General features: G+C 71.4%; 44 protein-coding genes and 1 pseudogene (1 of these 45 running past the window's edge). 19 read left to right on the top strand and 26 right to left on the bottom strand.

Translation table 11 applies throughout. The annotated features are described in order from the left end of the window. From Hbl1158_RS14955 to Hbl1158_RS14985, 7 genes are all read left to right on the top strand, one after another. Positions 1–975, top strand: coding sequence for a HEAT repeat domain-containing protein (locus Hbl1158_RS14955; RefSeq protein ID WP_234299676.1), 975 nt, complete (start codon positions 1–3; stop codon positions 973–975). A 4-nt stretch (positions 976–979) separates the two neighbouring features. After that, positions 980–1,681 (top strand): hypothetical protein, encoded by a 702-nt coding sequence (locus tag Hbl1158_RS14960; RefSeq protein ID WP_234299677.1) that lies wholly within the window; start codon positions 980–982, stop codon positions 1,679–1,681. After that, positions 1,681–3,240, top strand: coding sequence for a P-loop NTPase (locus Hbl1158_RS14965; RefSeq protein WP_234299678.1), 1,560 nt, complete (start codon positions 1,681–1,683; stop codon positions 3,238–3,240). Before Hbl1158_RS14960 ends, Hbl1158_RS14965 begins: the two co-directional genes overlap by 1 nt. Beyond that, complete coding sequence (locus Hbl1158_RS14970; RefSeq protein ID WP_234299679.1) at positions 3,237–3,740, top strand: molybdopterin-dependent oxidoreductase; 504 nt, start codon at positions 3,237–3,239, stop codon at positions 3,738–3,740. The genes Hbl1158_RS14965 and Hbl1158_RS14970 overlap by 4 nt, the downstream gene beginning before the upstream one ends. Positions 3,741–3,883: 143 nt before the next feature. Further along, complete coding sequence (locus tag Hbl1158_RS14975; protein ID WP_234299680.1) at positions 3,884–6,181, top strand: cbb3-type cytochrome c oxidase subunit I; 2,298 nt, start codon at positions 3,884–3,886, stop codon at positions 6,179–6,181. A 122-nt stretch (positions 6,182–6,303) separates the two neighbouring features. After that, positions 6,304–7,395 (top strand): copper-containing nitrite reductase, encoded by a 1,092-nt coding sequence (gene nirK, locus Hbl1158_RS14980; protein WP_234299681.1) that lies wholly within the window; start codon positions 6,304–6,306, stop codon positions 7,393–7,395. A 252-nt stretch (positions 7,396–7,647) separates the two neighbouring features. Further along, entirely contained in the window at positions 7,648–7,986 is a 339-nt protein-coding gene (locus tag Hbl1158_RS14985) for a CGCGG family rSAM-modified RiPP protein (RefSeq protein WP_234299682.1), read from the top strand. Positions 7,987–8,113: 127 nt separating this feature from the next. Here Hbl1158_RS14985 and Hbl1158_RS14990 read toward each other — a convergent pair whose 3' ends face one another. The 5 genes and pseudogenes from Hbl1158_RS14990 to Hbl1158_RS15010 all read right to left on the bottom strand — a co-directional run. Then, on the bottom strand, positions 8,114–9,511 hold the full coding sequence (locus Hbl1158_RS14990; protein ID WP_234299683.1) for a hypothetical protein: 1,398 nt from the start codon (positions 9,509–9,511) through the stop codon (positions 8,114–8,116). After that, entirely contained in the window at positions 9,508–10,206 is a 699-nt protein-coding gene (locus tag Hbl1158_RS14995) for a hypothetical protein (RefSeq protein WP_234299684.1), read from the bottom strand. The genes Hbl1158_RS14990 and Hbl1158_RS14995 overlap by 4 nt, the downstream gene beginning before the upstream one ends. Before the next feature lie 149 nt (positions 10,207–10,355). Beyond that, the gene (locus tag Hbl1158_RS15000; protein ID WP_234299784.1) at positions 10,356–10,646 is read right to left on the bottom strand and encodes a DUF2249 domain-containing protein; all 291 of its coding nucleotides are present in this window, start codon (positions 10,644–10,646) and stop codon (positions 10,356–10,358) included. 68 nt (positions 10,647–10,714) lie between these two features. Beyond that, positions 10,715–11,404, bottom strand: coding sequence for a helix-turn-helix domain-containing protein (locus Hbl1158_RS15005; protein ID WP_234299685.1), 690 nt, complete (start codon positions 11,402–11,404; stop codon positions 10,715–10,717). Positions 11,405–11,629: 225 nt separating this feature from the next. Beyond that, positions 11,630–12,190: pseudogene (locus Hbl1158_RS15010) on the bottom strand (halocyanin domain-containing protein); the annotation flags it as partial. Between the two features lie 319 nt (positions 12,191–12,509). Here Hbl1158_RS15010 and Hbl1158_RS15015 point away from each other — a divergent pair. From Hbl1158_RS15015 to Hbl1158_RS15025, 3 genes are read left to right on the top strand one after another with little or no spacing between them, the layout of a single operon-like run. Further along, a complete protein-coding gene (locus Hbl1158_RS15015) occupies positions 12,510–13,397 on the top strand; it encodes a hypothetical protein (RefSeq protein WP_234299686.1) in 888 nt (295 codons plus the stop codon). A 50-nt stretch (positions 13,398–13,447) separates the two neighbouring features. Continuing rightward, positions 13,448–14,626, top strand: coding sequence for an inorganic phosphate transporter (locus Hbl1158_RS15020; RefSeq protein ID WP_234299687.1), 1,179 nt, complete (start codon positions 13,448–13,450; stop codon positions 14,624–14,626). A 53-nt stretch (positions 14,627–14,679) separates the two neighbouring features. After that, on the top strand, positions 14,680–15,378 hold the full coding sequence (locus Hbl1158_RS15025; RefSeq protein WP_234299688.1) for a dolichyl-phosphate hexose transferase: 699 nt from the start codon (positions 14,680–14,682) through the stop codon (positions 15,376–15,378). Between the two features lie 42 nt (positions 15,379–15,420). On the opposite strand, the gene Hbl1158_RS15030 is transcribed toward Hbl1158_RS15025, so the two are convergent. The 8 genes from Hbl1158_RS15030 to Hbl1158_RS15065 form a co-directional block, all read right to left on the bottom strand. Beyond that, complete coding sequence (locus tag Hbl1158_RS15030; protein ID WP_234299689.1) at positions 15,421–17,679, bottom strand: glycosyltransferase family 39 protein; 2,259 nt, start codon at positions 17,677–17,679, stop codon at positions 15,421–15,423. Then, the gene (locus tag Hbl1158_RS15035) at positions 17,680–18,942 is read right to left on the bottom strand and encodes an ABC transporter ATP-binding protein (RefSeq protein ID WP_234299690.1); all 1,263 of its coding nucleotides are present in this window, start codon (positions 18,940–18,942) and stop codon (positions 17,680–17,682) included. It lies immediately after the preceding gene. Next, the gene (locus Hbl1158_RS15040; protein ID WP_234299691.1) at positions 18,935–20,593 is read right to left on the bottom strand and encodes an iron ABC transporter permease; all 1,659 of its coding nucleotides are present in this window, start codon (positions 20,591–20,593) and stop codon (positions 18,935–18,937) included. Before Hbl1158_RS15040 ends, Hbl1158_RS15035 begins: the two co-directional genes overlap by 8 nt. 19 nt (positions 20,594–20,612) lie before the next feature. Next, positions 20,613–21,800: an extracellular solute-binding protein gene (locus Hbl1158_RS15045; protein WP_234299692.1), complete on the bottom strand. Its 1,188-nt coding sequence runs from the start codon at positions 21,798–21,800 to the stop codon at positions 20,613–20,615. After that, positions 21,793–22,974 (bottom strand): alpha-1 4-glucan-protein synthase, encoded by a 1,182-nt coding sequence (locus Hbl1158_RS15050; protein WP_234299693.1) that lies wholly within the window; start codon positions 22,972–22,974, stop codon positions 21,793–21,795. The genes Hbl1158_RS15045 and Hbl1158_RS15050 overlap by 8 nt, the downstream gene beginning before the upstream one ends. Positions 22,975–23,105: 131 nt before the next feature. Further along, positions 23,106–24,197 carry a D-xylose 1-dehydrogenase Gfo6 gene (gene gfo6 / locus Hbl1158_RS15055; RefSeq protein ID WP_234299694.1) on the bottom strand — a complete coding sequence of 364 codons (1,092 nt, stop codon included), beginning with the start codon at positions 24,195–24,197 and terminating at the stop codon, positions 23,106–23,108. 141 nt (positions 24,198–24,338) lie between these two features. Beyond that, a complete protein-coding gene (locus Hbl1158_RS15060; RefSeq protein WP_234299785.1) occupies positions 24,339–25,895 on the bottom strand; it encodes a GMC family oxidoreductase in 1,557 nt (518 codons plus the stop codon). 116 nt (positions 25,896–26,011) lie between these two features. Next, entirely contained in the window at positions 26,012–26,581 is a 570-nt protein-coding gene (locus Hbl1158_RS15065) for a gluconate 2-dehydrogenase subunit 3 family protein (protein WP_234299695.1), read from the bottom strand. Positions 26,582–26,905: 324 nt separating this feature from the next. On the opposite strand from Hbl1158_RS15065, the gene Hbl1158_RS15070 reads away from it, so the two are divergent. From Hbl1158_RS15070 to Hbl1158_RS15080, 3 genes are all read left to right on the top strand, one after another. After that, the gene (locus Hbl1158_RS15070) at positions 26,906–27,901 is read left to right on the top strand and encodes a DUF1616 domain-containing protein (protein ID WP_234299696.1); all 996 of its coding nucleotides are present in this window, start codon (positions 26,906–26,908) and stop codon (positions 27,899–27,901) included. A 94-nt stretch (positions 27,902–27,995) separates the two neighbouring features. Further along, complete coding sequence (locus Hbl1158_RS15075; protein ID WP_234299697.1) at positions 27,996–29,096, top strand: GNAT family N-acetyltransferase; 1,101 nt, start codon at positions 27,996–27,998, stop codon at positions 29,094–29,096. A 171-nt stretch (positions 29,097–29,267) separates the two neighbouring features. Continuing rightward, a complete protein-coding gene (locus Hbl1158_RS15080) occupies positions 29,268–30,365 on the top strand; it encodes a hypothetical protein (RefSeq protein WP_234299698.1) in 1,098 nt (365 codons plus the stop codon). 74 nt (positions 30,366–30,439) lie between these two features. Here Hbl1158_RS15080 and Hbl1158_RS15085 read toward each other — a convergent pair whose 3' ends face one another. The 5 genes from Hbl1158_RS15085 to Hbl1158_RS15105 form a co-directional block, all read right to left on the bottom strand. Then, complete coding sequence (locus Hbl1158_RS15085) at positions 30,440–31,441, bottom strand: SDR family NAD(P)-dependent oxidoreductase (RefSeq protein WP_234299699.1); 1,002 nt, start codon at positions 31,439–31,441, stop codon at positions 30,440–30,442. After that, positions 31,438–32,343: a hypothetical protein gene (locus tag Hbl1158_RS15090; RefSeq protein ID WP_234299700.1), complete on the bottom strand. Its 906-nt coding sequence runs from the start codon at positions 32,341–32,343 to the stop codon at positions 31,438–31,440. The genes Hbl1158_RS15085 and Hbl1158_RS15090 overlap by 4 nt, the downstream gene beginning before the upstream one ends. Beyond that, positions 32,340–33,641 carry a Gfo/Idh/MocA family oxidoreductase gene (locus Hbl1158_RS15095; protein ID WP_234299701.1) on the bottom strand — a complete coding sequence of 434 codons (1,302 nt, stop codon included), beginning with the start codon at positions 33,639–33,641 and terminating at the stop codon, positions 32,340–32,342. The genes Hbl1158_RS15090 and Hbl1158_RS15095 overlap by 4 nt, the downstream gene beginning before the upstream one ends. Positions 33,642–33,828: 187 nt before the next feature. Further along, complete coding sequence (locus Hbl1158_RS15100; RefSeq protein WP_234299702.1) at positions 33,829–35,904, bottom strand: hypothetical protein; 2,076 nt, start codon at positions 35,902–35,904, stop codon at positions 33,829–33,831. Between the two features lie 138 nt (positions 35,905–36,042). Next, positions 36,043–37,503, bottom strand: a complete 1,461-nt coding sequence (locus Hbl1158_RS15105; protein ID WP_234299703.1) for a flippase — start codon at positions 37,501–37,503, stop codon at positions 36,043–36,045. A gap of 412 nt (positions 37,504–37,915) precedes the next feature. On the opposite strand from Hbl1158_RS15105, the gene Hbl1158_RS15110 reads away from it, so the two are divergent. From Hbl1158_RS15110 to Hbl1158_RS15120, 3 genes are all read left to right on the top strand, one after another. Then, positions 37,916–39,886: a hypothetical protein gene (locus tag Hbl1158_RS15110; RefSeq protein ID WP_234299704.1), complete on the top strand. Its 1,971-nt coding sequence runs from the start codon at positions 37,916–37,918 to the stop codon at positions 39,884–39,886. 315 nt (positions 39,887–40,201) lie between these two features. After that, positions 40,202–41,458 carry a hypothetical protein gene (locus Hbl1158_RS15115; RefSeq protein ID WP_234299705.1) on the top strand — a complete coding sequence of 419 codons (1,257 nt, stop codon included), beginning with the start codon at positions 40,202–40,204 and terminating at the stop codon, positions 41,456–41,458. 40 nt (positions 41,459–41,498) lie between these two features. Further along, positions 41,499–43,343, top strand: coding sequence for a hypothetical protein (locus tag Hbl1158_RS15120; RefSeq protein ID WP_234299706.1), 1,845 nt, complete (start codon positions 41,499–41,501; stop codon positions 43,341–43,343). A 194-nt stretch (positions 43,344–43,537) separates the two neighbouring features. Here the strand turns inward: Hbl1158_RS15120 and Hbl1158_RS15125 are convergent, their stop codons facing one another. The 7 genes from Hbl1158_RS15125 to Hbl1158_RS15155 all read right to left on the bottom strand — a co-directional run bounded on the left by Hbl1158_RS15125 (position 43,538) and on the right by Hbl1158_RS15155 (position 54,596). Further along, a complete protein-coding gene (locus tag Hbl1158_RS15125; protein ID WP_234299707.1) occupies positions 43,538–44,653 on the bottom strand; it encodes a glycosyltransferase in 1,116 nt (371 codons plus the stop codon). Between the two features lie 85 nt (positions 44,654–44,738). Continuing rightward, a complete protein-coding gene (locus Hbl1158_RS15130; protein ID WP_234299708.1) occupies positions 44,739–45,929 on the bottom strand; it encodes a glycosyltransferase family 2 protein in 1,191 nt (396 codons plus the stop codon). Between the two features lie 200 nt (positions 45,930–46,129). Further along, positions 46,130–47,194 (bottom strand): UDP-N-acetylglucosamine 2-epimerase (non-hydrolyzing), encoded by a 1,065-nt coding sequence (gene wecB, locus Hbl1158_RS15135; RefSeq protein ID WP_234299709.1) that lies wholly within the window; start codon positions 47,192–47,194, stop codon positions 46,130–46,132. A gap of 207 nt (positions 47,195–47,401) precedes the next feature. Next, the gene (locus tag Hbl1158_RS15140) at positions 47,402–49,822 is read right to left on the bottom strand and encodes a PAS domain S-box protein (protein ID WP_234299710.1); all 2,421 of its coding nucleotides are present in this window, start codon (positions 49,820–49,822) and stop codon (positions 47,402–47,404) included. A 155-nt stretch (positions 49,823–49,977) separates the two neighbouring features. Continuing rightward, entirely contained in the window at positions 49,978–51,948 is a 1,971-nt protein-coding gene (locus tag Hbl1158_RS15145) for an archaea-specific SMC-related protein (protein ID WP_234299711.1), read from the bottom strand. Positions 51,949–52,003: 55 nt separating this feature from the next. After that, complete coding sequence (gene rdfA, locus Hbl1158_RS15150) at positions 52,004–52,636, bottom strand: rod-determining factor RdfA (RefSeq protein ID WP_234299712.1); 633 nt, start codon at positions 52,634–52,636, stop codon at positions 52,004–52,006. A 565-nt stretch (positions 52,637–53,201) separates the two neighbouring features. Next, positions 53,202–54,596 carry a methyl-accepting chemotaxis protein gene (locus Hbl1158_RS15155; RefSeq protein ID WP_234299713.1) on the bottom strand — a complete coding sequence of 465 codons (1,395 nt, stop codon included), beginning with the start codon at positions 54,594–54,596 and terminating at the stop codon, positions 53,202–53,204. Between the two features lie 153 nt (positions 54,597–54,749). On the opposite strand from Hbl1158_RS15155, the gene Hbl1158_RS15160 reads away from it, so the two are divergent. Next, entirely contained in the window at positions 54,750–55,076 is a 327-nt protein-coding gene (locus tag Hbl1158_RS15160) for a hypothetical protein (RefSeq protein ID WP_234299714.1), read from the top strand. 94 nt (positions 55,077–55,170) lie between these two features. Then, a complete protein-coding gene (locus Hbl1158_RS15165) occupies positions 55,171–55,647 on the top strand; it encodes a pyridoxamine 5'-phosphate oxidase family protein (RefSeq protein ID WP_234299715.1) in 477 nt (158 codons plus the stop codon). A gap of 100 nt (positions 55,648–55,747) precedes the next feature. Here Hbl1158_RS15165 and Hbl1158_RS15170 read toward each other — a convergent pair whose 3' ends face one another. Beyond that, entirely contained in the window at positions 55,748–57,241 is a 1,494-nt protein-coding gene (locus Hbl1158_RS15170; protein ID WP_234299716.1) for an aldehyde dehydrogenase family protein, read from the bottom strand. Between the two features lie 136 nt (positions 57,242–57,377). On the opposite strand from Hbl1158_RS15170, the gene Hbl1158_RS15175 reads away from it, so the two are divergent. Then, on the top strand, positions 57,378–57,671 hold the 5' end (the start) of the coding sequence (locus Hbl1158_RS15175) for a fumarylacetoacetate hydrolase family protein (protein ID WP_234299717.1). 582 nt of this gene lie beyond the right edge of the window; 294 of the gene's 876 nt are visible here — the first part of the coding sequence; it begins with the start codon at positions 57,378–57,380; the stop codon falls past the right edge of the window.

Here is a 57,671-nt window from a genome sequence, read left to right on the forward strand (position 1 = left end):
ATGACCGACGACGACTACGCGAACTGGAGCGCGCGGGGCCGAGCCCCCGCCGACGACGAACGGGAGCTCCGGACGGCGCTTCGCGCCCCCGCGCCGTCGACGCGGCGCGACGCGGCGCTGGGGCTCGTCGACCTGGCCGCCGACGCCGACGAGACCGGGTCTGGCCTCGCCGACCGAACCCTGTCGCGGCTCGCCGACCGCGTCCGACGCGACGGCGACCCCGAGGTACGGCAGTTCGCCGTCGAGGCGCTCGGGGTCGCGAGCGCGGACGCCGACGCGGTCGAGCCGGCGCTGTCGGACGCGAACGAGTGGGTCCGTGCGGAGGCCGTGGTCGCGCTCGCGCGGACGGGGCCATCGGACGCACGCGAGCGCCTCGACGCCGCGCTCGCCGACGACTCGGGGTTCGTCCGGCGCAACGCCGTCATCGCGCTGGCGAAGACGGGCGCGGCCGACGCGGAGACGCTTCGAGAGCGTCTGAAGGAGGACCCGCACGCCGGCGTGCGCGAGTACGCCGCGAAGTTCCTGGCGACGTTCACCGGGGAGACCGAGGAGACCGTGACGGTGCTTGCGGCCGTGCTGGCGCGGGACCCGGAGGCGTTCGTCCGCGCCGGTGCCGCGACCGCGCTCGGCAAACTTGGCACCGACCGCGCCGAGGAGGCGCTGGAGTCGCAGGGCCTGTCCGATCGCTCCGAGGACGTGGTCCGCGCGGCCCGCCGCGCGCTCGCGACCGCCCGCGGAACGGACCCGGAGGACGTGGAGCTCCCGCCGACCGCCCCCGGCGGCGGTCCCGACCGTCCCGAGGAGACGCCCGGCGGCCGCCCCGACGGGGTCGGCGCGCCCGGCGGACCGCCGTCGAAGTCAGCCCACTCCGGGCCCGGACCCGGACCTGGGCCCGGGGGAGGGCTCGGGTCCCGCGACCGGAACGGATCGGGCCCGGGCGGATCGCCGTCCGACCGAGACGGACCCCGGAGGTGAACCCATGACCGACTACGAACTCGACGCGACCGACACGGCAGAGGCAACGGATTCGACCGACGCGGCGGACGCGACCGATCCGACCGACGCGGCGGGATCGGGTGCCGCGAGAGACCCCGATGCCGCGCGCGACGCGGAGGCTCCGGCCGGAGGGGCCGGTCCGGACGGCTCCCCCTCCGAGCGACTAGGGGTGCCAGTTCCCGACGAGCACGTCGGCGCGTTCCTCGCCGAGGCGTTCGAGGACCCCGAGCGCGACGCCGCCTGGGCGGACGTGGTCGACTCGTTCGTCCCCGAGAGCGCCCGCGACGAGTGGCGCGATCTGTCGATGGTCGACCGGCTCAGAGAGGTCCTCGCGGCCGCCGACGGCTACGACGCCCGCGTCGTCGAGTTGCTCGACGGGATCCCCCTGGACCGCGAGGAGGCGACCGCCGAGATGGAGCGGACGTTTCACGAGGCGATGCGCCTGCGACGCAACGCCGACACCTTCCGGTCGGGGATCGCCGACGCCCACGCCGAGGGACGGGTCGCCGACGAGGCGCTCGTCGACGCCGTCGAGGGGTACGGCTTCGACACGGACACCATCGCCGAGCGGGAGGACCTCGTCGAGGCGGTCGCCGAGCGCTACGGCTTCGGCTTCCGACCGTACGGCGGCACCCTGATGGACACCGACGACCCCGCAGACCGGGAGACCGGGGAGGTGTGGTGATGGGGGCCCGCAGGGACTCCGAGGCCGACGGCGACGGCGTCCTCGTCGACCGCGTGGCCGAGGCGCTCGCGGACGCCACCCTCCCGGAGGTGGCGGTCGACGACCCGTTCACCGCGGGCCTCGTCACGGACGTTCGCGCCGACGCCGGCGCGGTCACGCTCGTCGTCTCCCCGGCGGTCGCCGGCGACCGTGCCGACGGGGCCGTCGATCCGGAGACCGCGGACGCCGTCGTCGACCGCCTCCGGGGGGCGGCCTTCGAGGTCGCGAGCGTCGAGTCGGTGGACGTGGAACGCGACGGCGACGGCACAACCGTCGAGGAGGAACCGGGGCACGGCGACGAACACGTCCGTCCCGACCCGGCCGCCGAGCGGACTCTCGACGGCGTCGACCACGTCGTCGCGGTGGCCAGCGCCAAGGGCGGCGTCGGAAAGACCACGGTCTCCGTCGCGCTCGCGCGCGGCCTCGCGGCGGCCGGCCTCGACGTGGGGCTGTTCGACGCCGACGTGTACGGACCGAACGTCCCCGAACTGCTCGACGTGGAGGGCCCGGTTCGCGCGACCGACGACGGCGCTGCCGCGCCGGTCGAGCGCGCCGGCGTCGAGATGATGAGCGTCGGCCTGCTCGCCGACGGCGGTCCGGTCGCCTGGCGCGGGTCGATGGCCCACGAGGCGCTCTCGGAACTGCTGTTCGACACGGTGTGGGGCCACACCCTCGCGACAGACGAGTGTGAGGCCACCCCGACCGCCGACGGCGACCGCGCCGGCGACACCCTCGACGTGCTCGTGCTCGACGTGCCTCCCGGAACCGGGGACGTGCCCCTCACGATCACTCAGTCGGTCCCGGTCGACGCCGCCGTGCTGGTGTCGACGCCGGCGGCGACGGCGCTGTCGGACACCGCCCGGTTCCGGGAATTACTCGACGAGAACGGCGTCCCGACGTTGGGCGTCGTCCGCAACATGGACGGCTTCACGTGCCCGACCTGCGGCGACACCCACGACCTCTTCGACGCCGGGGTCGACGCGGGCGACCGCCTCGACTGCTCCGTCCTCGCGAGCCTCCCGTTCGACGCCGACCTCCGGTCGAGCCTGGCGGTCGCCGCCGGTGATGACGCGGGTGACGACGCCGCCGACACGGGCGACGGCGCGGGTGAGTCGAACCCTGACGCCGACCTCCCGGCGGCCGCCCGCGAGGTGGCACGGGTCGTCCGCGACCGCCTCGCAATCGACGCCGACCCGGCGATCCGGGCCTCGGCCGTCGACGTTCGCGGGATGCCCGAGCGCCCGCGCCGCGAGCACGTCAGGGCGGAGGCCGCAGACGCCGATCCGGGCGCGACGCTGTCGGTCGTCGCCGACGCGCCGCCGGATCCGCTACTGGACGCTGTCGCGGCCGGCTTCGGGTGCTCAACCGCCGCGCTCGACCCGCGGGTGCGTCGCCACGGCGACGGCCGGTGGTCGCTGACCGTCGAGCGCCCGGTCGCATCCGCCGACCGCGACGGCGACGCCGCCGGCGAGCAGGAGGCGGACGCCGATCGAGACCCGCAGGGGGTGGCCGGCTCGTGAGCGCTCCCGGTGCGGCCGACGACGGGCTCGCCGAGCCGGTCGCCGATAGCTCCCGGAACGGGTCTGAGCGGCCGGGCGTCTCGGTGACGGTCCGCGCCGGCGACAACTCCGCCGCGGTCGACCTCGACCGTCTCCGCGGGATGGAACGCGAGCGGATCGAACGCGAGTACCTGTGCGCCAGCGGCGAGCGCTGGATCGGGGTCTGGCGAGGCGTCCCCGTCTCTCGCGTGCTGGATGCGGCGGCCGTCGACCTCGACGCCGACGCCACGCACCTCCGGGTCGCCGCTGCCGGCGACTACGCCGTCTGCGTCCCGGTCACGACGGCGCTCGACGCTCACCTCGCCGTCGAGCGCGACGGCGACTCCATACCCCCCGACCGCGGACCGCGGTTCCTCGCGCCCGTCGACGCCGGGAAGACCGTAAAGGCCGTCAGGAACGTTACTCTCCTCGAACTGGACGCCGGCGACGACCCCCAGAAGTACGAGGAACTGAACTACTGAGGTCGACGCCGATCGGACCCGGTCGGAGTCCGCCCTCGCGACGCGACGGGCCGTCACAACTCGGCCGAACATGTTCCCGTCGGTCTTCGTTCGCGCGTAACGCCAGACGCACTCAAACCCCTCACGTGAGTATCCCCGCCCGCATGCGAGTGACGAGACGCACGCTGGCCAAGGCGCTCGTCGTGGCGTTCGTCGTGAACCTCGTCGTGATGGGTGCCGGCGCGGCGCTCGCGTACGAGGAGGCCCCGCCGATCCCGGAGCGGATCGTCGGGCCCGACGGCGAGACGCTCGCGACGGGCGACGACGTGCAGGCCGGCAAGGCGGCGTTCCAGCGGGACGGGCTCATGAACCACGGTTCGATCCTCGGCAACGGGGCGTACTTCGGCCCCGATTACACCGCCGACGCGCTCGACCGCAAGACCGAGGCGATGCGGGAGTACTACGCCGAGGAGCGCTACGGCGACGCGTACGACGACCTCCCCGAGGAGGAGCGCGCCGCCGTCGACGCGCGCGTGAAGTCGGACCTCGAGGACGGCTCGCCCGGGGACGGGGTCATCGAGTACTCGGCCGCCGAGGCCTACGCCCACGAGCAGGTCCGACAGGAGTACGTCGAGCGCTACCACGAGGGCTCCGACGCCCGCGGCGTCCCGGTCGACATGATCGACTCGGAGGAGGACGCCCGGCGCTTCGCCGACTTCGCGATGTGGACCGCGTGGTTCTCCCACACCGATCGGCCGGGAGCCGACCACAGCTTCACCAACGACTGGCCGCCCGCGCCCGCCGCGGGCAACACCCCGGGTGCCCCGGCGATGACCTGGAGCGTGATCGCGATGGTGCTGCTCGTCGCCGGCGCGGGGCTGGGCGTGTGGCTGTACACGTCGATCGACCTCCCCGAGCCCTCCTCGGAGGGGGTCGAAGTGCCGCATCCGGACGACATCGACCTGCTGCCGAGCCAGTCGGCCGCGCTGTGGTTCGTCCCCGTCGCGGCGCTGTTGTTCCTCGCGCAGACGCTGCTCGGGGGGCTGCTCGCGCACTACTACGTCGAGCGACACGCGTTCTTCGGGCTGGAGACGATTCCTGCGCTCGGGGTCGACGTGCTCCAACTCCTGCCGTTCGCCATGGCGAAGACGTGGCACATCGACATGGGGATCCTCTGGATCGCCACCCTGTGGCTCGGGGCGGGGCTGTTCCTCCCGCCGCTTTTGACGGGGTACGAACCGGACAACCAAGCCCGGTACGTGAAGGGACTGCTCGTCGCGCTCGTCGTCGTCGCCGTCGGCGGGCTCTCGGGCATCTGGCTCGGTGCCCACGGCTACTTCGACGCCGGCGGCGACCTCTGGTGGATCCTCGGCAACGAGGGGCTCGAGTACCTCGAAGTCGGGAAGCTCTGGCAGGCGGGCCTGCTCGTCGGCTTCGTCGCGTGGGCCGCCCTCGCGGCGCGCGGACTCAAGCCCCTGCTCGACCGCGAGACGCCGTACGGCCTCGCGCACATGATCCTCTACGCCGGCGGCTCCATCGCGCTGCTGTTCACCGCGGGGTTCATGTTCACCCCGGAGACGAACATCGCGGTGACGGAGTTCTGGCGCTGGTGGGTCGTCCACATGTGGGTCGAGGGGGCCTTCGAGTTCTTCATCGTCGCCGTCGTCGCGATGACGCTGGTGTCGATGAACCTCCTGCGGCGGCGCTCGGCCGAGAAGGCGGTGCTGCTCGAGGCGCTGCTCGTGATGGGGACCGGCGTCATCGGCGTCAGCCACCACTACTGGTGGATCGGCATGCCCGACGTCTGGGTGCCCATCGGCAGCGTCTTCTCGACGCTTGAGCTGATCCCGCTCGTCTTCATCCTCTTCGAGGCGATCAACGAGTACCGCGCGCTCGCGAACAGCGGCGAGGCGTTCCCGTACACGCTGCCGTTCATGTTCATCGTCGCCTCCGGCGTCTGGAACTTCGTCGGTGCGGGCGTGCTCGGGTTCTTCATCAACCTCCCGCTGATCAACTACTACGAGCACGGCACCTACCTCACGGTCGGCCACGCCCACGCCGCCATGTTCGGGGCCTTCGGCTTCCTCGCCATCGGCATGGCGACCTACGTCCTCCGATTCACCGTCTCGAACTGGACGGGGCGTCGCCTCCGGTGGGCGTTCTGGCTGTGGAACGTCGGCCTCGCACTAATGGTGTTCGTCAGCGTCCTCCCGGTCGGGTTCATCCAACTGGAGGTGTCGTTCACGCAGGGGTACGACGCCGCCCGTTCGCTGGCGTTCTACAACCGGCCGCTGATCCAGTCGCTGTTCTGGGCGCGGCTCCCGGGTGACACGCTCATCATCCTCGGGACGGCGCTGTTCGCCTACGACGTGGCCGCGAAGCTCCGCTCGCGCCGGGTCGTCGACGACCCCGACGCGGTGCCCACGACCGACGGGATCCGGGCGTTCCTGGACGACGACTGACTCTCCCCCCTCGCATTTTTACGTCGCTCTCGAACCCGTTCGGGCCGGTCCCTCGCGGACGGAAACCACGAACCCGGTTGATGGGGGTTCCGTCCCTACGCACAACTGCGAGGTGACCACCTATGCCCACGACGACCCGACGCACGACGCTGAAGGCGCTGGGGACCGGTGCCGGCGGGGCCGCGCTGGCCGGCTGTTCGGCGAATCCCCCCACCGACGCCGAGACCGAGACCGCACGCGTGACGAACGAGACGACCGCGAACAAGCCGACCACCCAGCGAGTCGCCGCCGACCCGACCGACGTGCCCGACCCGATCGACCGGGACACATCGGAGACGGTCGAGGTCGATCTGACGGCGCGTGAGGTGCGCGCGGAGATCGAAGACGGCGTCGTGTTCGACTACATGACGTTCGACGGGCAGGTCCCGGGACCGATGGTCCGCGTCCGTCGCGGCGACACCGTCCGCGTGACGCTGACGAACGCCGAGGAGAACGCGATGCCGCACAACGTCGACTTCCACGCGTGCTACGGCCCCGGCGGCGGCGCGGAGGACACCACCGTCGCACCCGGCGAGTCGGCCACGATCCAGTTCCGCGCGGAGTACCCCGGCGCGTTCATCTACCACTGCGCTGTCCCGAACATGGACTACCACATCGCCTCGGGCATGTTCGGGATGATCCTCGTCGAGCCCGAGGGCGGACTCCCCGAGGTCGACCGGGAGTTCTACGTCGGGCAACACGAGATCTACACCGACAAGCCCGCCGGCGAACAGGGCCGCCACAGCTTCGACATGGAGGCGATGCAGGCCGAGGAGCCCACCTACGTCGTCCTCAACGGCCAGAAGTACGGGCTGACGCCCGACCGCTTCGGCGCGATGGCGGCCGAGACGGGCGAGACCGCACGGGTGTACATGGTCGTCGGCGGCCCCAACGTCAACAGCAACTTCCACCCGATCGGCAACGTCTGGACCGACGCCTACCGCGACGGCGCGCTCGCGAGCGACCCAGAGCGCTTCGTCCAGACGATGAACGTCCCGCCGGGAAGCTGCATGGTCGGAACGATGGACTTCCCCGTGCCCGAGGACATCAAGCTGGTCGACCACGCGCTCTCGCGGGTCGCGCGCAAGGGCATGCTCGGCGTCGTCTCGGTCGACGGTGAGGCGAACCCCGACGTGTTCGACCCCGACCCCGGCGGCGACGGCGGCGGGAACTGAGACGAGAGGCGTCCCACCGCGTCTACTGGGTCTCACCGCGCCCACCGGGTCTCACATCGCCGGCCCGGGGTCGTCGCCGGACCGACCCCGCGGGTCGGCCGCGTTCAGCGTACGCCTCGTCCTTTTGCCCCGGCTCGCCACTCTCATATCTCCCGACCCGGGCCCTCGACCCCCCCGAACTGACCGCGGGCCGCGACCTCGCGAACACGTTCGGGACAACGACGACCGGGATCGACGACGTATCGCGACGCGATGGCGAGCACACCCGACGCCGACACCGATGACTCGAGGCCGAACGACGAGACCGGGACGACCGCCGCCGGCGACGAGGAACTCCGCGACACCTCGTGGTCGGCGAAACTGGAGGGACCGCGACACGCCGACGACCGCGACCTCGTGGTCGCCGAGGCGCTCGCAGCCGTCGAACACACCGCCGACGGCGTCCGCGTGAACCTCGTCACCCACGGGGAACACGGCCACCCCGAGACGTACCTCTACCCCGAACTCGACGACCGCTTCGGCGACGCCGTCGACTGGGAGTTCGTCGACCGCTGCGGCTGCGGCGGCTACGTCACCCGAGTCGACGCCTGATACCCCGGTTCCAGTTCTCGCGACCTCGTTCGTCGCATCGTCGCTCAGCGAGTCTCGTTCGTTCCACCGCGCTGGTACCGGGGTAGACGCCGACGCCTCTCCGCCTGCACCCAGAAGGAACCTCCCGTCAGCCGCCGGCCGCGCCGTCGTCGCCAGCGCCGTCGTCGCCAGCGCCGGCGCGACCGCCGCGGGCGAGGACCGGCCACGGCGCGTGCTCGCGCACCACCCACACGAGGTTGTAGGCGACGCCGACGGCGGCGACGCCGCCGGCGACGCCGCCGATGACGCCCAGCGGGCCGGGGAGGCCCGCGCCGGCGGAGACGAGCGCGAGGACGGCGACCGCGAGCGCGACGCCGTCGACTCGCTCGACCCGGGCGTCGTACAGCTCCGCCACGTCGGGCACCGGCTCCAGGCCGAGGCGGTCCGCGTACCGGTCCAGCCACACGAGGAACGGTCCGATGTGGTACAGCGACCCCACGACGAGGAAGACGACCGCCGCCCACAGCAGCGGCTCCGCGGTCGCGCCGCCGAGCGCGCCCGCCCGGGACAGCGGGTCGCCGATCCACCGGACGCCGGCGGCGACGCCCCACGCCGGGAGCGCGAGCGCGACGCCCCAGTAGCGTCGCGTCGTCGCCGACGACTCCCCGCCGGTCCGCAGTCGGTGGGCGACCACGCCGCCCGCGGCGACCGCACAGACCGCGACGGCGACGCCGCCGCCGACGAGCGCGAGGGCACCGGCGAGTGCGATGCCGCCGCCGACCCCGACGCCGGTCGGGTCGCCGAGAAGGCGACCGCCCGCGAGGAGCGCCACCCCGGTCGGATGGAGGACTGAAACGGCGCGTGCGACGCGGTCGACCCGCGGCGCATCGGGCGCGCCCGTGAGCATCGACGAGAGCTGGAACACGCCTCCGTAGCCCACGGAGAGGACGCCCCCCAGCGCCATCAGCGTCGCGTGCGCGGTCGCGGCCGCCACGGGGTTGAGACCGACGAGCGCGGCCGGCCGGCCCGCTCGCGCGGCTCCGACGGCGAGCCCGAGCAGGCTTCCGGCCGCGAGGAAGCCGACGCCGGCGAGCAGGAGGCGCTCGGTCGCGTCCCAGGGTCGCACCGGCGCGAGCGTGCGCCCCGTCGCGGCCGCGAGCGCCCACACCCCGACCGCGAGCGCGACGCCGCCGGCGACCGTCGCCCACGTCGCGTCGCCGAGGAGTCCGGCGGCGACCCCGACGCTTCCCAGCGCGACCAGCGGCGCGGCCGCCCCCGCCGCGCGCCCCCACAGAAGCGGCGTGTCCGACCACACCGCGACGAACTTCGGCAGGGCGGCCGCGATGGCCGTGCAGGCGACGCCCGCGAACAGCAGGTGGTTCGCGGCCGGCCCGGCGAGCGCGCCGGCGACGCCGACGCGGTCGGCGAGGACGACGCCCGCCCAGACCGGCAGGATCGCGGCTGCCAGCACCGCACGCCGGACGGTCGCCGCCGTCGACGGCCCCCGCTCGCCGCCGGCGGCGGCCGGGCCGCCGGGAAGGCTCACGGATCGCTCACCCCGTCGCGGGCGGGCACCCGTCCGGTCTCGTCGTCCCCAGCGCCCCCGTCGGCTTCGTCGGTATCGCCGGCACCGTTATCGCCGTCGCCGCGGTCGTCGCGGTCGTCGCTGGCGTCCCACGGCAGCGCGCCGGACTCCCGCAGCGCCGCCCCGGCGTCCGCGAGCCGGTCGTTCACCGACTCGGCGGCGTGGTACGTCGGCGAGACGCGGACCGCGACGTGGTCGAACTCGTGGGCCGCCGGGTCGCCGTTCCAGGCGCGAAGCGCCGCCGTCGCGAGCGCACCGCCCTGCGGACAGAAGCCGGTGGTGGGCGTGAATTCGACGCGCAGGTCGGCACCGTCGCGGGCGTATCGGAACCCGGCGTCTGGGTGGTTGCGGTCGCGATCGAGCTTCGTCAACACGTAGCCGAACGTCGCGTCGCGGACGCCGCGCTCCTCGAACAGTTCGCGGGCGGTGTCGCGGACCGCGACGTGGTCGTCCCCCGTCAGGACGGTCGTCCCGTCGTCGGCGAGGAACGGTCCCGGATCCGGAAGCGACTCGGAGACGAACGCGTCGACCGGATCGAACCGATCGTCGCCGTCGCCGCTATTAGCGCCGCCGTCGAGGCCGCCGGCCACATCGTCAGCGCCGCCGTCGTCGACACCGTCGTTGCGCTCGTCGTCGCCGATCGGGAGGTCGAACATACCCGTGCTACGCACCGATCCCTCCTGTGGCTCCTCCCGAAGATGTTCCCCGGGGTGACGGATCGCCGGGTTCGAGGCAGCGACCACTGAGCACGCCGCTGCGCCGATCGTGCCGTGCGAACAGAAACTCGAGGTGGAATCGGAACGCGCTACTCGCGTCGGATCGCCGTCAGCGCCTCGCCGTCGCGCTCGAGCGTCTCGTACCGGTACCCGCGTTCGTCCAGGCGGTCGAACAGGTGGACCGGAACGCGGTCGTTCCGCTGGAGGAGGACGGTTTCGGCCGGCAGCGACTCCAGCGTCTCGAGCGTCCGGGTGAGCGGCTTCGGGGCGGGCGCGTCGCGCACGTCGATCCCCTCCGCCGGGGCGTCCGCGGGCGCGTCGAGCGATTCTCGAAGGTCGGGGTCGAGGGCGTCCGTGCCCTCGACGGCGGTCGGGTCCACGCCCCAGGGGCCGCCCGGTCGATCGTCCGCGTGGTCCTCCGTCGGGTCGCTCGTCCGGTCGAAGTCGGTCATGGGTCGGGGGTGTCGGTCGGCGTCGCGAGCGGGGAGCGGTCGGTATCGAGGTCGAGACCGTCCTCGGCGAACCGCTTGATCACCGTCCCTTCGGCGCGGTGAAGCCGCTCGCTGGCGGTCGATTTGGCGATTCCTTGCCGGTCGGCCAACTCGGTCAGCGTCGTCTCGCGGGGGGTGTCGTAGTACCCGGTTCGGATGGCCGCCGCGAGCAACTCACGCTGGCCCTCCGTGAGGAGGTCCTCGGCGTCGATGGCGTCGTGGACGTACTCGACGGTGTAGCCGAAGCCCATCGTCTCCAGCGCGCTCGCCAGCGCCGAGAGCCGGTCGCGTGACCCGGCGACCGTGAGCGTGGCCGTCCCGTCGGTCACGACGACTGGGTGCTCGACGGGGAGTCGCGAATCCCGAAGGGGAACGAGCAGTCGCGGGTCGCTCGTCTCGACGCGCAACACCGCCTCGCGGACGTCCTCGGCGGCCCGCTGGAGTTCGACCTCGTCGACGGTCTCGGCCGACTCGATGTCGCGGACGACCGCCGGGGCGTCGTCGGCCTGGAGGCTCACGAGCGCGACCCCGCCGGCGTCGGTCGGCAGCACCGACAGCACCGACAGCGTCGCCTCGGGATGCGCCCGCGTGACGTGACCGACCCACACGTCGTCCGGCAGGTCGACCTGGAGTCGCGCGCGGGCCATCGGCGATCACCTCGCCTCGCGCTCGTCCTCGTCACGCGGTTCGGTCCCGCCGTCGGCGCGATAGCCTCCCTCCGGACTCTCCGATCCGGGGCTCTCGCCGAACAGGAGGACGAACAGGCCGAACACCAGCGGCGACAGCGCAGCGCCGACGCCGCCGCCGAACAGCAGCCATGCGGGCGCGTCGCCCACGCCGCCGCCGCCCGATCCCGCTCCGCCGCCGGCCGCGCCGGCGGACTCGGTGCCGTCGGCGGTCTCCTCGGCCGGGGTCGACGTGTCGCCGCCGCTCTCGGTCGACGAGTCGCTCGACTCGCCGCCGCCGACCTCCACGTCGCCCACGACGACCGCGCCCTTCATGCCCATCGCCTTGTGGGGGGTGCAGGCGTACCGGACGATCCCCGACTCCTCGAAGGCGTGGCTGAAGGTGTGCCCCTCGTCGCCGACGAGTTCCGACTCGAACGAGCCGTCCTCGGCGACGACGTTGTGGCTGGACCCCTTCCCGGTCCACTCCCAGGTGACGGTCGTCCCCGGGTCGACGCGTACGGCGGCCGGTCCGAAGCCGTAGTTGCCGCCGTTGGCCGCCGTGCCGACCTCGACGGTCACCTCGCTCGCGCCGGTCTCGTCGACGACGCCGTCGTAGTTGTCGGCGTTCGAGAACCACGAGTCCAGCCCCTCCTGTGCGCTCGCGGGGGCGACCGCGGACGCCCCCACGCCGGCGGCGACGCCGCCGGCTACCGCCGTTCGCAACGCTGTGCGACGCGTGACCGAAGTGGTTCGGGTTTCTGGCATACATGTTCGCGTTGCCACGGCACGGAAAAGTGGGATGTAGCTGGTTCCCAATCGCTGGGAACCACAGCGTCGCGACCCCTCCGGCCGCTTCGGGCCCTCCGACCCGTGGGATCCCTTCCTGAGCAACCCCTCCGGCCGTCCGTATATCACCCTCGACCGCTCGCGTCGTTTCGCCTCCGGCGTCGCTGTCGGCGATAGGGGCTCTTAAACCGACGGAGGAACCAGTTACGAGCATGCACGGCATCGCTCCCGAGCGACGGGACCGACGAACCAGGGGAGAGGGAACGGCTGAAAGCGACGGCGGATCCGGCGGGAACGCATGAATCCGCGCCGCGTGGACTCGCTCGTCGACCTGGCGTACGGGCTGCTCATCGCGTCCGCCGTGGGTGCGATCCTCGTCATCAACACCGCCGTCGGCGTCGCCTTCGGCCTCGGCGTCATCGCCTCGTTCGTCATCCACATCGTCTGGAAGATGGCGCGGTTCGACCCCGACTGGATGACCACCGAGGTCAAGGAGACCGTCGAGGAAACCGTGAGCGAACAGGTAGAGAAGTCGGTCGAGGAATCCGTCGGGGAACAGGTGGAGAAATCCGTTGAGGAGACAGTAGGGGAGCAGGTGGAGAAGTCCGTGGAGGAATCCGTCGGGGAACAGGTGGAGAAGTCGGTCGAGGAATCCGTCGGGGAGCAGGTGGAGAAGTCGGTCGAGGAGTCGGTTGGAGAGCAGGTGGAGAAGTCGGTCGAGGAGTCGGTTGGAGAGCAGGTGGAGAAGTCGGTCGAGGAGTCGGTTGGAGAGCAGGTAGAGAAGTCGGTCGAGGAGTCGGTGAGCGAGCAGGTGGAAAAGTCGGTGGAGGAGTCGGTGAGTGAACAGGTAGAGAAGTCCGTGGAGGAGTCGGTGAGCGAGCAGGTGGAGAAGTCGGTGGAGGAGACGGTGAGCGAGCAGGTGGAGAAGTCGGTGGAGGAGACAGTAAGCGACCGGGTGGAGAAATCGGTGGAAGAGGCCGTCGAACGAACGGTCGGCGAGCAACTCGCGGGCGACGAGGCGGCGAACGCCGCCGACGCCGCTTCCAACGGCCCCCGCTCCGAGACCGACTCGGACGGGACGGACGAGGCGGCTGAGGCGGACGAGGCGACTGAGGCGGATGAGACGACTGAGGCGGACGAGGCTGACACCGACGATGAGGAATCGGATGCGGCCAACGAGTCGTAGCGATCGACGGAACGCAACGTCTTAGGGACGGGGCGATTAACACAAGTAATATGGTAGAGCTACTTTTGCTGGTCGGCGTGCTCGTCTCCGTGTTCGTCGGCTACAACATCGGCGGGTCGACGACCGGCCCGGCGTTCGGTCCCGCGGTGGGCGCGGGTGCGGTCTCGAAGTCGACGGCCGCGGCGCTGATGACGACGTTCTTCTTCGTGGGCGCGTGGACGATCGGCAGACGCGTCGTCGACACCCTCGGTTCCGATCTGGTCACGAGCGCCGGGGTGTTCACCCTGGAGACGAGCATCGGCGTGTTGTTCTTCATCGGGCTGGCGCTGTTCGTCGGCAACGTCTTCGGCGTCCCGGCGTCCACGTCGATGACGGCCGTGGGCGCGATCGCCGGGCTCGCCGTCGCGAACGGTGCCCTCGACTGGGAGGTCATGGGAGGGATCGTCATCTGGTGGGTCGTCGCGCCGGTCCTCGGCTTCTGGGTATCGCTCATCATCGGCCGGTACTTCTACACCCGGCTCGACCGACTGCTCGCGATGGACGAGTCCGACGGCACGGTGTTCGAACTCGACCGCGAGGGGACGATCCCGACCGTCTCCGTCCACGACGACGCCAGCAGTCGGGAGGCGATCGGCGTGGTCTCGGTCGTGCTGATCGGCTGTCTGATGGCGTTCAGTTCCGGCACCTCGAACATCGCCAACGCCATCGCGCCGCTGGTGGGGGCGGGAGCCCTCGAGATGAACCCCGCCATCGCCGTCGGCGGACTCGCCGTCGGGATCGGCTCGTTCACCATCGCCCGGCGCACGCTGGAGACGATGGGCAGCGATATCACCGACCTCCCGTTGACCGCCGCCATCGTGGTCGCGTCGGTGAGCGCGGCGCTGGTCGTGTTCCTCTCGTTCATCGGGATCCCCGCGAGCTTCGTCGTCATCGCCACGATGTCGATCGTCGGGCTCGGCTGGGGGCGCGCGACCCGACCGATCTCGGTTTCGGCGGCCGTTCGCGGCGAGACCGACGAGACCCCCCCGGTGTCGGTCCACGCGCTGGCCGCCGACGGCGACGGCGAGCCCGTCCCGCCTATCGGCGAGGAGGACCCCGCAGACATCCCCACGCCCGGGGAGCTGTTCGACCCCGCCACGACCGCGCGCGTCGTGATCATGCAGAACGTCGTCCCGCTCATCTCGACGATCGGCGCGTACCTCACCTTCCGGTTCGCACCGTTCTTCTGACCATTCTCGGTTACTTTCGGTAGGCCTAAAACAACGCGTCCGCATCCTCGGGTATGAGCGAACGCGCGTACGGGCTCGACGACGTGAGCGTCGTCATGGGCGCGTACAACGAAGCGGAGGCGATCGGACCTGTGCTCGAGGACATCGACGCCGCGACCGACGGGAACGCCGAGGTCGTCGTCGTCGACAGTTCAGAGGACGGAACGGCCGACATCGCACGCGAGCGCGGGGCTCGCGTCGTGAAACAGCCGCCCGAGGGGTACGGCGCGGCTGTGCGCCGGGCGCTGTACGAGGCGTCGAACCCCGTGCGCATCACGACCGACTGCGACGGCACCTACCCGATGGAGCGCATCCCCGATTTCCTGGAACTGGTGAACGAGGGGTACGACGTGGTCAGCGGCGACCGACTCTATCACGGTGCCGAGACGATGCCGGCGATGAACCGCCTCGGCAACCGCCTGTTCGCCGCGACGGCGAGCCTCCTGGGCGGCGTGCACCTGCACGACGTGACGACCGGGATGCGCGCGTACCACGAGGACGTGATCGAGTCGATCCGGTGGACCGAGAACACCGGCCTCTCGGCCGAACTGCTCATCCGTCCGGCGATGCGCGGCCGCCGGATCCGTCAGGAGCCAATCGAGTACGACGAGCGCCTGGGCGAGACGAAACTCGACCCCTTCTCCGGCGGTGCCGAGATCGGCAAGTCGATCCTGAAGTGCTGTCTCGAGGAGCGGTTCCGGGCGCTCCGGTAGCGGGCGACTCCGATCCGACCGCCCTGCGGTCGGTGCGGTCGGTTATCGACCCGCGCTCTCGTTCGAGAGCGTCACGCTGACGCCGCGCTCGGGCGGCGACTCGCCGACGCCCTGCGGAACGCACCGCGTCGGCACCGGACACCGCTCGACCGTCGGCGTCAGCACCGTCGTCTCCCCGTCGATCCGCTCCAGCGGGAACACCAGCTGGTAGCTGTACCCCCGTGACGGTCCCGTCGAGACGAACACCTCCACGCTGATCTCGTCGCCGTCGTCGAGCGGTAGGCGCGCGCCGTCGCCGCCGTCCCCGTCGCTCCCCTCGTCACCGCCCCCGCCGCCGACGCCGCCGGCGGTGAGGTTCGGCCCGGACACGGTCAGTTCGTCGCCCTCGACCGCGACCGACAGCGACAGCGATCCCCCGTCGTCGGTCGCCGCGAGGTACGCCGAGCCGCGGTCGCCCGTGACGCGGACGGTCGTGCTCTCGACGGCGTCGGGTCGCTCCATCGTCGCGTCGAGGACGACCCGCTCGCCGGTGACGCGCTCGACCGACTGGACCGTTCCGCGGACGGTCGAGCCGTCCGTCGGCACCCACGACCCGGCGTACACGTAGCGGTACAGCTCCCTGTCGGGGTACTCGCGGGCGACGGCGAGCTCGCGCTCTTCGCCCAGGGCGTACACGCGCTCGCCGTCGTAGTCGGCGTCGTTGCGCAGCGCCTGGAACGGGTGGTTGAGCCACGGGCCGTACGGCGTCGGGAGGAACACCACGGAGTTCGGGGGGACCGCCGATCCCGCCTCGGCGTCCGCTCCCGCCCCGTCGCCGGCGACCAGCGGGCCGTACCCGGCGCGAAGCTCCGCGCTCACGTCGGCGTTGCGCTCGACGGGCGCGTCGACGGCGGCGACGACCGCCGGCCCGGCCGCGACCGCACCGGCGACGATCAACGCCGCGGCGGCGACCGACCGGGCCCGCCGGGGGGTGACCTCGATGCGCCCGCCGACCGCCGCCGTCTCACGCTGGCTCGCCGCCGTCCCCGCGGCCGCGACGACGCGCCGCCCGACGAGCGCGACCGCCGCGGCCGCGAACACCGCCGTCGGGACGATCAGGTCGTAGTGGTAGTACGGTCCGAGGTAGTGGATCAGGCCGTCGGTCTCCACCTCGAGCGCGCCGAGGACGTTGTAGTTGCCCCAGAATCCGACGTTGCCGGCGGCGACCGTGAGGAACGTCGCGGCCGCGAGGCCCCGATTCACCCTGAACCCGCGACGGTCGCCGGCCGACCTGTCGGGGGCGACGAGCCCGACGACGACGCCGACGAGGGCGGTGGCAGCGCCCAGCGATCCGGCGACGACCCACTCGGTGAACAGGTCTTCGAGGACGAGCGCGTTCGCCTCCAGCGCCAGTTCCGGGGTGTAGTCGACACCGTGCCCGAGGATGGCGCGCTCGCCGAATCCGACGCCGTCCTCGGGGGCGAACGCGAGGTACGGGAACACCAGCGGGTCGCCCGTGACGACGGCGTTGTACCCCAGCGTAACGAGCACCCCGGCGGTCCCCAGCGTCGCCGTGATGGCGCGCCGACGGAACAGCGTGCGACCCGCGGCCGTCGTCTCGCGACCCGGGACACCGCCTCGCCACGCGCCCGAGGAGACCAACGTCGCGACCGCGTGGGCGACGAACGGGAGCGCGAACAGGACCGCGGTGTAGGGTCGCGTGAAGAACGCCAGCCCGACGGCGACGCCCGCGAGGACGGCCTCGCGGGGTCGCTCCAGGCGCTCGCCCCGGAGGTACCAGACCGCGAACGCGACGTTCAGCGTCGTCGTCAGCGCGTACGGGAGGAACACGCCCGAGTGAACGACGAAAAGCGGCGTCGCGAGCAGGAGCACCCCCGCGAGGAGGCCGACGCGGGCGTCGAACAGCTCGCGGCCCAGCGCGACGGTTCCCAGCACCAGCCCGGCCGCGATCCCCGCGAGGGCGACGGTGTAGCCGCCCAGGAGCCTCCCGAGCGCGAAGACGGCCGCCGGCACCGGCGCGTACTTCGAGTACAGCCCGCTGTCGCTCTCGACGAAGAACCACGGCCGGAACGCGCCCTCGACGGGCGGTCTGAGGTACAGCCGCCCGGACAGGAGCATGTCCGCCTGCTGGAGGTAGACGCCCTCGTCGTGGTTCAGCGACCGGAACGGGAACACCTCTCCGGCGACGACGAAGGCGACGCCGGCGGCGACGAGCGCGAGCATGACCGCGCCCGCCCGGGCCGGGTCGATGTCCGAGAGCCCACCGCCGAGCCGTCCGTCGTTGGCAGCCTCGTCGGTCATCTACTCGGCGGGGTACCACGCGAGGGCGTGGTCGGCGACGAGCGTCACCGCGACGGACTCGCCGACGGCGAACTCCTCGGTGTGGTTGTGGAGACAGCGGAGCACTGTGCCGTCGTCAAGGCGGACGTGGTACACGAACGACGGCCCGGTGTACTGCCGGCGGACGACCTCGCCGTCGGCGTCCGCGTCGGCGACCGGGGTCGCCCGGAGGTCGTCCGGGCGGACGAGCACGTCGACGTGGCTGCCGGCGTACTCCTCGCCCAGTCCCTTCAACCGGTCGCGGTCGTACGTCCCGACGGCGGTCTCGATGGCGTCGGTCGTCACGCGCGCCGGCAGGAAGCTCGCCTGCCCGAGGAAGTCGGCGACGAACCGCGAGGCGGGGTGTTCGAACACCTCTCCCGGCGCGCCCATCTGTTCGACTCGCCCGTCGTTGACGACGGCCACGCGGTCCGACAGCGACAGCGCCTCCTCCTGGTCGTGCGTGACCGAGACGGCTGTGACGCCCGCCTCGTCGAGGATGCGCTTGACCTCCTCGCGCATCCGGACCCGGAGGCTCACGTCGAGGTTCGAGAAGGGTTCATCGAGCAGGAGCACGTCCGGTTCGGGGGCCAGCGACCGCGCCAGCGCCACCCGCTGGCGCTGTCCGCCCGAGAGGTCCCCGGGCGCTCGGTCGCCGTAGTCGCCCAGTCCGACGAGTTCGAGCAACTCCGCGACGCGGTCGTCGGCGGACTCGGAGTCGGGGTCGTCGAGCCCGAAGGCGACGTTCTCCGCGACCGAGAGGTGCGGGAACAGCGCGAACTCCTGGAACACCAACCCCACGTCGCGCTCCTCCGGCGGCGTCGCCGATCCCTCGCCGGCGACGACCTCGCCGCCGACGGAGATGGTCCCCTCGGTCGGCGTCTCAAGTCCGGCGATCAGGCGTAGCGTCGTCGTCTTGCCGCACCCGGAGGGACCGAGCAGCGTCACCAGCTCTCCCTCCCCGACCGCGAGATCCATGCCGGAGACGGCCGTCTCAGAGCCGTAGCGTTTCACCACGCCGTCGAGGCGCAACACCGGGTCACCGTCAGCGTCCGTTTCCGCGGCGTCGCCCCCTACGGCGTCACCTCTCACGCCGTCGCGGTCGCCGACGACGGTCGTCGCGCCGATGTCGTCGTCGCCGGTGCCGCCGGCGTCGTCGTCGGCGTCCCGAGCCGAGTCGGCGGCGACTCCGCCGTCGGGCGTCGCGTCGTCGTCGCCGGTCGGTGTGGCTGTGTCGTCACGCATCGTCGGATCCCTTGAGTAGCGGCACCATCGAGAGGCCGGAGACGGCGACCAACACCAGCGCCGGTAGTGCCGCCCGCCCGTAGTAGCCGGCCTCCTGAACTCGCCAGATGTAGGTGACTATCGTTGTAAACCCTGTCGGATGCAGAATGAGCGTCGTGTCCAGTTCCTTCATCGTCGTCAGGAACACCAGCGCCGCGCCGGCGACCAGTCCGGGGGAGATGAGCGGGAGGGTCACCCGACGGAACGCCCCGCCCGGCGACTCCCCGAGCAGCCGAGCCGCCCCGACCAGGTCGCGGTCGACGCCCAGCACCGACGAGCGCGTCGCCCCGACCGCCTGCGGCAGGAACCGGACGACGTACGCGAACACCAGCAGGGGGAGCGACTGGTAGACGATCTGCGCCGCGCCGCCGCCGACGGTGTCGCGGAGCCACTGGCTGGAGAAGAACACCAGCGCAAGCCCCAGCACGACGCCGGGCATCGCGTAGCCGATGTACGTCGCGCGCTCGACGGCCTTCGAGAGCAGCGAGTTCGACCGCCCCGAGTAGTACGCCACCGGGAGCGCGACGAGCACGGTCACCGCCGCCGCGAGCACGGCGACGTACGCGGAGTTGATCGCGAACTCCGGGCTGAACGAGAGCCCGCCGCCGCTGTACCCCGGTCCCGAGCGCACCAGCCACATCGTGAGGATGCCGACCGGCAGCGCCAGCGTGAACAGGCTCACCAGCGCCGGCACCGTCGCGACGAGCCACCGAACCGGCCCGAGCGAGACGACCGTCTTCGCCGAGGACGGCGTCCCGTAGCCGGCTGCCGTGTCCGCGGAGACGCGCGACTCCAGTGCGAGGATGACCGCCGTCACCGCCAGCAACTGGATCGACAGCAGCGTCGCGTTCGCCCGGCCGACTCCGAAGCTGTTCAGCTCCACGTAGATGACGCGCGTGAACACGTCGAAGCGCATGATCGCGGGCGTCCCGAAGTCCGACAGCGTGTACAGCGCAACCAGCAGCGCGCCCGCGGTGACGCCGGGAGCGATCTGCGGGAGGATCACCCGACGGAACGCCTGCGGATAGCTCTGGTTCAGCGTTCGCGCCGCCTCCAACTGGGTCGTATCGAACGACAGCAGCGACGCGCGCGTCGTGAGGAATACGTACGGGTAGGTGAACAGCGTCAACACGAGCGTCGTCCCCCCGAGGCCGTACACCGTCGGCAACGCCGATGCGACCGCGCCGAGGCCGTACTCGCGCAGCAGGTCCGGGAGCGCGCCGCTGGGGCCGAACGCCGAGACGTACGCGAACGCGCCGATGTAGCTCGGCACGACCAGCGGGAGCGCCGCGACCACCGTCCAAAACCGTCGGAAGGGAAGGTTGGTCTGTACCGTGAGCACGGCGAGCGGGACGCCGAGCGCGACCGACGCGGCCGTGACGAGCGCGACGAGCGCGAGGCTGTTCGCCAGCACCGTCGCGGTGGTGTCGGAGGCGACGAGCGAGAGGGCCTCCCGGCCGTCGAGCGACGCGGCGCTGATCAACAGCCACGCCAGCGGCGACAACACGGCGGCGGCGACGCCGGCGGCGAGCACGACCAGCGCCGTCCTCGGGCCGTCGTCGTCGCTGGCGAGCAGCCCGCGGACCCGCGCGACGGTCGTGCTCGGAGCCATCCTCACGCGCCCCCGCCGCTCACAGCACTCCGACGTCGCGCATGAGTTCGAGCGTCGGCTGGAGGTCCGACAGCTCGTTGAGGTCGATCTCCGGGGGGTTCAGCTCGCCGATCGGCGGCAGTCCGCCGACGGGGGGGATGTCCTCGACCATCGGGTACGCGTACGTCCGGGTGGCGAAGAACTCCTGGGCCTCCGCCGACAGCAGGTGCCGCACGAACGTGAACGCGAGCTCCTGCTGCTGGCTCGGCGACAGCACCGCCGCGCCGGCGACGTTGATCAGCCCGCCGGCGTCGCCGCTCGTGAACGCCAGATCCAGCGGGGCGTCGGGCCGGGCCGCCTGCACCCGCAGCGCGTAGTAGTGGTTCGCGAAGCCGGCCGTGAGCCCGCCGTCGGCGACGGCGTTCGAGACGAGGAACTCGTTGTTGTACTCGGTGACGCCGGCGTCGAGCATCCCCTGGAGCCACTCGCGGGTGGCGTCCTCGCCCTCGATGATCCGCATCGCGGTGACGAACGCCTGGAACGCGCCGTAGGTGGGTGCCCATCCCATCGCGTCCATCAGCTCGGGCGTCTCGGGGAACGCCATCACGTCGTCCGGGATGTCGCCCTCCGACAGCTCCTCGGTGTTGTACGGCACCGCCCGGGCCCGGCCGGCCGTCCCGGTCCATTGGTCTTCGGGGTGGAACTCGTCGGGGACGTTCTCGACGACGTTCGAGGGGAGGTTCGCGGTCAGCCCCTGTCCCGCGACGGCCGCCAGCGAGCCGGCGTCGACCGACCAGAACACGTCCGCGGGGGTCGCCTCTCCCTCGTTGACGATCGTGTTCGCGGCGTCGGCCGTGCCGGACTCGCGAAGCTGCGCGTCGAAGTCGGGGTAGATGTCCTCCAGTCGCGCGACGAGGTCGCGGTAGAGCCCGCCCTCGCCGCCGCCGAGGTACACCGTCAGCTCCCCGCTCAGTTCCGGCAGGTCGGCGATCCGGGTCCCGCCGATGTCGGAGCGACCCTCCGCCAGCGGCCCGGAGCCGCGGAACTCGCCGAACTCACCGCCAGCAGACCCGCCGGTGTCGGTCGCGTTGGCGGTTCCCTCGCCGCCGATGATGCCGTTACAGCCGGCCAGCCCGGCCGCGCCGGCCGCGCCGAGTCCCGCGAGTACCTTCCGCCGCCGATACGACTGCCGTCCGTCCGTGGTGTCGTCGTTCATGTTGTCAGTCATCTGCGGGCACCTCCGGGGCGTCCGCGGCGGCCGCACGCGTCCCCGCGCCCTCCACGCGATCGAGACAGTCGAGCCACGTGCGCATGTGCTCGCCGCAGTAGTTCAAGAACGCTCCGTTGTTCCACTGGGAGAAGTCTCCCTCGGCGAGCGCGTCGGCCATCTCCGCGAACGCCGCCTCGAAGGAGTCGGCGTCCTCCCCGACGCCGTCGAGCACCTCCCAGACGTGCTCGTTGAGTTCGAGGCCGGCGACCTCGTTCGCGAGGTCGTCGAACGTCGAGCGCGGGGCCTTGTTGTGCTCGCACAGCGGGCCGCCGTTGTACACCTGCTTGCCGAGCACGTCGGCGGCGCGCTTGAGGAACAGCCCCGACCAGATGTCGTCGAAGCGACCGACCTCCCACTCGTTGTCGTCCATCGGAAGCTGGTAGAACGCCGGGATCACCTCGCGCCGGAACGCGAGGTTCATCGAGCAGACCGTGAGGTACTGGCCCTCGCTCGCGACGAAGTCGCGCTCGAAGTCACCGCGCTTCGTTCGGGTCTCGGCCTGCCCCTGGAGGTCGCCGTCCATCAGGATCCGGACGGCGTCCAGGTCCGGGACGTTCGTCCAGAGGCCCTGGGAGGCGACGACGTCGTCGACGCGCTCGGTGGTCGTCTCGACCGTCTCGTCCATCGCCGCGTAGGGGTAGCCGCGGGGGTACAGGTCGGTGTCGGACTGGTAGAGGACGTTCACCCACGACTCGTCCGAGCGGACCGACTCCACCTCGCCCTCGTACGCGAGGTTCGCCATGTGGGTGCCGAAGAAGTCGTCCTCGGGGTGCGGAAGCGTGTCGTCGTCGATGAACACGCCGTACTCGAAGCGCTCGTGGGCCCACATGTACAGCAGGCCGAACGACGTCTGCGCGTGGCTCGCCGCGGGGATCAGGTGCGCGAACTCATCCGCGTCGTGGTCGGCGAACCACGCCTCGCGGGCGCTCCCGTCGAACACCGCCCCGTCGACGCCCTCCTCCTCGAGCATGGCCTCCATCGCGTCGGTGTCGCAGAAGTCCTCCGTCACGAGGACGAAGAACAACCGGTCGGTGTCGAAGCCGTGCTCGCGGGCGTTGTCGACGTACGACCGGAGGCACTCGTACTCCCGGATCGTCGGAACGACCACGCAGATGTCCTGTGGTGAACTCATTCGCCCGTAGCAACGATTAGGGCCGCCTAAAGGGTGTCGATTTTTCGGGCGACCGAAACCCCCGTCGCGTGGGGCGTCGCGAGCGCGGTGGCGGCGACGGATGTCGTCGCCTGGCACCCACCGGCCGGCGGTTATCCGTCGAGGGATACGCGTGCGCCCGACTCGGCCGACTCGTAGATCGCATCGAGCGCGCGTGCGTCGACGAGCCCGTGTCGGCCGTCGGGGCCGAACGGCTCGCCGGCGAGCAGGTGGTGACCGAAGTACGCGAACTCCTCGGCCAGTTGGTGGACCTGCTCGAACGTCACGTCCATCCGGGTGCCGTCGCGCTCGACGGCGAACTCGCGCGCCTCGCGCTCGTAGAACGCCGGATCGAGGATCAGTCGCCCGTCGGTGCCGGTCACCTCGAACCGGCTCGCGTGGCCGGCGTTCTGGCTGACCGTGCACGCAGCGTCGACGCCGCCGGGGAACGACAGCCGGTAGGCGGCGTGCTCGTCGACGCCGTCGAACGCCGCGTGCTCCGAGCGCGTACGTCCCGACGCGGCGACGGGGTCCTCGCCGAGGACGAACCGCGTCGTGTTCAGCGGGTAGACGCCCAGGTCCATGAGCGCACAGCCGCCCGACAGCTCGGGGTCGAGCCGCCATTGGTCGTGCTCGCTCGACAGCTCCCCGAGCATCGTCTGTGACATCGACGCGTGGACGTGGACCGCGTCGCCGACGAACCCGCCCGCGAGCAGTTCGCGCACCCGCCGAACCGCGGGGTCGGTCTGCATCCGGTACCCGACCATGAGCGGCACGCCGGCCGCCTCGCAGGCGTCGACGATCCGCTCGGCCCCCTCGACGGTCGCCGCCATCGGCTTCTCGCACAGCACCGCCTTCCCCTGCTCGGCGGCGGCCTCGACGTACTCTGGGTGGGTCGCGTTCGGCGTCGCGACGTACACCGCGTCGTACTCGTCGGCCGCGTCGCCGGCGCGAAACGCCGCCGGCGTCACGCCGGTCAGCCGGTGGTCGTCCGCGACCGTCTCGACCGCTTCGGCGTCGATGTCGGTCACGACTGTCGCCTCCGTGAACGCCGAGCGCTCGATGCCCGGGAGCGCCCAGTCGCGGGTGAACCACCCCGCTCCGACGACCGCGATCCGGATCGGGTCGCCGACGGCGTCGGGATCGAGCGTCTGCCAGTCGCGGCGCGTGAAGTCGTCGACGTAGTCGGCGAGTCGCGTCTCCATCGGGCGTGGCGACGCCCGCCGCGCGGATAAGTCTCGCCGTCGGCGACTCCCCCGACACGGAGTCGAACGCGACCGCGACCCTCTTTTGCCCCGTGCCGGCGTCGACCGGACCGACGCGCTCCCCGCGGCTTCCCCGCCCGTTCAGAGCCGCTCTTCGACGTGATCGGCCGCCTTCAGCGACAGCGCCGCGATCGTCAGCGTCGGGTTCATCGCCCCGCCGGTGACGAACACGGAACTCCCCGCGAGCGTGAGGTTCGAGAGGTCGTGCGTGCGAAGCTGCGGGTCGACGACGCTCTCGTCCGGGTCGGTGCCCATCCGCGTCGTGCCCATGTGGTGGTACGCGGGGCCGGTGGCGTCCGGGCCGACCGTCCAGCCGATGTCGACGCCCAGTTCCTCCAGTACCTCCCGCTGGACCTCGTTTGCGCGCTCGATGGTCCGCCGGGTCTTCGCGTCGAGACTCCACACCACGTCCGGAACCGGGTTGCCGTGATCGTCGGTGCGCGAGGGGTCGAGCCGGATCCGATTCTCACGTCGGGGAAGCTGCTCGACGAGCGCCCCCATCGCGACGTGGTTCCCGTAGCCCTCCCGGATCTCCTCGAGGAGTGCGTCGCCGAAGCTGTCAGCGCCCAGCGCGATGTCGGCGGGCGCGGGCCCGGCGTAGTTGAGGAACTCCAGTTTGATCGCCGTGCGGGAGTCGTCGGGACGGTCGTAGAACTGGTGGCTCTCCGTGGTGTTGAAGCCGACGTGCTTCTGGCGCGTCGGCTCGTCGAGCGTCCCGCCCATGCCCGCGAACAGGTGGTCCATGAAGTACCGACCCACGAGCCCCGAGGAGTTGGCGAGGCCGTCCGGGTACGCCTCGCTCTCGGAGAGCAGGAGGAGCCGCGGCGTCTCCACCCCGCCGGCGGCGACGACGAACTCGCGGGCCTCCTGCCGGTGTTCGGTCCCGTCGGGCGTCGCGTACACCGCCGCGGTGACGCGGTCGCCGGCGTCGTCGTGTTCGAGTCGCTGGACGGGCACGCGGTCGAGGACGCGCGCGCCGTTCGCCTCCGCCACGTCGACGTGTCGGGTCGCGTCGTACTTCGCCCCGGAGGGACAGATCGGCCGGCAGGTGCCGTAGCCGACGCACGCGCCAGCCTCCTCGGTCGGCTCGGAGTTGCGGGCGTTCGGCACCGAGTGCGTCGTCAGCCCGACGGCCTCGCAGGCCTCCGCGAACAGCGAGTCGGAGTACGACGGCGGGAACGCCGGCATGGGGTGCGGCTCCTCTCGGGGCGGCGCGAAGGGGTTGTCCGAGGCTCCCGCGACCGATAGCTCCTCCTCGGCGTCGGCGTAGTACGGCCGGAGGTCGTCGTAGTCGATCGGCCAGTCTTCGCCCATGCCCGTCGCCGAGGCCAGTTCGAAGTCCTGCTCGTGCATCCGCATCACCATCCCCTGCCAGTGCATCGTGCTCCCGCCGATCCCCTTCACGCGGGCGACGTTCAGGGGGTAGAAGCGGTCGCCGCTGGCGCTGAAGGCGTCGCGCTCGCCGCCCATGTCCCACACCGGCGCGCCGACGCCGGGGCGGAGGTGTCGCTCCAAGCGCTCCGTCCGGTCGTCGGGATCGAACCGCGGACCGGCGTCGAGCACGACAACGTCGTGGCCGGCGGTCGATAGCTCGGCCGCGACGAGCGCGCCCGCCGGCCCCGCGCCGACGACGCACACGTCCGCCCGCGGCGACGGGCTCCGGTCGACCTGCCGTCGGCGCGACGACCCGGCGTCGTCGGCATCTTCCCCCCCTCCTTCCCCTCTCTCTCCCACTCCCCCTCCCGTCGCGTCGCTCACGCGTCGGGTCCCTCCCGGTACGACTCCGTTCCGCCGGGGTGTCCCGGGGGGTTCTCCAGCCCCGCCAGCGACGCGCCCGTCGGCGAGGTGTACAGCGCGTACAGCAGTTCGTTCACGAGGTAGTGACGGACTCGCTGGGCGTCGGTTCCGTCGGGGTCGGGCTCCTCGACGTCGACGCTCATCACGTCGAGCGTCTCCAGTCGCGTGTCGACCGATAGCTCCCGGAACGACCGGTCGTGGAACGTCTCGGTGTACTCGTCCAGCGTCGCCGCCGCCTCGGCGACGCCGCGGGCGTACGCGTCGTCCCCGTCGACTCTCCCGCCGGTGTACGTCTCGACGAACTCCGCGACGCCCTCGACCTCGGAGGGGTACACAGCCTCCGCGACCGCGACGAGAGTGGCGAGTTCGCGGTCGCCGACGCGGCCTTCGTCGTCACCCCCGATCCCGCGACCGTCGCTGCGGTCGCCCGTGCCCTCGCCGCCCGCGGTCGGCGCTGCACACCCGGCCAGCGACCCCACCCCCGCCGCCGAGAGCGCGGCCAGCGCGTCGCGACGCGACAGTTCCATCGTGTCCGCGAGTTAGGTGGGCCTAAACAAAATCGTTGTGTTCTACGGATGAGTCGAATATCGCAGATCGGTGGCTCTTGAAGGGGGAATACCGCGGACGCGGTGGTGTGGGCGTCGCGGTGGTGTGGGCGTCGCGGTGGTGTGGGCGTCGCGGTGGTGTGAGCGTCGCGATGGTATCACAGACGCGGTGGTAGCACGGACGCGGTAGGCAACTCCATCACGGTCGCTTCCCGATGGCCTCACGCTCGAAAGCTCCCCGTACGGTTCGACCCGGCAGCGAACGCTGCGGCTACCTTTGTCACTCGGGGGTGTCGACTTCGGCGTATGCGCTCTGGCGACCGCCGCCGGCAACGCGATGGCGACCGGGTCGAGTCCATACTCGACCTCGCGGCGGCGGCGACGCTGACCGTGGTCGCCGTCTGTGCCGTGGTGATTCCCGCGGTCGCCGACACGACGCTCGGCCTGTTGGTCGGCGTGCCGACGCTGCTGCTGGTCCCGGGCTACGCGCTCACGGCCGCGCTGTTTCCGGCAACCGTCGGCACGCGAGCGGCCGGTGTGACCCCGAGCCACGCCGACTGGCCCCGTCGGCTCGCGCTTTCGGTCGGACTCAGCGTCGGGATCGTTCCCGCCGTCTCGCTCGCGTTGACCGCCACGCCGTACGGCGTCGCTCGCGTGTCGGTCGTGGTCGCAGTCGCCGTCATGACCGCCGTGTTGTTGGTCGTCGCGACGGCGCGCCGACTGTCGCTCCCGCCCGAGGCGCGGCTTCGAGTCCCGTTGGATGGGATGATCCCGCGGACGCGACCCGGCGTGTTCGACCCGGAGTCGCGCCTCGAAACGGTGCTGGCGGTCGCGCTCGTAGCGGCGGTCGTCGTCGCGGCCGCGAGCGTCGCGTTCGCCGCCACCGTCCCGACCTGGGGGGGATCCTACACCGAGTTCTCCCTGCTCGCGGTCTCGGACGACGGCGACGCAGTCGCCGAGGGATACCCGACCGAGTTCACCGCGGGCGACCCCGAGGAACTCGTCGTCGGCGTCGGCAACGCACGGGACACGGCGGCGACGTACACGGTCATCGTCGCGATCCAACGAGTCGACGCCGACGGCACCGTCACGGAGGCGGAGCGACTCCGGACGTTCCGACCGCGGGTGGCCGCCGGCGACACCTGGCGGCGCTCACACGAGGTGGCACCCGAGATGACGGGCGAGGACCTCCGGCTGGTGTATCTGCTGTATCGCGGGGACCCCCCGGCGGAGCCATCGATCGACTCGGCCGACCGTGCGCTGCACCTGTGGGTGTCCGTCGCTTCGGCCGAGGGCAACTGATCGTCGCCGTCGCCGCCGACGCGGTCGCCGTGATCGCCGTTCGGCGTCAGTAATCTATCTATAGCTAACAGTCGGGGTCCACCAGATGCGGAAGATGACAGCCGGAGGAGACGAGGCGACGACCGACCGGAACGGGCTGGAGGCGACCGTCCACCGGACGACCGACGGGATGGACGCGAGCCAGTTGAACAACCTCGTGCAGCAGTCGGACGGCGGCACGCTGTTCCATCGCCACGAGTGGCTCGCGGCCGTCGAGGAGGGCCTCGCGGGCGAGGCGCGCCACGTCGTCGTCCGCACGGACGGCAACCCGGTCGGCCTGCTCGCCAACGTCGCGACGGCGGTGCCGTTACCCGACGGAACCGACTGCCGGGTCGCCGACCGGATTCCGTTGCAGTACGTCGCGCCGCCCCCGCCCGGCTACGGCGGCCCGGTCGTCGCCGGCGACACGGGGGAGGTCCTCGCTCGGCTCCTCGATCCGGCCCTTCTGCCCGACGGGACGACCCTGTTCCACCGCGTCCAGTCGTACGAGTCCGACGCGCTCGGGTACGCCCGAACCCTGGAGGCGATGGGCTACGACGCCCGCCTCGCGGAGTGCACCTTCTTCATCGACCTCCGGAAGGACTGGGAGACGATCCTCGGAGAGATGAGCTCGAGCCGACGCAGGGCGGTTCGCAACGCCGTCGACCAGGAGTTCTCCGTCGAGATCGAGCCGCTCGGGGCGGATCTGTCGCGGACGTACGACCGCTACCACGCCAACGTGGACCGGGTCGGCGGCGATCGACTCCCGCGGGCGTTCCTCGCCGCCTTGGCCGAGCGACTCCCCGACCGCGTTCGGGTGTTCACAGCGACCGTCGACGGCCGAGAGGTGGGACGATACGTCTACCTCCTCGACGACGAGGGCGGCGTGCTCCACCATTGGCTGTCGGCGATCGGCGACAGCGACGACTTCGACCGCTACCCCTCGGAGCTGCTCCACCGCGAGGCGATCCGGTGGGGGATCGACCGCGGCTACGACCGCTACTCCTTCGGCCCGGTCGAGCCGCACTACGACAACTCGGTCTACCGGTTCAAGCGCCGGTACGGCGGCACGCCCGTCCAGTCGTACCGCTGGGAGCGCGGACACATCCCTGTCGCGTGGCGGGCGTACAACCTCGCCCGCACGTGGTTCCGGCGCTCGCAGATCGACGCGGGGTGACCGGAGCGGTACCCGACAACGCCGGCGACCGATCGACCCGGCGACAGGTCCGCGTCCGCGACGCTGACCGCGCCGGCGACTCGGTCGGAACCGGGTCGTCGCCGACGGGAAAGCCGACCGTACTCGCGCCGCGTCCGGCTAACAAAGGCGGCTCCGACGATGGGTCGGACGATGCGACTCCTCATCTTCGCGAACACGCCCGCGCACGTCCACCTGTACCGGAACGCGGTGTCGCGCCTGTGCGACCGCGGGCACGACGTGCTGGTGCTCGGCCGCGACGACGGCTGCGCGGTCGACCTGCTTGAGTATCACGACCTGCCGTACGAACTGTACGGCCGGCGAGGCGAGACCAGGCGGGCGCTCCTCCGGAACCTCCCCGGCCACTACGCCCGGATACTCCGCCGCGCCCGCTCGTTCGACCCCGACCTGATTTTCGGGATGGGCGCGTACGCGGCTCCCGCCGGCGTCGCGAGCGACACGCCCGTGATCGCCGTCCAGGACTCCGAGCCGCACGGTCTCGACTACACGCTCTCGCGGCTCGTCGTGGACGCGTTCCTCACGCCGTACACCTTCGCTCGCGACCTCGGGCCCACGCACTACCGCGTTCGGGGGTTCAAAGAGAGCGCCTATCTCCACCCCGACGTGTACGCCCCGGAGTGCGACATCCGGGCGGAACTCGGCGTCGACGCCGACGAGCCGTTCGTCGTCGTTCGGTTCAACGGCTGGGGCGCGTACCACGACGTGGGTCGCTCGGGGTTCGACACCGACCAGCGTCGGACCCTGCTCGAACGCCTCGCCGAGCACGCGACCGTCGTCGTCACCGACGAGCGCGACCGGGGGACCGCCCTCCCGGACGGCGTCCGCCCGTTCGACGTGCACCCGGCGTACGTCCACGACGCGCTCGCGGCGGCCTCGCTGCTGGTCGCCGACACGCAGACGATGGTGACGGAGGCGGCGCTGCTGGGGACGCCGGCGCTCCGGTCCAACTCCTTCGTCGGCGACGGCGACATGGGGAACTTCCGCGAACTCGCGGCTCACGGCCTCGTCGAGAACGTCCCGCCGTCGTCGTTCGACCGCCTCGCCGAGCGCGCGGTCGAGCTTCTCACCGACGACGCGCGGGCCGCGTGGCGTCGCCGCCGGGAGGCGTTCGTCGACGACCTGATCGACCTCACGGCGCTGCTGGTCGACCTCGCGGAGGCCCCCGATCCCGTCGCCCGACTTGAGGGCCGTCCCACCGAGACGATCACGCCCGCGATCGAGATTCCGTGACTCCAGCGGGCCCGGGGACGACCGGGAACCGTCGCCGGCGACGCCCACCGCCGGCGACGCCCCCTCGGCGGCTCTCACCCCTCGGCACCGAGCGACGGATACTCGTCGCCCCCGCGGCCACGATACCACTCGACCGCGTCGTCGACGTGATCGGACAGCGGTCGATAGCTGTACCCGAGTTCGCGGCGCGCCCGCGCCGAGGAGTAGAACAACTCGCTCGTCGCCAGCCGCGCCATCGCGGGATCGAACGGGAACACCCGCCGGCCAGTCTTCCCCTCGAGCACGGCGGCGGCGTGGCCGGCGGCGACGACGGCCGCCCGAGGGACGCGAAGCCGCGGCCGACGCCCGTCGCCGGCGGCGGCGATCACTCCCAGCGCCTCGCCGTACGTCAGGTTCTCGCCGCCGAGGACGTACTCCCGTCCGGCCTCGCCGCGCTCGATCGCCGCCCGGATCCCGCCGGCCACGTCGGCCGGAGCGACGAAGCTCGCGCCGCCAGGGAGCGTCGCCGGCGACGGCGGCGTCGCGAGCGCGAGTCGACACAGCCGCGCGGTGAACGCCCGATCGCCCGGCCCGAACACCGAGGTCGGGCGCACCACGACCGCGTCGCCGCCGTCGGCGATGTACGACCGGACGGCCGACTCGCCGGCCGCCTTCGACCGCTGGTAGGCCCCGACCGGCCGGGCGAGGTCCGCCTCCGTCGCAACGCCCTCGGTTCGCCTGAGCCCGGCCGTGCTCGCGACGACGACGCGCTCGACGGCGTCGGCCTCCCCGGCGCAGGCGTCGAGCACGTGCTCGGTCCCTCGTCGGTTCGTCGCCGCCACCGTCGCCGGATCGGCGTCCGCGAGGCCGACGCCCGCGAGGTGGACGACGACTGAACAGTCGCGGACGGCCGCGCGGCAGTTCTCCGGCGAGCGCACGTCCGCCGACCGCCATTCGTCCACGTTGCCGGCGAGATGTGCCGGCGGCTCGTCTCCCCGCCCGCTCCCGCGGACCGTCCAGCCCTCGGCCGCGAGGTCGCGACACGTCGCCGTCCCGAGGACGCCGCTCGCGCCGGTGACGAGCGCGCGCCCGGTCACGGGTCCAGCTGGGGCGGGTAGGCGTCCCCGGTCAGATCGGTGTACAGTCGGTAGGCGCGCCTGACCGCCGGGCCGGGCGTTCCCCGAGTCGGGCGGGGCCCGCGCGGCAGCGACGCACGGATCGCTCCGGCGTCTATGGACCGGAGTCGCGGCGGCTCGTCGGGCCCCGGAAGCGCCGCGAGCGCCGGCACGTCGCCGGGATCGACACCGACGAGCCACGCCGCGAACCGGTCGACCACCGGGGCGTCGCCGCCGACCACGACGCCCGTCGCGCGGGGCTCGCCCGTGTAGCTGTACGTGCCGTCGAGGACCGCCCCCGCGGGGTCGACGGCGAGGGCCGCGGCGGCGACAGAGCGCGCCGCCGTCGGCGACACCCGGGCGTGACGAGCCACCGTCGCGGTCGCCGTCGCGACCGGCGCGTCGGTCCCGTACCGCAGCGACGGGACCGCGACGACCGGGCGGTCGACGAGCGCCGCGGGCACGTCGACGGTCCGCTCGCCCCCGTCGACCGTGACCGTCCTGTCGGGCGTCTCGCCGGGGCGAAGATCGAGTCGTTCGACCCCGCCGGTCCTCGCGTCGCCTGTTCCCGCGTCGCCGGCCGCCTCGACGCGTTCGTCGTACCCCACCAGCGAGGCCGCGCGGTCGGCGTCCGCGTGGTCACCCGTCGAGACCGCGAGCCCGACGGGTCCGTCGGTCGCATCGCGAAGCGTCTCGACGACGGCCCCGACGACGACCGGATTCGCGACCATCCCGGTGCTCGTGTGATAGGGATACGGCAGGTCCGCGACGACGACCGGGCGGCCGTCGTCGGGGATCGCGAACTCCGCGACGATTTCCGCTACTCCCGCCCGAACCGACTCCGGGTGCTGGGGGTCGACCGAGCGTCCGAGGGGAGCGCTCACGGCTCGCCCCCGTCGGCGGTGCGCGCGGGTGCGTCGCGGTCGCTGTGGTCGTCGTGGTGGCCGTCGCGGTCGGGGTAGTCGTCGCGGCCGCGGTGGCCGTCGTGATCGTCGTCGCCGTCCCGGTCGATCGGTCCGATCCCGGGTTCGTTCTCCGCCGCGGCGTACGCCGCCTCGGCCAACTCCAGCGTCCGGACCCCGCGTTCGCCCCCGACGGGCGGGTCGCGGTCGGCGGCGACGGCGTCGAGGAAGTCCGCGAGCGCCCGGTAGTGCGCCCGGAGGTAGTACGTCGGCGCGAACGGCGCGGCGTCGCCGCCGCCGACCGCCCTGGCGACGTTGCCGGCGACGGACTTCGCGGCGTGAGCGTGGAGGTTCTTCGGTCGGTAGTCGACGCTGTCGACGGTGCCGGCGACGCCCTCGAGGCGCAGGCGGAAGTTCATCTCCGCGGCCGCCTCCCACTGGTAGCCGCCGCAGTGCATCGAGACGACGGTCCCGGACTCCTCGGCCCGCAACAGCACGGTCGCGGCGTCCTCGAACGGGAGCGAGAGCTGTCGGTCGGTCTCCGCGGCGATCACCGTCAGCTCCCCGAACAGGTGCTCCAGCACGTCGAACAGGTGCAGGCCGAGGTCGAGGAGGACGCCCCCGCCGGTCGCCTCGGGGTCGAGCGCCCAGTCGGCGACCCGTTCGGTCGGCGGCGGCGGGGCGAACGGGCCGCAGTTCACCCGGGAGACGCTCGCGAACGGGACGTGCCCGACGCGCCCCTCGCGCAGCGCCTCGGCGACGCGGTCGACCTCCGGGAGGTACCGGATCGTGTGGTCGACGCCGAGGCGGATACCGGCGTCGTCGGCGACCGCGAGCATCTCCCGTCCCTCGCTGACCGATCGGGCGAACGGCTTCTCGACGAAGGCGTCGCAGCCGGCGTCGGCGGCCGCCCGGACCGCCGGCGCGTGGAGCGACGGCGGGAGCGCCACGACGACGGCGTCGGGCGACTCCGTCGACAACAGCGTCCGGTAGTCGTCGTACACGGCGTCGACGCCGGCCTCGCGAGCGCGGTCGCGGTTGGCCGCCACAGCGTCCGCGGCGGCGACGGTCCGGACTCCGTCCGTCACGCGCGCTGACTCCAGGTGCACACGGCCGATCCGTCCGACCCCGAGGATCGCGAGGTCGACGGCGTCGTCGCGGTCGCTGTGCCGGTGGTCGTCGCGGTCGCCGTACCCGTAGCCGTCGCGATCGCCGTAGCCGTCCGGTTCGGCCGTTGCTTCGTCGTCGTTCCCCCTGCCGGCCGCGTGCAATCGCGACATGATCTGTGGCCGGGCGGTCGGCCGACGGCCGTTTTGTAACGGACGGCTTTCGCGATCTTGGGGCGCAGTTGGTCGGCCCTACCGGCGGACGTCGTCGCCGGAGCACGCGTCGGCGTCCCGTTCGTAGTCTCCCGCGTCGGCGTCCCGTTCGTAGCCTCCCGCGTCGCCGTCGGACCCACGCGTCACTTCACTCGTCGCCGGCGGCGTAGACGACCCGGTCGTCGCCGGCCACGAACACGACGCCGTGCTCGCGGTCGAGCGTCTCCCGATCCACCGGCAGGGGACCGTATACGGCGTGCCACCGTCCGCCGTAGCGGACGTAGAAGGAGGCGTGATCGGTGTGAGCGTACGCCCGGTCGACGAGCAGTCGCTCCCCGTCGACGGTCGGCTCCCGGGAGTCGAACGCGATGGCGTAGGTGGCCGTCGGGTACTCGGCCCCGCGTTCGAGGTGGTTCGCCGCGATCCGGTCGGCGACGGCGGTCACGCCGTTCCCGTTGTCGGCGACGAACTCGTAGGCGGCCGCCTCGGTCGTCGTCACGCCGAGGCGCTGGGCCGTCGGCGAGTCGTCGAGCACCGGGTCGTCGAGCGACCCCGCGGCGTTCCACGACATCGCGGCCGCGTACGGAGCGGCCACGACCACGAGCACGACGAGCGCTGCCGCCGCGTGTCTGGGACCGAGACCTCGACTGGCGGTCCCCGTTCCGAACGGCCCTCGGCGGCCACCGTCGTGACTTCGGCCGTCGCGTGTCCCTCTTACCCCGGATCCCGCGTCCGACCCGGAACCTGCGCCCGCCCGGGAATCCGCACTCGCCACCGCGCTCGATACCGCGCCCGCGACGGCGACGAGCCCCGCTCCTCCGAGCACGGACAGCGGGAGGTACAGGTACGCGAACCACCGGTAGGGGAACAGGAACCCGACCCCGAGCGCCGGCGGGACGAACACGCCGGCGGCCGTCGCGGCCGCGGCGACGCCGAGCCCTCCCACGAGCGGTCGGGTGCGCTCTCGCGCCGTCGACAGCCACACCAGCGCGCCGACGACGCCGAGTCCGAACAGGGCACCCACGCCGACGACCTGCAGCACCGAGAGGCTGGCCGACCCGGTGGGGACGAACGCCTCCGTCGCCGGGGGCGCGGTCGTCTCGCCGCCAGCGCCGATGTCGGCGACGGCGAGTGCGACCGCGGCGGCGACGCGGTCGAGGATCGTGTCCGAGCTACCGGGGCCCTGATATCCGACGACGGCGGCCTGGGAGATCCCGGCGAGCGTCGTCGCCCCGGCAACGGCGGCGACGGTCCGGCCCCCGCGGCCCGCCCACAGCGCGTAGCCGCCACCGACCGACACCGCGAGCACACCCGTCACGAACAGCGCGACCGGGTGCGTGAGCCACAGCGCCGCAAGCGCCGCGAGCACGACGGCGAGCCACGGGCGGTCGTCCTCGCTCGCGACCGCTCCCAGCACGCCCAGCACGGCGACGCCGGCGAACGCCACCCCGGTCGAGGTCGGTATCGCGTGCACGGACTGCCCGATCGCCCTGTCGGCGGCGAGGTAGAGCCATCCGGCGACGACGCCGACGCGCGGACGACCCGCCCCGGCGGCGATCGCGTACGCGGTCGCGACCGGCACGACGACGAGGGGAACGGTCACGCCGAGGAACGTCGCGTGGCGCGGGGAGACCTCGCCGACCGCGGAGACGGCGGCGATCTGGAGGTGGTGCAGCGGCATGAACCAGTACTTCGACCCGGCGGTCGCCAGCGGCTCCAGCGATCCCGCCGCGACCACGTCGCCGGCGATCCGGGTGTGCCACACGGCGTCGTTGCCGATCTGGAGCGCGCTGGCGTAGTAGACGGTCGCGCGGTGGAAGACGCCGACGCCGAGGAGAATCCCGATCCGTAGCGCCGTCCCCTCGACCAGCAGCGCGAGGACCAGCGCGGACACGAGCAGGACGACGAGTCCGACGTGCACCGGGATCGTTCGCCGGTATCCCGCCGAGGCGTACAGCACCGCCGTCGCGGCGACCGCACACAGCGCCGCGATCGCGACCAGCGCGGTCGCGGCGTCGGCGTCGGCATCGAACGACGGGACGATCGGCTCCGGCCTCCGGCGACGGAGGACGACCCAGCCGAGCACGCCCGCGAGCACCAGCGGGCCGATCACCCGCGGGTACGGGTTCGCGACGGACAGCGACAGCGCCGTCGCGGCGAGTCCGGCGAGCGCGGCGGCCACCGCCGGCAGCGCCGCCGAACGCTCGATGTCGACGAGTCGCATTCGAGTGCCGGTCCGCGGCCGCCGGCCTTAGTAAGCACACGCCTTCGGCGCGTCCGAGGATCCGGTCACGCCGGCGAGTGCGCGTAAGCCCGGATTACGCCCTCTGCTGTTCGCTCGCGTGGTCGGACCGATCGCGGGTCACAGCGCCGCCCGGAGTCTCGACACGTCGAGGACGCCGCTGGCGACCGCGAGGACGAACCACACCGCGACCGCGCACGCGACGACCGACGCGAGGGAGGCGACCCCGGCGATCAGCGGTCGCAGGAGCACGACCACCGCGGCCATCGCGGCTGAGATGCCGACGACGACGACGCCCGTCCGCGCCACCGACCGGACGTCGAACCGCAGCGCGCGGTGCAGGAAGTAGACGTTCAAAGCCGTGTAGGTGCTCTTCGAGACGACCGTCGCGATCGCCGCCCCGAGCACGCCCAACGTCGGGATCAACACGAGGTTCAGTCCGACGTTGGCGGCCGCGAGCGTGACCTCCGACCGCGCCCGGTCGTGCGCCTCGCCGAGGTAGTCGAGGCTGTTGTTGGTGATCGAGGTCACGGCCCGCACGAGCACGAACGGGCCGAACACCTGGAGCAGGGGGATCGCCCCGGCGTAGCCGGAGCCGAACACGTGGACGACGAGCGGTCGCGCCACGAGCGCGAGGCCGACGCCGGCGGGAACGAACAGCGCCAGCACGTACGTCAGCGATCGCTCGTAGATCGCCGCGGCGACCGCGTCGTCGCCGTCGGCGCGCCGGCCGCCCAACTGCGGCGAGATCACGAACCCCAGCGCGGAGGCGGGGACGACGCTGAACTGGACCAACTGGCGCGCGAGCGTGTAGAAGCCGACGGCCGTCGGGTTGACGAACACGCCCACGAGCAGCGTCGTCGACCGCGCGTCGATCACGGTCGCGGCGTTGATCCCGGTGATCGGCGCGCTGTACGAGAGGATGCGTCGGCCCAGCCCGGGGTCGGGCGACGACGACTCGGGAGCGTCGCGGTAGTAGCGGACGTACAGGAGCCAGCCGCCGACGGTCGCGGCGACGGCGTAGCTTGCCACGTACCCCAGGAGCGCGCCCAGCACGTCCAGTCCCAGGAGGACGAACGCGACGACGAACGCCAGCCGAAGCACGCTCTCGGTCACGGAGACGACCGCGCTCAGCTCCAGGCGGTCGAGCGCCTGAAACGTCACGTGACAGAACGTGTACAGCGCCGAGAACACGACGTAGCCCGCGCCCGCGGTCAACAGCGGCGGCAGCGCGGGCGCGCCCAACAGCGCGGCGATCGGGTCGTCGAACAGCGCCAGCGCCGCCCCGAACGCGACGGTCGCGACGAGCAGGTAGCCGACCGTCAGCCGGATCACGTGCGGTACGAGTCCCTCGTCGGTCTCCAGGTAGGCCGTCACGTACCGCGCCCCCGACTTCGGAATACTGGAGAACACCTCGACCAGCATCAGCACCGAGAGCGCGAAGTACAACAGCCCGTACCCGCCCGGATCGAGCAGCACGCGCGTGAGCAACAGCAGCATCGCGCCGCGCGCGAGCTGTGAGACCGTCGTCGCGAGGAGCGTGACCTTCACCCCGCGGACGATCCGCGCCGTGAGGTCCATCCGGTGTCGCCTCGGCCCGGTCGGTCATTGTTACCCCCCGCGTCCGCGCTCGTACGACGGGCCTACCGGCGCTCGTCGCCGGCGACGCACGCGACCGCGCTCGCGACGCGGTCGGCACCCGTGTCGATCCGGATCGCCGTCGCTCCTCCCGCCCTCCTATTCACATCATTCGAGATATAATTCAGTCCTACCCACGTCTCCAGCGATCTATTCCACTCTTACTCGCGTCGCCGCCGAGCGCGCGCCGCCGATCCCTCCCCGGTAATCCCTCCGTACGTGAAAGCCGATTGACGGGGATGGACGGGGTCCTGCATCCAATCGGCCCCAACCCGTCGCAACTGGTAGGCTACTAACGAGTAAGGAGATCCGAACGCGTACGAACGCCCTTGTAGGCAACGCCTTCCTCTCGGGTATGGCCAAACGCCATCAGGAGAAAGACGAGGCTACCGACGGTAGTTCCCGCGTTACCAGGCGGTCGTGCATTCAACTCGCAGGGGTCGCGATGGGATCGGCGCTGGGCGCGAGCGCGTTCGCCGGCCGGTCGAACGCGGCGGAGCCGACCGTGGACCTCTCCGGGGGCGACGACATCGCACCGCTGCTGTCGAACGTCTCCGACGGGGAGACGCTCGTGTTGCCCCAGGGTACCTACGACCTCCGCGGCGACGTGTCGATCGACGCCGACGACTTCACGGTCCACGGAAACGGCTCGGTGATCCGCACCTACGAGTCCTACGGGCACGACCTCCGACTGGACGGTTCGAACTACGAGTTCAGTCACATGGCGTTCGAGCCGCAAAACGGGAACGACGACAGCGTCTGGATGACCCTGTGGCCGTACGGCTCCGACTGGCACGTTCACCACCTCGCGTGGCTCTCCGAGAAGCGCGTCTCTTCGGACGACCTCGGTAGCACGATCCGACCAGGCGTCGAGAGCGGTTCCGAGGGGAACCTCACCGACATCTGGCTCGGCGCGGGCGTCGGCGACCAGCAGGGGAACTCGCACGTCCATTGCTTCGGCTCGGTCGACGACGACCTCTGGATCCGTCGGTCGTACTTCTACCAGGGCGGGGTCTACGGCGCGAACAGCTCGAGCGAACAGGTCCGGAACGAGGGAACCACCCACTTCGAAGGGTGCTACTTCGAGAACTGTTACAACACCTGCGCGCGGACGGGCGGCCACTACCAGGACACCTACATTCGCGACTGCGTGATGAACCTCTCGGACCGCGACGACGTGCCGAGCAAGCCGTCCTACTCGGACAGCTACTTCCGCGGGGTGTGGGCGTGGCACGGCCCGGTGATCCTCGAGAACGTCCACATCAACGGGGCGGCCGACCGGGCGCTGGCCGTCGAGGACCGGCAGATCGTCCAGGAGTCGTACATCGACTACCGCAGCGGCGCGTACACCGGCGCGATCCAGCACCCCGACAAGGTGCAGGTGGACTCCTCGGTCGACTCGGACCCGCGGACCGACCCCCCAGACGACTGCGTCACCAGCGCCGAGGAGGCGTACGTTCCGGCCGACCAGGGATCAGGACGGACGGGCGACGACACGGACGGAGACACCGACGGCGGGACCGCCGAGTACGACCACACGCTGGAGGTCCGCGGCACCGGAACCGCGACCAACTACGAGTTCGCCGTCGACGGCGACCTCGCGGGCGGCGGCGACCTCGAGCAGTGGGACTCGATCGAGGGCAGCAGCGCGTCGGGGTGGGTGACCGAGCAGGGGCACGTCGACACCTTCCGGTTCACCGGCTCGGTCGCGTCGTTCGCGTTCGCGCAGGGCGAGGCGGAGGTCCTGCTGGACGGCGAGCAGGTGGACCCCGCCTCGTTCGGGGAGTCCGAGCACGACCACACGCTCGCGGTGCGCGGCACGGGAACGGCCACGAACTACGAGTTCACGGTGGACGGAGAGCTATCGGGCGGCGGCGACCTCGAACAGTGGGACTCCGTCGACGGGAGCAGCGCGTCCGGGTGGGTGACGGACCCGGACCACACCGACACCTTCCAGTTCACCGGCTCGGTCACGTCGTTCGCGTTCGCGCAGGGCGAGGCGGAGGTCCTGCTGGACGGCGAGCAGGTCGATCCGACGTCGCTGACGGACGACGGATCCGACGAGTCCGGCGACGACACCCTTCCCAAGCGGATCGTCATTGACGGTACGAGGGTAGACGGTCCGGCGACGTACACGTTCGAGGTGTCCGGCGAGGTCCAGCCTCACGCCGACCGCGACGACTTGGAGGCCGAGGACGCCATCGAGGGATCCACGGTCACCGGTACCATCGGCAACGACCTCGACACCTACCGATACAGCGGGGCCATCCTCTCGCTGAACGTCGACGGCGCGGCGACCGCGCGGCTCGGATCGGCGGATCAGTAGTCGCGGCGAGTCGGTCGCCGGTCCTCGGTTCGGTCGCCGGTCCCCGGTTCGGTCGCCGATCTTCGATGTCGCCCGCTCGCTCGTCCGTGAGCCGTGTAGCTGACGCATAACAAGGTCCGACCCATCCGGACGGTTCTCCGTGATTCCCCTCGTTCGAACGCGCTCAGCGTGCACCTCACCGGACCGGGTGCCAACGTCCGCTTCGAAACTAGCGTCGGGTTCTGGAGCCGCATTGGACTCGGGACGCTCGGCGGCCGGGCGCGTTCCGGAACAGTCGGTCTCTCCCGCCCCATCGGCGCACGTCGCCCGCGGGGGATGACCGACGCCGACCGGCCCGCGAGCGGCGCTGACGCGGACGACGCTGACGCGGGCGACCGCGCGATCTCGGACGACGCTGACGCGGACGACAGCGCAGCCTCGACCGACACAGCCCCGGAAGTGAGCCGCCGGTCGTACCTCCGGATCGCCGGGGGAGCCGTCGGCGCGGCCGTCGTCGCGGGCACGGTCGGCGCGGCCGTCGACGGGCTCGCTCCGACGGTCGATATCGAGGACGGCGACGACGTCGCGCCGCTGCTGTCGGACGTCTCCGACGGGGAGACACTCGTGTTGCCGCAGGGCACCTACGACCTCCGGGGCGACGTGTCGATCGACGCCGACGACTTCACGGTCCACGGAAACGGCTCGGTGATTCGAACCTACGAGTCCTACGGCCACGAGCTCGCTTTGGCCGGCTCGAACTACGAGTTCAGCCACATGGCGTTCGAGCCGCAAAACGGGAGCGACGACAGCGTGTGGATGACGCTGTGGCCGTACGGCTCCGACTGGCACGTCCACCACCTCGCGTGGCTCTCCGAGAAGTGCGTCCCGTCAGAGTCGATCGGCAGCACGATCCGGCCGGGCGTCGAGAGCGGCTCCGAGGGGAACCTCACCGACCTCTGGCTCGGCGCGGGCGTCGGCGACCAGCAGGGGAACTCGCACGTCCATTGCTTCGGCTCGGTCGACGACGACCTCTGGATCCGCCGGTCGTACTTCTATCAGGGCGGGGTCTACGGCGCGAACAGCTCGAGCGAACGGGTCCGAAACGAGGGGACCACTCACTTCGAGGGCTGCTACTTCGAGAACTGTTACAGCCACAGCATCCGGACCGGCGGCCACTTCCAGGACACGCACGTCCGCGACTGCGTCGTGACGCTGACCGAGCGCGGGAGGGTCCCGAGCAACCCGGCGTACTCGACGAACATCTTCCGCGGGGTGTGGGCGTGGCACGGCCCCGTGATCCTCGAGGACGTTCACGTGTCGGCTCAGACCGGACGCAGACGGACGGACGCCCGCGCGCTGGCGGTCGAGGACCGTCGGATCGTTCAGGCGTCGTACATCGATTACCGCAGCGGCGCGTACACCGGACCGGTCGGCCAGCCCGACCGAGTCTGGATCGACTCCTCGGTCGGTTCGGAACCTCGGACCGACCCCCCGGACGCCTGCGTCACCACTCCCGAGGAGGCGTACCTCGGCACCACAGCCCCCGGGGGGTCGCTCGCGCGTCCGTCGATGTGGTCGGGGTGTGACCGATGAGCCGACACCGTCGACGCGGCGGCGACGCTCGGCGGGGCCGATGACCGGCTTCGCGGGCGGCGTCGACGCCGGTCCTATCGCGGCGTCGCTGCCGGAGTCGTTGCTATCGGCGTCGCTGCTGACGGACGGCCGGTACGACACGCGCCGTCGCGCAGCCGGCGACGCGGCCGTCGGACTCGTCGAGCACGCCGACCGCGACCCCGCGAGCGACCTGATCCACGGCGACGGCGACCGCCTCGGGGTCCTGTACGGCGTGATATCGAACGATCGCGGCCGTGACCTCTCGCCGGAGGCGCTGTTCGAGCGCGTGCTCGCCGACCCGGGAGAGACGCTCCGCGGACTGGAGGGGCCGTTCGCGCTCGCGGCGGTCGACGCCGCCGACGGACGGGTAGTGATCGCGACCGACAAGGCCGGGAGTCGGCCCTGCTACTACGCGACCTCTCGGGGGCTGGCGTTCGCCTCGGGGCTCTCGCCGCTGGTGACGACGCTTCCGGACCCGACCGTCGACGCCCGCGCGGTGGGGAACCTCCTGGCGTACGGGGCCGTGCTCGGCGAGCGGACCGTGCTCGACGGGATCGCCGCGCTCCCGCCGGCGACGTACCTCGCCTACGAGGCGGACGAGGCGACCGCGACGCGGTACTGGACGCCGTCGATCGACGACCCGGATCAGGACGCCGGCGCGGACGCCGCCCCGACCGGCAGGGTCGCCGGCGCGATCGCCGAGGTCCCCGGACTCGCCGCGGCCCTCGACGACTGCTCGTACGTCGACGAGTGGGTCCGCCGGCACGGGACGGCGATCGGCGACCTGTCGCGGACGGTTGCGGACGACCTCTCCCTGTTCCTCTCGGGCGGGATCGACAGCCGCGTCACGGCCGCGGCGCTCCGGGAGGCGGGCCGGGAGTTCGACGCGCTGACGTACGCGACCGGCGAGGGCGGCAACCGCGCCAACGCTCGGCGCGTCGCCGACGCGGTGCGCGCGCCGATCGCGGAGGTCCCGGTCGGAAGCGGCTCGGGGGAGGCGTTCGTCGAGGGAGTCCGCCGGAGCGTCGACGCCGTCGACGCCATGTCCTCGTGGGCGTACGTCCCGGCGCTCCCGTTCGCGGTCGACGGCCTCGCGGACGCCGCCGAGGTGGTGATGGAGGGCGGAACCTTCCTCGGCGAGGACGTGTTCGCCCGCTACACCCGGCGGGGCGTGCCGGCCGTCGAGACGCTGTTCCGCAAGCGCTCGCTCCTGTCGGCCGACCGCGTCGCCGCGATCGTCGCCGAGGGCGTCGACCCGCGCGAGTCGATCGCGGCGGTCGTCGACGCCTCGCCGGAGTCCGACCCCGCGCGGCGTTCGGCGGAGTCGATGCGCCGGCTGTACGCGTGTCTCCACGCCCGAAGCACGATTCCCCTGCGGACTCGCGTCGGCACCCGGACGGTCGCCGACGGGCGGTTCCTCGAACACGTGCTGTCGATGCCCGACCGCTACCGGGTCGACACGGTCCCGTTCACCGAGGGGCGCGTCCCGTTCGCCGTGTCGCCGATGAAGCTCGCGACGGTCCGTCGGCTCGCGCCCGACCTCGCGTCGATCCCGTACGAGCGAACCGGCGTCGCCCCGTCGCGACCGCTCTGGGCGCACGTGATCGGTGCCGGCGCGGGTCGGATCTCGCCGTTCGACTCCGGCGCGACCCCCGACGGCTACCTGGGCCGATACCGGACCGAACCGATCGTCCGGTCGTTCATCGACGGCCTGATCGCGGACGCGGCCGGGCGGCCGTTTCTCGACGCGGCGGCCCTGGCGGACCTGCGCGCGGACGTGGGGGAGGACCGGAACCTGATCCCCGTCGCCGCCGTCGCCGGCCTGGAGCTGTGGCTGCAGACGCGTGTGGACCCGAATCGGTGAGCGACGGATCTCGTCGCGCTCGGCGTCGATGCAGTCGGGACCGTTGAGGCCGCGACTTCGAGACCGGCTCGGATGCGACGCCGGCGGCGACCGCGCTGGCGACGCCCTCGCGAATCGCGCTGGCGATGCAGCCGACGCGCAGCCGGCGACCGCGCTCGCGACGCCTTCCGTCAAGCACCGACACGTCGTCGCGGCTACAGCACGGACTCGTACACGTCGCGGAGTCGCTGTCCCATGTCGTTCCGGCTACGGATCCGCTCGCGGCCGTCGGCCTGGTGGCCGTCGCAGAGCACGGCCGCCAACCGGTCGGCGAGGGCGGCCTCGCCGGTGACGACGTGAGAGTTGCGGACGCCGTCGAGTAGGTCCGCGGCGAAGCCGACGTCGGTCGAGACGACGGGCGTGTTGCAGGCGGCGGCCTCCTTGACGGTCATCGGTCCAGCCTCGCGGCGGGAGGTGATCAACAGCGCGTCGCATGCGTTGTAGTACAGCGGCATCGACTCGTAGTCGACGCCCGAGACGCGCCGAAGCCGCGCCTCGACCGGCAGCCGGTCGACGACGCGGCGTGCCAGCGGGAGGTCCTTCACGGGCCGGCTGTCGTACGGGAACAACACCACTCGCTCGTCTGGATCCCACCCGAGCAGTCGGCGGGCGTCGTTCCGGGGGATCGGGCGGAACAGCTCCGTGTCCACGTCGAACTCGACGACGTGGCTCTCGCAGGGGAGCTCGCGGGCGAGCCGGCGCGACGGCGCGACGACTGCGTCGCTCAGACACGCGACGCGCTTGCTGACCGACGCGATCGCCCCGTCGGCCATCACGTCTGAGCCCCACAGCGTCACCACTACCGGCCGAGTGGGCTGGGCGATCGCCAGCGGGGTCACGGTCCCGTAGTTGGCGTGCACGACGTCGTACCCGTCGACCGCCTCGCGGACCGTGGCGGCCCACACGCGGAGGTACGCCACCGGCGACCGGTCGGAGCCGCTGCTGTACGGCGGCGGGCCGATGGTCGTACACGTCACGCCGTGGTCGGTCAGCGCCGTCACCTGCTGCCGGTAGAAGTTCGCCCTCGGGTTCGCCGACAGGCTCAGGACCCGTAACCGGTCGGCCGAGTCGCGGGTGTCGGAGACCGCGGCGTCGTCACCCGCGCCGTTCGCGTCGCTTTCATCGGTCGCGTCGTCGTCTCCGTCCCCGTCGCGCGCGTCGTCGATCGAGGCGGCGGCAGAACTCGCGGAGCCCCGTTCGCCGCCGGCGACGGAATCGCACGAGGGGCTCGCGACGCCGAGGAGGCGTCGCGCTACCGCCGAGTCGAGCATTCGATCGGGAGTCCGTCGATCGGCGCATTGTTATGACGCTGCTACGGTCCGGTCCCCGCTCGACTGGGACCCCCTACCGACGACCTCACCGGAGTTCGCGACGCTGGAGGCGTTCGTTGTGGACGGCGTCGCAGACCATCGCGGCCACGACGAACCAGGCGGCGACCAGTCCGACCGCGCAGGCGACGCCGGCGACCGTCACCGTCGCGGTGGCGGGTGCGGCCGCGGTCGCGACCGCGACGACGACCCACGCGAACAGCGCCGCGCTGGCGACGCCGCCGGCGACGCCGATCGGGTACAGGAACACGAGCGGGTGGAACTCGCGGACGACGTACTTCGTCCGGAGCCGCCAGAGGAACCGACCGAGGAGCAGCCGCGACACCCGCGGGATGAACTCGGCGTAGCCGATGCTGCTCTCCTCGTCGCGGTACACCGCTTGCATCCGTACGTCGGCGACGGTCATGGAGTGGGCGTTCAGGTGAACGAGCACGTCGTTGAGGAACCCGTAGTCGTCGTACACCGCGTCGAGGTCGAGGGTCGCGATCGCGTCCGCGGAGATCGCGGTGTACCCGTTCTGTGAGTCCTGGACCTGCCAGTAGCCGCTCGCGACCTTGGTCAAGAGGCTGAGCGCCGCGTTGCCGAGGAAGCGCCACGAGGTCATGCCGGCGCGGTGGTCGCGATCCAGGAGCCTGTCGCCCTTCGCGTAGTCGGCCGCGCCCGTCGCCACGGGGTGGACGATCCGGTCGAGGATCGCCGGGTCCATCTGGCCGTCGCCGTTCATCACCGCCGTCACGTCGACGCCGTCGCGCGCGGCCAGCCGGTAGCCCGTCTTGATCGCCGCGCCGACGCCGCGGTTCGCCCCGTGGCGGACCGCGTGTGCCCACCGGTCGGCCCCGTCCCCGCCGTCGGGAACGCCGGTCCCGTTGCTCTCCCGGGATCCGACGCCCGCACCTCCGCCGTCCGCGTGCTCCTCGTTCGCCCGTCCGTCGGCGGGCGAGTCGGCCTCTCCGACCGCCGTCGAATTTGTCCGTCCGGTCGCCGTCGCCCCGGCGGTCGCGGGCGCGGTCGGCTCAGCGTTCTCCGTCTCTCGAGACCCGCGACGGTCGTTCGCGCGCCGGACGTGGCGACGCACCTCCGCCCACGTCCCGTCGGTCGAGCGGTCGTCGACGACGTACAGTCTGTCGACGAATCCCGGGATCCCGTCGATCACGTCGCCGACGAACCCCTCCTCGTTGTACGCGGGCACGACGACTGCGATAGATTTTCCCCGATACATGATCCCGTCTCGGCCGCTGTCGCCCCGTCGCCGTCGACGACCCCCCGTCGCCGCGGCGGCGGCCACGCCCGACCGGAACTGCCGCCCGGGGAGGCATAGTAACCGTCTCGTTTCGCGACCTCCCGATCGACGTAACGCCGGATTTCCGCGGGAAAGGTGGCCCTTCGAGCGGGAACCGGGTTCCACTGGAGGACAGCCGATCAGCCTCGCCCGGCGAGCGCCTCGACGATCCGCCTCGCCGCGTCGCCGTCGCCGTACGGCTCCGGGCGATCCGTGCCGTCGAACGGCTCTGCGAGTGCCTCGGCGATCGCCGCCCGGTCGGCTCCCACGAGCACGTTCCAGCCGGCGTCGACGGTCTCCACCCACTCGGTGTGGTCTCGGAGGGTGACGCACGGGGTGTCGAGGTAGAACGCCTCCTTCTGGACGCCGCCGGAGTCGGTGGCGACGCGCTCGGCACCGTCGATCAGCCGGACGAAATCCAGGTAGCCGACCGGATCGACGAGCCGAACTCCCTCGAGCGCGTCGGCGTCGATCCCGGCGCGCTCCAGGGCCGCCGTCGTCCGCGGGTGTGCGGGGAGGACCACTCGCTGTGGCGCGTCCGCGAGCCCCGACAGCACCGACCGGAGTCGATCGGGGTCGTCCGTGTTCGCCGCGCGGTGGACCGTCGCGAGCACGTACCCGCCGTCCGCGAGCCCCAGATCCGAGACCGCAGTCGACGCCTCCAGCGCGCGGGCGTGAACCGTCTTGAGCGCGTCGTAGGTCACGTCGCCCGCGACGTGCACGTCGCCGGCGACGTTTTCGGCCGCCAGGTGTTCGCGCGCCCGCTCGCTCGGGGCGAACAGCACGTCGGAGACGGCGTCGGTCGCGACCCGGTTGACCTCCTCGGGCATCTCCCGATCGAAGCTTCGCAGTCCCGCCTCGACGTGCGCGAGGTCAACGTCGCGCTTGGCGGCCACGAGCGCCCCCGCGAGCGTCGAGTTCGTGTCGCCGTACACGATCACCACGTCCGGCGAGTGCGACGCCACGAGGGGGTCGAGTTCGATCATCATCGCCGCCGTCTGGGCGGCGTGGCCGTCCGACCCGACTCCGAGGTGGTGGTCCGGCTCGGGGATCGCGAGTTCCCGGAAGAACACGTCGCTCAGCAGGTCGTCGTAGTGCTGGCCGGTGTGGACGAGTACCTCCTCGTGGTCGCCTCCGAGCGCTCGCGAGACGGGAAACGCCTTCACGAACTGGGGGCGTGCGCCGACGACGGTGAGCACCCTCATCGCGGGCCAGTCGTCGCCGGTCGATCGATTCTCATCGTTTCTCGCAGCGACCGGCGGGTCCATTGTAACTCCCGGCCTACGTGGGTGACCGGCGCGTCGCGCCCGCGGTAAGCGCCTCGTGACCGACCGGTTCGCGCCGGCGACGGCTCGGACGCCGATCGGTCGGGGCCGTCGATATCCGGGCCGCCGATCGGCCGGGGCGGCCGTTCACTCGTCGGCCGGGCGCTCGACGCCGGAGATATCGAACCGCGCTCCGCCGCCGGCGGACTCCGTCACCGCGATCGACCAGCCGTGGGCGTCGACGACGGTCTCCACGATGCTGAGCCCGAGTCCGGTGCCGTCCCCGGACGTCGAGTAGCCCATCTCGAACACGCGCTCGCGCTCGTCGGGCTCGATCCCCGGGCCGTCGTCGGCGACGAAGAAGCCGGTCTCGGTGTCGCCGATCCGGACGGTCACGTCCTCGCCGCCGTGTTCGACGGCGTTTCGGAGGAGGTTCTCGACGAGCTGCTGGAGGCGACTCCGGTCCGCGTACAGCCGTCGGTCGGCACTCGAGACCAGCCGACAGCCGAGCGCACTCGCCACCGGACGACAGTCCTCGACGATATCGGTGAGGTCAACGACGTCGACATCCGAGACGCCCTGCCCCTCCCTGGCGAGCGTGAGGAGGTCGTCGATGAGCCCCTCCATCCGCGTCAGCGCCCGGTCGACGGCGTCCAACGAGGCCGTCGGGTCCTCGTCCGTCCGCGCGAGGTCGAGGTGGCCCTGGGCGACGGTCAGCGGGTTCCGGAGGTCGTGGCCGACGATCCCCGAGAACGCCTCCAGCCGCTCGTTCTGTCGTTCGAGCTGTCGCTCGCGCTCCACGCGCGCCGACACGTCGCGGATGACGCCGACCGTCCCCACGAACTCCTCCTCGAACGGGAGCAACGCGACGTGGATGTCGGTCGGGATCGACTCACCGTCGCGCGTCTCGACGGCCATGTGGAGCGTGCCGCGGTTCCGCTCGGGGTTGGCGAGCAGCTCCCGGATCAACTCCCGCCCGCGCTCCACGTCGGAGTCGGAGGTGATCGTCGCGATGTGCTCGCCCACCAACTCGGACGGGTCGTACCCCGTCAGCCTCCCGAGCTGGGCGTTGACGTACGTGAACCGGCCGTCGGCGTCGAGCGTGTACACGGGGTCGCCGGCGGCCTCGATGACGCGTTCGTACCGCTCGAGTTCCCGCGCGCGACGCTCGCGGTCGCTGATGTCGACGTACACCCCGATCGCCTCGCGTCGTCCGTCGCCGACGGCGAAATCGCGCCCTCGAAACAGGAACGTCCGGGGACCGTCGGCCGCGAGTCGCTCGAGTTCTGCCTCCACGAGTTCGCCGTCTGCGACCTGTCGGTCGATCGTGCGGGCGGCCTCCTCGCTCCCCTGTGGGACGATCAGGTCGTTGATCGGCGTCCCCTGAACCGCCGTCCGGTCGCAGTCGAACACGCGGGCGAACGCCGAGTTGACCGCATTCACGAGGTTCTCACCGGTCGAGTCGATCTCGACGTGCGCGACGGGGTAGGGGATCGCCTCGAACGCCGCCTCGAAGCGGTCCCGCTCGACGGCGAGTTGGCGGTTTCGGTCGGTCAGACGGGTCCGCGTCTCCGCGGTTCGAAGCGCCTCTGTCGCCGTCTCTCCGACGCGCGCCAGCGCGGCCAGCTCGCCGTCGCCGACGGCGTCGCGTCCACAGTCGGCCACCACCAGCGCACGGGGTTCGACCCCCGGTCCCCCGATCGGCACGGCGACGACCGCGTCGTCGTCGCCGACGAGCCCCGCGGAGGGCCCCTCACGGACCCCCGACCGCTCCGCGAGATCGGACAGGACGCACACGTCGTCGCCGTCGATCGCCTGTCGGATCGCCGCCTCTGCGTCGCCTGCCTCGGCGTTGCCCGCCTCTGCGTCGCCCGTGTCCGCGTCGCCGTCGGCGACCGGGTCGCTGTCCGCGAGTCCGTCGTCGTCGTCCGCGGCCCCGCCGTCGCCGATCGGCTCCTCCGCGGCTCCGGCGACCGCGTCGCTCGTGACCGTCGGCCGAACCCCGTCGCCGTCGGCGACCGCCACCCACGCGCGTTCGTACGGCCCGTCGACGGCCATGGCAGAACACACCGTCCGTTCCACCTCCTCGGCCGTCTCCGCGGCGACGAGCCGTCCCGCCGCCGCGGACAGTCCCGCGTCGACGCGGTCGGCCCGGTCGGCCTCGCGCCCCGTGCGGTGGGACGCGCCCAGGTCGTGGACGCGGTCGGTCAGCGCCGACGCGTCCTCATCGATCGACTCCGTCGGAACGTATCCGTCGACGCCGGCGGCCGCGGCCTCGGCGGCGACTCCCGATTCCGTCTCCGAGGCGACCAGCACGAACGGGACCTCGTGTCCCGCCGATCGGATCGACGACAGCAGTTCGATCCCGGCCCCATCAGACAGCTCCGGCGTCGCGACGACGCAGTCGAACGCCCGCTCTGCCAGCGCCGCCAGCGCCTCGTCAGAACCGGACGCGGCGGTGACGGCGATCCGATCGTCGTCGGCCGACGCTCGTTCGACCGCCGCAGTCGCGCACCCTCGGTCGGCAACTGCGCAGAGGACGGCGATCCGATCGGGATGGGCATTCATGAGTCGTCGCTCGCTTGCCACAAGCGGACGTAGCCGAAATAAAACAGTATCGGATCAACTCGACGGGCTGACACGGTGTCCGGCGGTCGTCGAATCTGGCTCCTATCGCCGGTTTTCTATACTCTCAGGTCTCATTCGGGGGATTGACGATCTGCTCAGATCTCGGTGACACGTTCGTGATCGTCGTCGAGCGCGCGCTCGTCCTCGGGTAACAGCGCGACGACCGGGTACTCGGCGAACCCAGCGATGTACTCGACGAGCGCCGCGATGCGCTCAGAGTCGATCGCCTCCAACGAGTCCAGCAGGAGCATCGGGACCGTCTCGTACACCTCGTGGACCAGATACCCGGCGAGCGCGAACACGATCCCGGTCACCTCACGCTCGCTCTCCGAGAGGTGGTCGACCACGTCCTCGTAGGAGCGGCCGTCGTCAGTCGTGCGGACCACGTGGAGCTCGAACCGACCCTCAGGTCCGTCGCCGTCGGCCAGCCGTTCGATCCAGATCCGGTCGAGGTTGTCGTACTCGAGGATGTCGAGCACGTCGTCCATGTGCTCGTTGAACCGATCGATGGCGTCGGTCTCGACGCGTTCGATACGGGTCCGCCGCTCCCGGAGCTCCTCGGCGACGCGCTCGCGCTCGGCCTCCGTCTCCGACTCCTCGGCCAACTCGTCTTCGATCTCGTCGATCTCGTCGTCCACGTCGCACAACTCCTCCTCCAACCGTCCGAGCTCGAACTCCAACTCGTTGGCCTCCCGGTGACGCTCGAGCAGTTCGCCGCGGTCCTCGCGTTCCAGTTCCTCGATCCGGGTCTCGAGCTCCTCGATCCGGGTCTCGAGCTCCTCGCGGCGTTCCCGGAGCTCCTCGCGGCGCTTTTCGCGTCGCTCGCGCTCGCGTTCGACGCGTTCGAGTTCCCGCTCGACCTCCTCGTGCGCGTCGCGTTCGGCGTCGAGGCGATCGAGTTCGTCCTCGAGGTCGTCGACGCGGTCGTCGATCTCGCGCAGTCGCTCGCGACGCTCGCTCCGCACGGACCGGAGCCGATCGAGGGTGTCGACGATCGACTCGCGGTCGACCGACGTCCCGCAGGTCCAGCAGACGACCGACTCGTCGCCGTCGTCGCCCGCGACGAGGCGGTCGGTCGGATCGTCGCCGTCGGCGTGGCCGCCGTGGTCGCCGTCGGCGTGGCCGGCCTCGCGCAGCGCCTCCGCGACCGCGCTCCCGGTGCCCGAGAGCATCTCCTCGTTGTACCCGATGACGGTCTGCAGCTCCGAGACGACCGACTGCACCCGCTCGCGCTCGCGTCGGAGGTCGGCGAGCTCCGACTCGACGCGCGCCTCCTCGTCGTCGTCGACGGGATCGAGCTCGTCGGCGCGCTCGACCAGTTCGTCGCGTTCCTCCTCGAGCGCCTCGATCCCGCGGATCTCGGCGTCGATGTCGTATCGGACCTCCTCGAGGTCCGAGCGCACCTCGCCCAGCTCCGAGAGCCGCTCGTCGAGCGCGTCGTCGCGTTCGGACGCCTCCTCGACCGAGGCGTCGATCTCCTCGATGCGTGACTCTTTCTCCTCGAGCCGCTCGGCCGTCTCCTCGATCTCCGACTCCAGGCGGCTCCGCTCGCGCTCTAACTCCGGCAGGCGCGTCCGGAGCCCCGACAGCTCGTCGAGGCGGTCGTCGAGCCGTCGCTTCTCGGCCTCGAGGTCTGCGATCTCCTCGTGGATCGACGCGGTGTCGACCGGTCGCATGATGATCTCCCGGAGGTCGTCGCCTCGGCGGACCGCGCGCCTGGCGGCGTTGTCCTCCAGGAGGAACGCGAACAGGTCGGCAGTCTCGCTGTCCGCGAGATAGGGGTCGCCGTCGAACGCCACGGCGTCGCCGCGACGCAACAGCCTGCGAGTGTACCGGTCGTCGCCGATCGATAGCTCGACGTGACCCTCCTCGGCGTCGCCCTTCAGCGACGCGGCGTCGCTCCCCAGCGCCGCCATCATCGCGCGGAGGAACGAGGTTCGGTTCGTGGCGTTCCGGCCGGCAAGCACCGTGACGCCGTCCTCGAACGTCACGGTGGTCTCGTCGATCCCGCCGACGTTCCGGACGTGCACGCGGACGGTGTCGGCCATCGACCGCTGAGAGCTCATTATCCAAGCGTCGGCCCGGGTGTAGTTAAGCGCCGCGTCTCTCTCGATCGGTGGCCTACTCGCCGTCGAGACCGCACTCACACCCGCCGTCGGAGAGCAGTTCCGTCACCGGCGTCGCGGTCCCGCAGTCCTCACAGAACACCCGCACCTCCACGATCACGTCGAACTCACCCAGCGCGATCGCCCCCGCTTCCGCCAGCGATTCCAGCCCGTTCTCGGCGACGGCGACGAGTCGTCCTCGAAGCCGCTGGACGGTCGTTCGCACCTGCTCGCGCCGGTCGCCCGGGGTGCGTTCCTTCGACGCGCCGCGGTACTCCCGGAGGTAGGTGTGGATCGCCTGATGGGAGACGAACTCCGAGCGGAGGCCCTCGGGATCGATCCCGGCGCGCTCCAGCGTCGACTCGGCGTCGACGCGCGCGCCGGCCCCCACGTTCTCGTCGGTCAGCAGCCGGTAGAGGTTCGCGGCCTCGCCCTCGAGCGGCGGGTCGCCGGCGCGGTCGAGCCGCGCCGACAGCAGTCGCTCGTTGAACCACTCCGCCAGCGTGCGCAGGCTCTGCGACTCCCGTCCCCGCCCGAGCCACCGGTCTTCCAGTTCCGCACCCGCGCCGGTCATCTCGTACTCGTCGATCAGCCGCCCCACCTTGCTCCGCGTCGGATCGGGCGTCATCGATTCGCCCCCGTCGGACATACGCGTTCCTCGCGCACCCCGAGCAATAAACTCCCACACCGTCCGCCCCCGCGCCGGCGTCTCCGGTCTCGCGTCCCCGGTGGGATCGGCGTCGCCGTCGCGACCGAACTGACGCGATCCGAACCCGCAACTCCGATTTAACATATTTCGTATGGTTATTTTCAAATGTACAAGAACAGTTACTTCTGATCGCCATGAAATTCCATGACCTCCGAGGTGTCTCGGACCCTCGCAACTGTCGCGTTCGAGCGCGTCGATTCGGGACTGAACGCGCCCCTAACCCGTGGACGCCGCTCCGAGCAGGAGCGATCGAGAGTCACGAATACCCACTCGAACGATGTCAGCGATGTCGAGTCTCTGTCGACTCCCCGAAGCAGCGGACCGACCGCACAGCCGGTATCGAGTCGGATCGTTCCCGTAGCCGTGAACCGTGACGCGCTCGGGTCGGGGAGTACCGTCCCGTCGGGCCAGTTGGAATCAATCGTCAATTGCTGGCAACGTATTCGATTTAATACTACTCGTTTGATCTGATATATCGACCGACGAGATCGGTTCCGGTGTCGGGTCAGTAGGTGTCGAGATCGGCGACGCTCGCCTCGACCTCGCGCACGCGCTCGCGACCCGCCTCGGCGGACTCGGCGACCGTCCGAAGCCGGTCCTCCAGCGTCTCGATCTCGGCGACGGCGTCCTCGACCATTCCGGCGACCTCCTGGGTCGAACGCGCCTGGTCGTCCGTGGCGGCGGCGACCTGCGAGGAACCCTCGGCCGTCTCCGAGACGGCCTCGGCGATGTCGTCGAACACGCCGTCGACGCTGGCGACGCGGTCGGCGGCCGCCTCGACGTCGTCGGTCGTGTCGGCCAGGAGGTCGTCGACCTCGCGGCTCCGGGTCTGGACCTCCTCGACGAGGCGTTCGACGCGCTCGGCGTGCTCCTGGCTCTCCTCGGCGAGTTCCTTCACCTCGTCGGCGACGACGGCGAATCCGGACCCCGCCTCGCCCGCCCGCGCGGCCTCGATCGACGCGTTGAGCGCGAGCATGTTCGTCTGGTCGGCGATGGAGTCGATCAGGTCGATCACGTCGCCGATCTCCCCCGCGTGCTCGGTCAGCGACTCGACGGCCTGACGCATCTCCTCCGTGGAGTCGTCGACGCGCTCCATCGCGTCGGCGGCCTCGCCGGCGGCGTCGTCGCCGTCGGCGACGAGGTCGTCCGCGCGTTCGCTCGCGCGCTCGACCTCCTCGGCGCTGGCGGCGATCTCCTCGATCGTCGCGCTCTGGTCGCTCATCTCCCCGGAAATGTCTCGCAGGCGGTCGATCTGCTCGCGCGCGAACTCGTCGGCGTCGTCGGTGAACTCCGCGACGTTCTCGACCGCCTCCTCGAGTTCCGCGGTGCGCCCGAGTACGTCCTCGCTGACGCGGGTCCCCAGCTCCTCGAGTCGCTTGCGGCGCTCGACGTGGTCGGTCACGTCGGCGGCGATGGAGAACGCCCCGACGGCGTCGCCGTCGGGGTCTCGAAGCGGGACGGCGTACACCTGCAACGCCTTGTCGATGTGATCGATCTCGCGGATCGAGTCCTCGCTGATCGTCTCGTTCTCGCGGGCCACCTCCTCGGCGAGCGTCTCGTCGGTCCCCTTCGTTCCGAGCAGGTCGTGGGCGTTCGACCCGACCGCCTCCGACTCCGCGATCCCCGTCATCTCCGTGTGCGCCCCGTTCCAGTGAGTGATCGTCCCGGCGTCGTCGACGACGAGCGCGCTCTCGGGCAGTTGCTCGACCAGTTGGTCGAAGGCGTTGCGCCAGAACGTCGCCTCCAGTTCGTGCCGACGCGCCTCGGTCTCGGGCGACGCACGGTCGAGATACGCGGACGCCAGTTGCTCGGCCCCGCCCGTGCTCGCTCTCGGCTCCGGATCCGTCCCGTCGGTTTCCCCACCTCCCGTCGGGGAGGGCGGCGTGTCGGGTTTCGACATCGTACAGGTCGATTCCGGCCGACCGTGGTATAGCTTCGGCGTCAGTTATCGGAGCGGATACTTGGACCTCACATCACCGAGGGTCCCGCGCCCCCGACGGACGCGCCTGCGGGTATCGTGAGGATTTAACTCCGGACGGCTCCAGGTGTGGATATGGTGTTAAACGACGACCTCGAGGAGCGTCCGGAAGCGGCGGACGAGCTTCGCGCCCGCGCCGCCGACGCCCCGCGCTCGGAGGACATCGACGTGACCGACGTGTTCGACGACCGATTCGTCGCCGAACACACCGACTTCGACACCTTCGACGACCTGGTCGCGGCCAGTCCGTCCGACGCCGAGTCGGCCGCCGAACTCGAGTTGGTGCCCGACGGCACCTGGGACGAGTTCGTCGCCGAGCACACGGTCTTCGACGACGAGGAGGAACTCGTGTTGGAGGCGCGCGATCACTGGGTCGCGACCCAACTCGACATCGAGGCGTAGCGGCCCGTCGCCCGGTATATATATCCGGGGACCGACTCCCGGGATCTGACAGCCACGCGCCGGCCCTTTGCCGACGTGCGGCGAACCGTCGTCCATGGCAACCGAGGATCCCAGCAGCGACGGGAGCGAACTGACCGACGCGGGAATCGACGAACTGTTACGGACGGTCGGATACGGGACGCTCTCGCTGGCGCGTGACGGCGAGGCGTACGGGATCCCGGTCTCCTTCGGCTACGACGGCGACCGGGTGTTCCTGTACCTGATCCGCTTCGGCGACGACAGCGAGAAGCTCGACTTCGCCGCCGAAACCGAACAAGCGAGCCTCACGGTCCTCGACGTCAACGACCGATTCGACTGGTCCAGCGTCGTGGTACGGGGAACGCTCGCGGCGGCCGAGGACGTGGACCACGCGGAGGACGTCATCGACGACAACGCCTGGCATCCGAGCCTGTTCGCGAGCGGGACCGACGGGGCGATGACCGAGGTTCGCCGGATGACGCTGTCGGTCGAGGAGGCGAGCGGCCGCGTCGGCGCGTCGTACGCGGAGAACGTCCCCGAGGCCGGAGAGTAGCCCGAGACCTGAGAGTAGCCCGACGCCTGAGGGTAGTCCGAGGCCTGAGAGTCGTTCGCTGCCGAAGCGGGCGGGGTACCCCGCCGTTGCGACGCCCTCCTCAGAAGGGGTACTCGCGCGGCTCGTGCTGCAGCGAGATCCACTTGGTCTCGGTGACCTCGTTGAGGAACTCGTCGGTGTTGTACCCGCCCATCCCGGAGGCGTTAGTGCCGCTGAAGGGCACGTGCGCCTCGTCGTTGATCGGCTGGTCGTTCACGTGGACCATTCCCGTGTCGAGGCGGTCGGCGATGCGCTTGCCCGCGCCCACGTCGCCTGCGTGCACAGACCCGGAGAGGCCGTACTCGGTGTCGTTGGCCAGTTCGACGGCCTCGTCCACGTCCGAGAACGGGATGACCGGCGCGATGGGGCCGAAGTGCTCGAAGCAGGCGGCGGACATGTCGTTGGTCACGTCCGACAGGACCGTCGGCGCGACGACCAGCGAGTCGTCGACGCCGTCCACGTCGACGGTGTGGCCGCCCGTCTCGAGGGTCGCGCCGGCGTCGAGCGTCTCGTCGACGTACTCCAACATCTCGTCGCGCTGGGACTCGTCGATGATCGGCCCGACGATCACGCCCTCCTCGTGGGCCGACCCCGCCGGCAGCGACTCGGCGCGCTCGGTGAGTCGCTTGACGTACTCGTCGTACACCGACTCCTGGACGAGGTGGCGGTTGATCGAGATGCACACCTGCCCCTGGTGGACGAACGAGCCGAAGACGGCGGCGTCGATGGCCTGATCGAGGTCTGCGTCCTCCGTGACGAGGTGGACGTTGTTCCCGCCGAGTTCCATCGCCGGCGTCGCGAGGTTCTCGGCGGCCTTCGAGGCGACGCGTCGGCCGACGGGCGTCGACCCCGTGAACGCGACGACGTTGCTCTCGGGGTGGCTCGCGACCCGGTCGCCGATCTCGGAGCCGCGACCCGTGACGACGTTCAGCACGCCCTCGGGTAGCCCCGCGGCCTCGAACAGCTTCGCGAACACCAGCCCGCCCGTGACCGGCGTGTTCGTCGCCGGCTTCAGGACGACCGAGTTGCCGGCGGCGATGGCGGGCGCGACCGCCCGCATCGAGAGGTTCAGCGGGAAGTTCCACGGCGAGATGACCGTGACGACGCCGCTGGGCTCGCGCTGGACGATGTTCTCCTTGCCCGGGATGTTGGAGACCGCGTGCTCGCCTTTCATCCGACGGGGAATCGTCGCCGCCTCCGCGGCCTGGTCGGCCGCGAGATGGACGGAGGTGCCCCCCATCGCCGGCGGGACACCACCGGCCTCGCTCGCGAGCAGCCCGATGATCTCCTCGTCGTGCTCCTCGAGCAGTTCCAGCATCGAGTTGATCACTTCCTCGCGTCGCGCGGGCGGAGCCTCCCCCCACTCCTCTTGCGCCTCGGCTGCGGCCTCGTAGGCGGCGTCCACGTCCGCCTCGGTGCCGCGTGCCACGTGGGTGAACGTCTCCCGCGTCGAGGGGTCCTCGACGGCGATGGTCTCACCGTCCTCGGCCTCGCGCCACTCGCCGTCGATGTACAGTCGGCTCCAGTCGGTGTCCGCGGAGAGGTCAAGCGACATCGTCACGCACGTTCACGCTGTGTCGACATAGTGCGGCGCTCACCGGATCGATTTGCCGGTATTTTTGGCCGCTTCTCGCGCCCGTTCCGCTTCCCGAAGGGGACGATTTATACCGTTCTTGAGCGCAACACTAGGCGTGAAGTTCGTTCGCTTCAACGAGGACCGACTGGGCCTCCTGACCGACGACGACGGCATCGTGGACCTGACTGACCGGCTGGGCATCGAGTCGCACGACCCGCTCCAGACGTACATCCGCGGCGACTATGACGCCGGCGAGTACGCCGACGCCGAGCCCGACTACGACCGCTCGGAGGTGACGCTCGGCTCGCCCGTCCACCGTCCGGGCAAGGTGATCGCCGCGCCCCTCAACTACGAGAACCACATCGAGGAGGCGATCGCCGACAAGGACATCACCACCGAGGAGTGGTTC

This window comes from Halobaculum sp. CBA1158 (assembly GCF_021431925.1).
Lineage (GTDB): Archaea > Halobacteriota > Halobacteria > Halobacteriales > Haloferacaceae > Halobaculum.

Excerpts from the sequence above, each read along its gene's own strand:
- Hbl1158_RS15160 (WP_234299714.1), top strand. The coding sequence starts at position 54,750 with ATGGTGTTAAACGACGACCTCGAGGAGCGTCCGGAAGCGGCGGACGAG.
- Hbl1158_RS15015 (WP_234299686.1), top strand. The coding sequence starts at position 12,510 with ATGAATCCGCGCCGCGTGGACTCGCTCGTCGACCTGGCGTACGGGCTG.
- wecB (WP_234299709.1), bottom strand. The coding sequence starts at position 47,194 with ATGAGGGTGCTCACCGTCGTCGGCGCACGCCCCCAGTTCGTGAAGGCG.
- Hbl1158_RS15025 (WP_234299688.1), top strand. The coding sequence starts at position 14,680 with ATGAGCGAACGCGCGTACGGGCTCGACGACGTGAGCGTCGTCATGGGC.
- Hbl1158_RS15095 (WP_234299701.1), bottom strand. The coding sequence starts at position 33,641 with ATGTCGCGATTGCACGCGGCCGGCAGGGGGAACGACGACGAAGCAACG.
- Hbl1158_RS14975 (WP_234299680.1), top strand. The coding sequence starts at position 3,884 with ATGCGAGTGACGAGACGCACGCTGGCCAAGGCGCTCGTCGTGGCGTTC.
- Hbl1158_RS15040 (WP_234299691.1), bottom strand. The coding sequence starts at position 20,593 with ATGGCTCCGAGCACGACCGTCGCGCGGGTCCGCGGGCTGCTCGCCAGC.
- Hbl1158_RS15045 (WP_234299692.1), bottom strand. The coding sequence starts at position 21,800 with ATGACTGACAACATGAACGACGACACCACGGACGGACGGCAGTCGTAT.
- Hbl1158_RS15100 (WP_234299702.1), bottom strand. The coding sequence starts at position 35,904 with ATGCGACTCGTCGACATCGAGCGTTCGGCGGCGCTGCCGGCGGTGGCC.
- Hbl1158_RS14965 (WP_234299678.1), top strand. The coding sequence starts at position 1,681 with ATGGGGGCCCGCAGGGACTCCGAGGCCGACGGCGACGGCGTCCTCGTC.
- Hbl1158_RS14960 (WP_234299677.1), top strand. The coding sequence starts at position 980 with ATGACCGACTACGAACTCGACGCGACCGACACGGCAGAGGCAACGGAT.
- Hbl1158_RS15030 (WP_234299689.1), bottom strand. The coding sequence starts at position 17,679 with ATGACCGACGAGGCTGCCAACGACGGACGGCTCGGCGGTGGGCTCTCG.
- Hbl1158_RS15120 (WP_234299706.1), top strand. The coding sequence starts at position 41,499 with ATGACCGGCTTCGCGGGCGGCGTCGACGCCGGTCCTATCGCGGCGTCG.
- Hbl1158_RS15065 (WP_234299695.1), bottom strand. The coding sequence starts at position 26,581 with ATGGAACTGTCGCGTCGCGACGCGCTGGCCGCGCTCTCGGCGGCGGGG.
- Hbl1158_RS15130 (WP_234299708.1), bottom strand. The coding sequence starts at position 45,929 with ATGTATCGGGGAAAATCTATCGCAGTCGTCGTGCCCGCGTACAACGAG.
- Hbl1158_RS15035 (WP_234299690.1), bottom strand. The coding sequence starts at position 18,942 with ATGCGTGACGACACAGCCACACCGACCGGCGACGACGACGCGACGCCC.
- Hbl1158_RS15080 (WP_234299698.1), top strand. The coding sequence starts at position 29,268 with ATGCGACTCCTCATCTTCGCGAACACGCCCGCGCACGTCCACCTGTAC.
- Hbl1158_RS15110 (WP_234299704.1), top strand. The coding sequence starts at position 37,916 with ATGGCCAAACGCCATCAGGAGAAAGACGAGGCTACCGACGGTAGTTCC.
- gfo6 (WP_234299694.1), bottom strand. The coding sequence starts at position 24,197 with ATGGAGACGCGACTCGCCGACTACGTCGACGACTTCACGCGCCGCGAC.
- rdfA (WP_234299712.1), bottom strand. The coding sequence starts at position 52,636 with ATGTCCGACGGGGGCGAATCGATGACGCCCGATCCGACGCGGAGCAAG.
- Hbl1158_RS15155 (WP_234299713.1), bottom strand. The coding sequence starts at position 54,596 with ATGTCGAAACCCGACACGCCGCCCTCCCCGACGGGAGGTGGGGAAACC.
- Hbl1158_RS15145 (WP_234299711.1), bottom strand. The coding sequence starts at position 51,948 with ATGAGCTCTCAGCGGTCGATGGCCGACACCGTCCGCGTGCACGTCCGG.
- Hbl1158_RS15050 (WP_234299693.1), bottom strand. The coding sequence starts at position 22,974 with ATGAGTTCACCACAGGACATCTGCGTGGTCGTTCCGACGATCCGGGAG.
- Hbl1158_RS14985 (WP_234299682.1), top strand. The coding sequence starts at position 7,648 with ATGGCGAGCACACCCGACGCCGACACCGATGACTCGAGGCCGAACGAC.
- Hbl1158_RS15165 (WP_234299715.1), top strand. The coding sequence starts at position 55,171 with ATGGCAACCGAGGATCCCAGCAGCGACGGGAGCGAACTGACCGACGCG.
- Hbl1158_RS15075 (WP_234299697.1), top strand. The coding sequence starts at position 27,996 with ATGACAGCCGGAGGAGACGAGGCGACGACCGACCGGAACGGGCTGGAG.
- Hbl1158_RS15170 (WP_234299716.1), bottom strand. The coding sequence starts at position 57,241 with ATGTCGCTTGACCTCTCCGCGGACACCGACTGGAGCCGACTGTACATC.
- Hbl1158_RS15070 (WP_234299696.1), top strand. The coding sequence starts at position 26,906 with ATGCGCTCTGGCGACCGCCGCCGGCAACGCGATGGCGACCGGGTCGAG.
- Hbl1158_RS15005 (WP_234299685.1), bottom strand. The coding sequence starts at position 11,404 with ATGGCCCGCGCGCGACTCCAGGTCGACCTGCCGGACGACGTGTGGGTC.
- Hbl1158_RS15140 (WP_234299710.1), bottom strand. The coding sequence starts at position 49,822 with ATGAATGCCCATCCCGATCGGATCGCCGTCCTCTGCGCAGTTGCCGAC.
- nirK (WP_234299681.1), top strand. The coding sequence starts at position 6,304 with ATGCCCACGACGACCCGACGCACGACGCTGAAGGCGCTGGGGACCGGT.
- Hbl1158_RS15105 (WP_234299703.1), bottom strand. The coding sequence starts at position 37,503 with ATGGACCTCACGGCGCGGATCGTCCGCGGGGTGAAGGTCACGCTCCTC.
- Hbl1158_RS14955 (WP_234299676.1), top strand. The coding sequence starts at position 1 with ATGACCGACGACGACTACGCGAACTGGAGCGCGCGGGGCCGAGCCCCC.
- Hbl1158_RS15125 (WP_234299707.1), bottom strand. The coding sequence starts at position 44,653 with ATGCTCGACTCGGCGGTAGCGCGACGCCTCCTCGGCGTCGCGAGCCCC.
- Hbl1158_RS15020 (WP_234299687.1), top strand. The coding sequence starts at position 13,448 with ATGGTAGAGCTACTTTTGCTGGTCGGCGTGCTCGTCTCCGTGTTCGTC.
- Hbl1158_RS15115 (WP_234299705.1), top strand. The coding sequence starts at position 40,202 with ATGACCGACGCCGACCGGCCCGCGAGCGGCGCTGACGCGGACGACGCT.
- Hbl1158_RS14995 (WP_234299684.1), bottom strand. The coding sequence starts at position 10,206 with ATGTTCGACCTCCCGATCGGCGACGACGAGCGCAACGACGGTGTCGAC.